Below are 49,498 nucleotides of genomic sequence, written 5' to 3'. Positions count from 1 at the left end.
GCAGTTAGAGTTGTTTTACCGTGGTCAACGTGGCCGATAGTACCAACGTTAACGTGCGGTTTCGTACGTTCAAATTTTTCTTTAGACACAATCGTGTTCCTTCCTAGTTATGATTCGCCGTGATCATTATTGATCTCGACGCGCCAGAAATTGTTATTTTATGCGCCAACGTCTGTTAGCGCAATATTTCGACGGCTTGATCTAGCAAAAAGTCGTAAACTTTTTTAGCTCAATCGTCTATTAGTAACCACGGTCTGCAATGATTTTATCTGCGAAGTTTTTCGGTACTTCAGCGTACTCGTTAAACTCCATAGAGTAAGACGCACGGCCTTGAGTTGCAGAACGTAGGTCCGTTGCGTAACCAAACATCTCAGATAGTGGTACTTGAGCGCGGATGATCTTAATACCAGCCACACCATCGTCCATACCTTCGATCATACCGCGACGGCGGTTAAGGTCACCAACAACATCACCCATCCAATCTTCAGGAGTAGTTACTTCAACATTCATCATTGGCTCAAGAAGAACAGGCTGTGCTTCTAATGAACCCTTCTTGAATGCCATCGAGCCAGCGATTTTAAACGCCATCTCGTTAGAGTCAACATCGTGGTAAGAACCATCAAACAGAGTGGCTTTAATATCTAATACAGGATAACCCGCTAGAACACCGCTGTTCATTTGCTCTTCGATACCTTTCGCTACCGAGTTGATGTATTCCTTAGGAACAACACCACCCACAATTTCGTCAACAAAGACAAAACCTTCGCCAGGTTCAGATGGCTCCAGTTTGATCCATACGTGACCATACTGACCACGACCACCAGATTGACGTACAAATTTACCTTCAACTTCCGCGTTGCCACGGATTGTTTCACGGTACGCAACCTGAGGTTTACCAACATTACAGTCAACGCTGAATTCACGTTTCATACGATCAACGATAATATCTAGGTGAAGCTCACCCATACCAGAGATCAGTGTCTGACCTGTTTCGTCGTCCGTTTCTACGCGGAATGATGGATCTTCTGCCGCTAGTTTACCTAGTGCAATACCCATCTTCTCTTGATCGGCAACAGAGCGAGGCTCTACCGCGATCTGAATTACCGGATCAGGGAACTCCATGCGCTCTAGAATCACTTTGTGGTTCTGGTCACATAGCGTGTCACCTGTTGTAACGTCTTTCAGACCGATAGCAGCTGCGATATCACCAGCGCGAACTTCTTTAACTTCTTCACGCTTGTTCGCATGCATCTGTACGATACGACCGAAACGCTCTTTCTTGTCTTTTACTGAGTTGTAAACTGCATCACCTGAGTTCACAACACCTGAGTAAACGCGCATGAAAGTTAGCGTGCCCACGAATGGGTCAGTCGCGATCTTGAATGCTAGTGCTGAGAACGGTTCGTTGTCGTCTGCGTGACGCTCAACTTCGTTCTCTCTTTCGTCGATGCCTTTAATTGCAGGAACATCAACTGGCGACGGCAAGAATTCGATCACTGCGTCTAGTACTGCTTGAACACCTTTGTTTTTGAACGCACTACCACAAGTAGCCAGTACGATTTCGTTGTTTAGTGTACGAGTACGTAGAGCTTGTTTGATCTCAGCTTCAGACAGTTCACCCTCTTCAAGGTACTTGTCCATTAGCTCTTCAGTTGCTTCCGCTGCCGCTTCAACTAGGTTGTTGCGCCATTCTTCAGCAAGCTCTTGCATGTCTGCTGGAATTTCGTCGTATGTGAACGACATGCCTTGGTCGGCTTCATTCCAGTTGATCATTTTCATCTTGATAAGGTCGATAACACCACGGAAATCATCTTCTGCACCAACGTTCAGTTGGATTGGAACAGGATTCGCACCAAGACGGTTTTTAATTTGGTCCACAACGCGTAGGAAGTCTGCACCTGCACGGTCCATCTTGTTTACAAATACCATACGTGGAACGTGGTACTTGTCAGCTTGACGCCATACAGTTTCAGACTGAGGTTCAACACCAGATGAACCACAGAACACAACAACTGCACCATCAAGTACGCGCAGAGAACGCTCTACTTCGATAGTAAAGTCAACGTGTCCAGGGGTATCAATGATATTTACGCGGTGCTCTTGGAATTGTGCTTCCATACCACGCCAGAAAGTAGTAGTTGCAGCTGAAGTGATAGTGATACCACGTTCCTGCTCCTGCTCCATCCAGTCCATGGTTGCTGCGCCATCGTGAACTTCACCGATTTTATGAGACAGACCAGTGTAGAACAAAATACGTTCAGTAGTGGTTGTTTTACCAGCATCTACGTGAGCACAGATACCGATATTACGGTAGCGCTCAATAGGAGTTTTGCGAGCCACGATTGAATCCTCTTAACTTAGAGATAGGGACTATTGCTATAGCTAAAAATGCTATCCCCTAGATATAGCAATAGTTCCTAGCATAGGCATAGGAACTAAAGAAGTGCTGCAAGGAACCTTGCAGCACTGAAAAGGTATTACCAACGGTAATGTGCGAACGCTTTGTTTGCGTCAGCCATGCGGTGAACGTCTTCACGTTTCTTAACCGCAGTACCTTTGTTCTCAGACGCGTCTAGCATTTCAGCAGCTAGGCGTTGAGCCATAGATTTTTCACCACGCTTACGCGCAGCTTCAACCAACCAACGCATAGCAAGTGCGTTACGGCGAACCGGACGAACTTCTACAGGTACTTGGTAAGTTGAACCACCTACACGGCGAGATTTAACTTCTACCGCTGGGCGAACATTTTCAAGAGCTTCTTCAAAAATAGCTAAGTGGTCTTTACCAGACTTTTCAGCCATAGAATCTAGTGCAGTGTAAACAATTTTCTCTGCAGTAGATTTTTTACCGTCAACCATTAGGATGTTAACGAATTTTGCCAGCAGTTCAGATTTGAACTTTGGATCTGGAAGGATCTTACGCTGACCAATGACGCGACGACGTGGCATGGATTTTCTCCGTTGTCTTCTTCAGGTTTTATCCAAAACTTTTCAGTTTTTTCAAAAAATTAAAAATAATTTAGTGTTTGGCCTTACTTAACGGAATCCATTAAGACTTAGGACGCTTCACACCGTACTTAGAACGACCTTGTTTACGGTCGTTAACGCCAGCACAGTCAAGTGCACCGCGAACAGTGTGGTAACGTACACCCGGAAGGTCTTTTACACGACCGCCACGGATTAGTACAACACTGTGCTCTTGAAGGTTGTGACCTTCACCGCCGATGTACGATGTAACTTCGAAGCCGTTTGTCAGACGTACACGACAAACTTTACGAAGTGCTGAGTTAGGTTTTTTAGGTGTAGTTGTGTAAACACGAGTACATACACCACGTTTTTGTGGGCACGCTTCTAGTGCAGGCACGTTGCTTTTAACAACTTGCTTTGCACGTGGCTTACGTACCAACTGGTTAATAGTTGCCATTAACTAGCTCCTGATTTACTTGAAAGTAAGCTTTGTGAAAAATCTATCCCTAACGACTCTTGGCAGTTAGGGACGCAAAATTCTATGCAGCAGTGAGAGGTGTGTCAAGAAATATACGGATCTTTTTTGTTCAATTAGGGTAATTCGTCCGTAAAGCTCAATCGACAGGAATAAAGGGCTAATCCCAAGTCAGAGATTTCGCCTGTTTTGTCGTGAGTTCGACAAAACCTGAATAGTTTATAACGGTAATAGACGGGCTTATACGATTGGTGATTCCGCGAGCTTCGATATCACTCTGTAAAGCAAACACAGCGGGGCCTTTTACCTTTGCAAATGCTTTATGTTGAGGGTTAGCGGCATAAACCGCCTCTTCAATCAGCAAGACATCATCTTGCTCACTGTACAGTGCCATTGCATCGTCTAATGCTGCTACGGATTTGATGATATGTAACATGGCTTCCTCAGAATGACAGCAGTTTGCTAGCTTGTTGCAGTTTAGCTTTGAGTTGCTCGGTATTTAGAGACTCGGCATCAATGACTAAATCGGCTTGAGCCAAGCCACGCTCGGCAAGCGAACCAGCACAAACAAACACTTGCTCAATATCGTACAAGTCGAACAGCTTTAGCATTGGTGCGTAGTCTTTGCTTAAGATGCCATTTGGCTCCTGTCCAAGCAGTAACTGGTAGACACCATCACCAACAAATAAGACGGTGATGTCTTCACAGTACGCCGACGCCGCTAGCAGCGCATCCACACCTTCACGCCCCGCATTACTACCATGAGGTGCGCTACGAAATAGGTAAGTTAACTGACTCAAAACTGCACCACTCTATCTTGCGTTAACATAGCTTCGGCTAAGCTGCCCAAACCAGCTTGTTCGAACCCTGTCGCTAGGTTGTTCTGCTCAAGACCATGTTGATTGGCTTCATCTTCGCTGATGATACCGCGACGTAAAGCCGCTGCCACACACGTTTCCAAACGAACATCGTGTTGCTGTGCGAGTGATTGCCATGCTTTAGCTAGGTCAAACTCATCATTGGCGGGCACGCTCAGAGCTGTACCATTGGTGACGCCGTCTTGATAAAAGAACACACTCACTAGAGTGTGTTCTTGTTCAATGACTGCTTTAGCAAATTGGTATGCACTGCGTGCCGATTGGCTGCCGTAAACCGGACCGTTCACCACTAGCGTGTAAGTTAATCCACTCACGCTTATTCGTCCTCAGTTTTACGCTGACGAATATAAAGGTAAACCGTATGCTTAGAAATGTTTAGACGATCGGCAACGCGGTTGATGGCGTCTTTAATATCGAAGATACCTTTATCGTACAATTCCATGACGATCTGACGGTTTTTCGTATTGTTCGATACCGATTTGTCTGCATTGATTTCTTCAATCGTGCGCTCAACGGTTTGATCGACAAGTTCTTCAACATCGCTGGCGAAGTTTACTGAAGACGCCGCCTCTTTTGCTTCTTGTGTCGGCATAAAAGATTGCAGCACTTGGGAGAACGGCGCATCAAGGTTGACGTTAATACAAAGCAGGCCAATCACTCGGTTTTCACCATTGCGGATAGCAACGGTGATCGACTTCATGAGTACACCACCTTTTGCACGGGTGAAGTACGAACGTGAGAAGTTACGTTCAGAGCCTTCAATGTCTTTCAACATCTTTAGCGCTAAGTCGGTAATCGGAGAACCGACCTGACGGCCAGTGTTTTCACCATTGGCGATTTTGATTGCAGAGGTATTGAGATCTTCAAGAGAGTGAAGAACGATCTCACAAAAGGGACCAATCAAACTGGCGATGCCGTCCACGACCGCTTCGTAAGATCTCAAGATGATTTTATCGTGCTCAGAAAATGGCATCACGTTGACAGATTCCATTTCGAGCAACATCTCCGCATTTATTGTTTCTGTAGTTGTCATAAGCCTTCGAGCGAAAAATCAACAAATTGGTGTAAGTTTATCAGAAAATTTGAAAGGCAACCTAGCAAACTCATCAACTAGTGACCTAGAACAAAAAAGGCCCGTAAAACGGGCCTTTTTTCATCGAGTTATCGCTGTCTGTTATTACTTAGCAGCTTGATCGTTCTCAACTTTTAGTAGTTCAACTTCGAATACAAGCGTTGAGTTAGCTGGGATGCTTGGTGTGTCTTGATCACCGTATGCTAGCTCTGGCGGGATAACAAATTTGAACTTAGAGCCTACAGGCATTAGCTGAACACCTTCAGTCCAACCAGGGATAACGCGGTTTAGTGGGAACGTTGCTGGCTCACCACGATCGTAAGAACTGTCGAACTGAGTACCGTCGATCAGAGTACCTTTGTAGTGTACTTGAACCGTATCAGTGTCTTTTGGCTTCTCACCTTCAGCAGGCGTGATTACTTGGTAAAGTAGGCCAGAATCTGTCTTAACTACGCCTTCTTGCTTTTCGAACTCAGCACGGAAGTCATCACCTGCTTTCTTCGCTTCAGCCGCTTTTTCAGCGGCTTGCTTTTGCATCTTCTCAGCAACACGCTTATCTAGAGACTCTAGAGCAGCACGAGTTTCTTCCTCGTTTAGCGCAGCTTTGTCTTTGAATACGTCTTCGATACCTTTAAGAACTAGGTCTTTGTTTAGGTCGATACCGATTTCGCTTGGCTTATCGATACTCGTGCTCAGGTAGTTAGCAAATGAAACACCGATCGCGTACGCCGCTTTGTCATCGTCGGTTTTAAAGTGAACTGCTTTACCAGTTTCTGCTTGAACTTGTTCTGCTTGAGGTGCTGCTTCTGGTTTTGTTTCTTCTTTTTGACAACCTACCGCTAGCATTACTGTTGCAGCAAGTAGCGACACTTTTAAAACTGATTTCATTAAATTCTCCCAATAATGGCTTAGCCACTGGTTGTTGTGCACAAATCTTCGATGAGACTAGTGAAGACAATCGTTATACCAATATACTAGCTATATGTCTTAAGACACAAACCGGATTATTAGATGTGATGCAAAGAATTTCTCATTTATTCCTATATTTAATTGTCATCACCACGTTAAATGGATGCTTTTTTACCGATCATGACGTTCAACGTTGGTCACTCGAACCACAAGGTTCCACCAGCTTTGCGCTCAGTCGAGATGGCCGATTTGCACTGCTGTACTCCAAAGAGCACCAGTTGGTTCTTTGGGATTTGGAGCAAAACAAACAACTCGCAAAGCTGGGTGAACTCGATCAAGCTGCGAATGTGGTCTCCCATATTCGCATTTCGGACAATGGCCGCTATGCCGTCACTGCAAGCCAAATGAACTTCGCTGTGTGGGATCTCGGATGGACTCAAGCCGAAGGACTTTGGTCTATCGATGACGCGCTGATTCGAGACGTTGATATCACCAGTAACGGAGAACAAGTGTTGCTTGGCTTGTCCAACGGTAAAGCGATTCACGTCAACTTAGTCACTGGTCGCAGGCTAGAGTTCCTTGCACACCAAGAAAAAGTCAATTCCGTGGCGATATCTCCCAATGGCCGCTTCGCCTTAACGGGCGGTAATGACTACAAAGCGTATCTGTGGGATACCGAAACCGGGCTAGTATTGCGCAGCTTTGAACACGAACAACGCGTGGTCAGAGTCGCGCTTCAACGGGATGGGAAACTGGCCATGACGTCCGATGGCGGTAATCAAGCCATCATCTGGGACTTAGAAACTGGAGAAGAAGTGACACAGCTAAGCAGTTGGTCTCGTCAGTTGATCTTCTCGACGGCTCGATTCTCAGACGATGGCAGCTTGTTAGTTACAGGAACGCCTTCAGGGCGCGTGATGGTATGGGATACTCACACGGGAAAACGAGTCGATAGATTTGAAGTCGAGCCGAAAAAAGATACTCGCCCTCCTCGTGCGGTCGTGTATGATGCAGCCTTTGATTCCAAGCAACGTATAATTACTGCCACTTCTGCGGGCATTGCCCAAGCTTGGCAGCTAGAGAACGGATCATGACAGAAAAACTTATTCAGCAATTGGAAGCTCGCATTAATGACTTAGAGTGTCAGCTTGCGTTCCAAGAACAGACGATTGAAGATCTGAACGGTGCCTTGTCACAGCAGCAACTGCAAATCACCAAGATGCTCGATCAGATGAAATACGTGGTAGGTAAAGTGAAGAATATGGATTCGTCGAATTTGGCCGATCCATCAGAAGAAACACCACCACCGCACTACTGATTCATCCGAATCCTAGTGCAGTAAATAACACAAAGCCCAGACTCTTATCTGGGCTTTGTTGTCTTTGAGAAAGCGAATCGCTACTCGTCAGAGTAAATGTTTACGCTCAACTCACCTTGAGTGTTGATCCCAGCTCGATACATACCAGAACTGTTCATCGCAAAGTGCAACTCACCTTGTGCATCGATGGCAATTAGACCGCCCTCTCCGCCCATCTCTTTAAGTTCACCTTGGATGATATGTTCACAAGCCGTGTGGACGTTTTCTTGCAAATAACGCATGCGCGCTGCGACATCTTCCGCCACTCGTTTACGGATAAAGAACTCGCCGACACCTGTAGTGGAAACCGCTACAACACCATTCTCTGCCACCGTGCCGCACCCAATCAGAGCGGAATCGCCCACGCGACCGTATTTCTTGTTGGTCACACCGCCAGTGCTGGTTGCTGCCGCTAAGTTGCCTTGTTGGTCCAATGCAACCGCACCAACCGTACCGTGTTTACGGTCATCTGGGTAACGGGACTCGGAAAGAGCAAACAAGCCTTTCTCGCGCATAGAAATCAGTTGTTCATAGCGACGATCAGTGAAGAAGTAATCTTGCTCGGTGTACTCGTGGCCTTGTTCGAAAGCAAATTTCTCAGCGCCCTCGCCAACTAACAGCACATGGTTGCTGTTTTTCATTACATCACGAGCGAGCTCAATGGGATTCTTAATATGACGAACACCGGCAACAGCACCTGCCGCTTGGTTTCTACCATCCATTACAGAGGCGTCCATTTCTACCATTTCAGTATGAGTAAGAACCGAGCCTTTGCCTGCATTGAAATTAGGGGAGTCTTCTAGCACTTTTACCGCAGCAACGACCGCATCTAAGGCTTCACCACCTTTTGTTAAGATTTGATGACCCGCTTTCACCGCAGCTTCTAAATCCGTCAAAATGGATTGTTGCAGTTCATCGCTCATCTGTGCCCGCAAAATGGTACCTGCACCACCGTGAATGGCAATCGAGAAAGGTTTCGTCATCGCTTTGTCCAACTGTTATTCCTTGTATGATTTGCACTACACCCCAGATAAACAAAAAGCGCAAGTTGAAACCTCAACTTGCGCTTTTAAAAGCTTGTTCTAGATAATGCTATCTAGAGGAAGAGCGTGCGATTAGTGAGAACCGCAACCGCCGCCGCCACAGCATTCGTGGTCGTCAGCTTTTTCTTCGCCACCGCAGCAGCCGCCTTCGTGGTCATGGTCGTGACCGCCACAACAACCGCCACCTTGGTGGATGTGACCGTGTTCGATCTCTTCAGCTGTTGCTTCACGAGTAGCCATAACTTCAACTTCGAAAGTTAGTGTTTGGCCAGCTAGCATGTGGTTGCCGTCTACAACAACTTCGTCGCCATCAACTTCAGTCACTTCTACAGGGATTGGACCTTGGTCAGTGTCTGCTAGGAAACGCATGCCAACTTCGATTTGCTCAACGCCTTGGAATACGTCAGCAGGAACGCGCTGTACTAGAGCGTCGTTGTGATCGCCGTAAGCATCTTCAGGAGCTACTGTTACTGAAAACTTGTCGCCAGCCACTTTACCTTCTAGCTCTTTCTCAAGGCCAGTGATTAGGTTGTTGTGACCGTGTAGGTAATCAAGAGGCGCGTCAGCTGTTGATTGATCAACAACAACACCGTCTTCCATCATTACTTTGTATGCAAGGCTTGCAACAACGTTCTTTTCAATTTTCATACTAACTCCAGGGAGATTAACTGACTTAACCAAAATGGGGTTAAGTACCGAGATGGTAGTATTATGGGGATCAATTAACGAAGTTCAATTACTCAGGCTTAAAAATCCCGATCATTTCTTGTTCTGAGTGTTTATTTTTTTCTACAGATTGCGGTTTACGCTGCTCGGTGTAATCACAATCTACACATTCAACTAACTCGATATTGTTCTCAATCCACCAGCGCAACGTATCTTGCTGGCTACACTGCGGGCAGCTTGCACCCGCGATAAAACGTTTCTTGGCTTTCACTTTTGTTCCTTTTCCCGCTTAATGCCGTGCGGGTACTACTTCCAATGATTTGGCGACTGTTGATCGCTTTCCATTTCGCGACCGAAGATTTCTTCTAGTTCTTTGCGTGCCTCTTTCGAGCGTTGAGCAAGTTCTTTATCCTCATTATGCTGAGGCAATAAGTCTTTGAGCATAGCATTATCTAGTTTACGAAAATGTGCTTCTGCCCGCTTTGCTTGATACGGATGCATGCCTAGTTCTACGAGCGCTTGGCGACCTAGATCTAATGCGCCCAAAAAGGTTTCACGCGAGTAGTTTTGCACACCGTGATTCATTAACTGATAAGCTTCCACACGGCTGCGTGCACGCGCAAGGATCTTCAAATTCGGGAAGTACTCACGACAAATGTCGACAATCGCCATCACTTCGTCAGGTGAATCCGTACAGATCACTAAGGCTTCAGCTTTATCCGCACCTGCGGCACGTAACAAATCAATCTGAGTCGCATCACCGTAAAACACCTTATAGCCGTATTTACGCAGCAAGTGGATTTGGCTCGCATCACTTTCTAGCACCGTGACTTTGATCTTGTTGGCATACATCAAGCGCCCGACAATCTGACCAAAACGACCAAAACCTGCGATGATCACTCGTGGTCGACGATCAACAACATTGGTCGTCACGCTCTCTTCTTCTTGATTGAGCGTGTGAGCAAACCACTTCTTTTGCCCCATGAGCAACAGCGGCGTCGTCACCATCGACAAACTCACCACAACCAATAAGAAGGAAACTTGCTCTTTGGTTAAGATCCCTTCTTGGCTTGCCGCGGTGAAAATCACAAACGCAAACTCACCACCTTGGCTCAAAATCGCCGCCATACGACTACGCGACTTTGCTCGAACTCGGGCAGTACGCGCCAGAACATAGAGCACCAAGCCTTTCACGGTGACCAAAGCAACCACAGAACCTAATATCGCCCACGGTTGCAATGCTAATAACCCTAGGTTCACCGCCATACCAACAGCGATAAAGAACAAGCCAAGTAGCAGACCTTTAAAAGGTTCTATCGCGATTTCCAGCTCATGACGATATTCACTTTCCGCCAGCAGTACGCCCGCTAAGAAAGTACCGAGTGCCATCGACAGCCCCAGCTTTTGCATAGCGACAGAAATGCCAAGTACCACTAGAAGAGCAGCAACGGTGAAAAGTTCACGTACACCACTCATCACGACAAAACGAAATAAAGGGCGCAGTAAAAAGTGACCACCTATCAATAAACCGATCACCGAGGCTAACACCCACAAGGCATCCAGCCAATCACCGCCACTGGTGCCACCAGCGAGTAATGGCAACATTGCAAGCATTGGGATTACAGCAATATCTTGGAATAACAGTACCGCAAAGCCCGATTGTCCGGTTTCCGTTCCGGCTTGTCCTTGCTCTTCTATCACTTTTAGTGCAATCGCGGTGGATGAGAGTGCTAATCCCATGCCGATCACTAAGCTCACTTGCATGCTCAAACCAAACAGGCTGACGATGCTGCCAATCACGGCAGTCGTCACAATGACTTGAGCCCCCCCAAGTCCAAGTATTGGTCCACGCATTTGCCATAGTTTTTTGGGGTTTAACTCCAAGCCAATTAAGAACAGCAGCAACACCACCCCAAGTTCAGCAAAGTGGAGAATCGCATCCACATCACTGATCAAACCCAGTCCCCAAGGACCAATTAAAACACCAGCAATCAGGTAGCCAAGCACGGAGCCCAAACCAAGTCGCTGAGCAATCGGCACTGCTACGACGGCAGCAGAAAGGAATACCACGCTGCTTTGAAGAAACTCACTGGTTATCGCCATGATGACCTCCTTGTACTCCCCACTCATTCAAAGGGTTGTTCAGCCATTGACGATATTGTTCCGCATGCTGATAACGCTCAATATCCGAGACATTACGTGACCAGTACAACACCAGAGGTTCCATCCAGTGCATTTGACAAAGAGCAGCGGTTAACTCGAAAGGTTGTAAGATCTGTTCTAATGGATATTTGTTATACCCAAGTGGGCTAAAGGCATCTTCTTTGCCTCCCGTGGTGATAACACTACGCCAATATTTACCTTCAAGTGCACAGCCATCACCAAACGCAAACCCTTTACCTAGCACGCGATCTAACCACTCTTTTAGTAGCGCAGGGCAAGAATACATATAGAGGGGATGATGAAAAACGATCACATCGTGCGTCATCAACAGGTCGTGTTCGTAATTCACATCAATAAAGAAGTCAGGATACGCACCATAAAGATCATGCACAGTGACGTGATCAAGTGATTGAATTTTTTTTATCATCACTTGATTGGCAATGGAGTTTTGCGGCTCAGGGTGAGCATAAATCACCAGAACTCTTGGGGGATAAGACGCTGCAACAGCCAAATGGTCGTCCTTGTTTTAATTTCTCAGGGAAAATTATCGTTATCAGTTTGTTATACTTTTTTGTATAGCATAATGCAATTAAAGGTCAGAGATCGACTTTTCCCGCCAATAGCCCTACTATTCACCGCGAGATAAATGACGAAGAAACGCGCGCTGCGCAAAGTGAACTAAAGCCCTATGATTACCTTTTCAGATATTCAGTTACTGCGTGGCGGTAAACCTCTTTTAGACCAAGCTTCTGCAACCATTCACCCTGGCGACAAAGTGGGTCTGGTTGGTAAAAACGGTTGCGGTAAATCGACTCTATTCGCACTCCTGAAAGACGAATTGTCGATTGACGCTGGCTCATTCAGTCAACCGCAACATTGGGAATTGGCATGGGTAGCGCAGGAAACTCCCGCACTAGACCGCAGCGCAATTGAATACGTCATTGATGGTGATCGAGAGTTTCGCGGTCTTGAGCAACAACTGATGATTGCCGAAGAAAAAGACAACGGTACGTTGGTTGCAGAGATCCACGGAAAAATTGAAACCATTGGTGGTTACAGTATTCGCGCGCGTGCAGCCGAACTGCTTGACGGTCTGGGCTTTAGCCAAGAACAAATGAGCTGGAATCTGACTCAGTTCTCAGGTGGCTGGCGTATGCGCCTCAACTTGGCTCAAGCGCTATTGTGTCGTTCAGACCTACTGTTACTTGACGAACCAACCAACCACTTGGACTTAGATGCAGTAATGTGGCTGGAACGTTGGTTACAAAACTATCCAGGCACATTGGTTCTTATCTCGCACGACCGTGACTTTTTGGATCCAATTGTTGGTCGTATTATTCACATCGAAAACCAGCAGCTAAACGAATACACAGGCAACTACTCGTCGTTTGAAAATCAGCGTGCGCAAAAAATGGTGTTGCAACAAGCCATGTTCGAGAAGCAACAGAAACAGATGTCGCACATGCAAAGCTACATCGACCGCTTCCGTTACAAAGCATCTAAAGCCCGCCAAGCCCAAAGCCGCATCAAGGCTCTAGAACGTATGGAAAAAGTGCTGCCAGCACAGTTCGATAACCCGTTTAACTTTCAATTCCGCGAGCCAGCGGCTTTGCCCAACCCAATCATGATGATGGATGAGGTATCGGCAGGTTACGGTGACAACCTGATCTTAGAAAAGATCCGCTTGAATCTGGTCCCAGGCAGTCGTATTGGTCTACTTGGTCGTAACGGCGCAGGTAAATCAACCTTGATCAAACTGTTGTCTGGTGAGCTAAAAGCGCAAGGCGGCGATCTCACATACTCACAAGGCGTGAAGATCGGTTACTTCGCGCAGCACCAACTAGAAACACTGCACCCAGAAGAAACGCCACTACAACACATGATGCAGATTGCACCAGACCAAACTGAACAACAACTGCGTGATTACTTAGGTAGCTTTGGCTTCCAAGGTGATAAAGCACTGGAAAAAGTCGCACCATTCTCTGGAGGTGAAAAAGCGCGTTTAGTATTGGCATTAGTTGTGTGGCAAAAACCCAACCTATTGCTACTCGATGAACCAACAAACCACCTAGATTTGGACATGCGCCAAGCATTGACCATGGCACTGCAAACCTTTGAAGGTGCGATGGTCATTGTTTCGCACGACCGTTACTTGCTGCGCGCAACAACGGACGACTTGTATCTGGTACATGACCGCCAAGTCGCACCATTTGATGGTGACCTCAATGACTACTACAAGTGGCTAACAGAGCAACAAAGAGCCGAGCGTAAAGAAGCACAAGCGGCACAACCAGAGAAAGACAACAACAACAGCGCTGCGGCAAAAAAAGAGCAGAAGCGACGTGACGCAGAATTTCGCAAACAGACAGCGCCAATTCGCAAAACCCTGACACAGTTAGAAAATAAAATGGATAAGTTAGGCGAAGCATTGGCATCAGCAGAAGAGCAATTATCGGATAACTCTCTGTATGAAGCAGAAAACAAGGCTAAACTTAATGAAGTGTTGGCACTTCAAGCGTCGAGTAAATCTGAGCTTGAAGACGTAGAGATGGAATGGATGTCTGCTCAAGAAACGTTAGAGCAGATGGAGCTAGAGTTTAATCAATGACAAAAGAGCACGCAGAATACACTCTCACCCTAGAACACCTTTGGCAGTTCAGTCTGCAATTTTATGGTGTGCGAGAAGTGAAGGAAGCGTGCTTATCGTTGCAAAATAACTATCACGGCAATGTGAATCTACTACTGCTGCTCAGATGGCTCGATGAGCAGCAAGTCATTTTCCAAGAACAGGACTGGCATTTAGTCCAAGGTTGCCTTGGTCGAAGCGAAACCCTTCTGCACTCCTACCGTGAGTTACGTCGCCATCTAAAATCGCAAGTCAACGATGCCCTTTATCGCGAAGCACTACAGTTCGAACTGCAGTTAGAAAAACAGCAACAATCCGACCTCGTTGACTGCGTCAACTCATTAAAATTAGTCAGTAACGATGGCGATCCATTAACGCTAAGATATTGTCGGCAGCTCGGTGGTGAACACCTTCAACAAGCGTTTTCCCTTCCAGTTCCAAAAATTCAGCATCCATAAATCAGTCATAAACCAGTAAAATATCTATACTAAAGCTATAAAGGATTATATTAATAAGTTCTTCAGCGAACATTGAAGGACCATATAAGAGCAGTTAGGTATGACACAATTTTTCGCAGCCGCCGGGATTAAGAACCCGCACCTTCAGACGCTATTACCGCGCTTTATTCGCAAGAAAGCGCTGTTTACGCCTATTTGGCAAACACTCGATACACCGGATGGTGACTTCCTCGATTTGGCGTGGTCCCAGCAGCCAGATTCCGAAGCTGCACGCAACAAACCAATCTTCGTCCTCTTTCATGGCTTGGAAGGCTGCTTCTACAGCCCGTATGCGAACGGTTTGATGAACGCCTTCTCTAAATCGGGTTGGCTTTCAGTGATGATGCACTTTCGTGGTTGCAGTGGTAAGCCAAACAAGAAAGCCCGCGCCTATCATTCTGGCGAAGTAACGGATGCTCGTTTCTTTCTTGAGCAGCTCAATCAGCAGTTCCCCAACAATCCAAAAATCGCAGTAGGGATCTCCCTCGGCGGTAACATGCTGGCGAACTATTTAGCTAAGTACAAAGGTGACCCGATCTTGAGTGCCGCGACGATTGTCTCTGCACCGCTTGATTTAGCGGCATGTGCCAATCGTATTGAGCAAGGCTTCTCGAAGGTCTATCGACGTTACTTACTCTCTTCACTAAAGCGTAATGCACTGCAAAAGCATGACTTAATCCAAGGCGAACTCGCACTGTCGTATAACTCGATCAAACGTGTGACTCGCTTGTATGAGTTCGACGACTTGATCACAGCCCCTCTGCATGGCTTTAAAGACGCACAAGATTATTACGATCAATGTTCTGGCTTAAGCAAGCTGCAACAGATCACTCTACCGACGCTGATAATCCACGCAAAAGACGATCCGTTTATGACGGAAGAAGTGATCCCGAAATTTGTGTTGCCAGATAACATCGATTACCGACTTTATGAGCATGGGGGGCATGTGGGTTTTCTTACGGGAACCGCTCTCAAACCAAAGTTTTGGTTAGAAGAAGCCCTACCTGCTTATTACGAAAGTATCGCTGCGGAGTACCTTTCTGCTGTATCCGTGCCACGAACACAGTAAACTACTTAGGCGCGCCAGACTCCAACCCAAGGCGCGCTTAAACATCATAAAAGTTTGAGGTATTTATGGTCATCCCTTGGCAAGACATCGCGCCAGAAACGCTGGAAAATTTGATTCGTGAATTCGTACTACGTGAAGGCACCGACTATGGCTCGGTCGAAGTTTCACTGCAAAGTAAAATCGATCAGGTCAAATACCAATTAGAAAAAGGTGAAGCACTCATCGTCTTTTCTGAACTACATGAAACAGTAGATATTCAATTAAAAGCAAAGTTTTAGACCCTTCACATTTTACCGTATCCCACTCGATGACAAGGGTTTGTTACGTGCTATAGTGGGTTATCGACCGTGCAGCATACGCATGCTGCACTTTACAGGTAAGTAATTTTCGACAAGGTTTGTCATGTCAGCTAAACATCCAATCATTGCGGTTACTGGTTCATCCGGTGCCGGTACCACCACCACATCTGAAGCCTTCCGCAAGATGTTCAATATGATGAACGTCAAACCTGCATGGGTCGAAGGCGATAGCTTTCACCGTTTTACTCGTCCAGAAATGGACGTCGAAATCCGTAAAGCCCGCGAGCAAGGCAAACACATCAGTTACTTTGGTCCACAAGCCAATGACTTTCCGGGGTTAGAAGAGTTCTTTCGTCAGTTTGGTGAAGATGGCACTGGCAGCGTGCGCCGTTATCTGCACACCTTTGATGAAGCGGTCCCATATAACCAAATGCCGGGCACCTTTACACCTTGGCAAGATCTGCCAGAAAACAGTGATGTCTTGTTCTACGAAGGCTTGCATGGTGGCGTGGTGGATGGCGATGTCAATGTGGCACGTCACGTCGACTTTCTAATTGGCATGGTGCCAATCGTCAACTTAGAATGGATTCAAAAGTTCGTTCGTGACACGCGCGATCGTGGTCACTCAAGAGAAGCGGTCATGGATTCGATCGTGCGCTCAATGGATGACTACCTAAACTACATCACCCCGCAGTTCTCTCGAACGCACATCAACTTTCAGCGTGTCCCAACGGTCGATACATCCAACCCACTCAATGCCAAAGGCATACCAAGTTTAGATGAGAGTTTTGTTGTCATACGCCTTCGCGGCATAAAGAATGTCGACTTTCCTTATTTACTGGCAATGATTGATGGCTCATTCATGTCTCGCCACAATACTATTGTGGTACCGGGCGGTAAGATGAGCTTTGCAATGGAGCTCATAGTAAGGCCGATTCTGCAGCAACTTATCGAAACAGGGAAAATTGGCTAAAAACCTTGCCATCGTAGTGTTTACTTTTCATACCGTGATCATGTGCACAGTTTTGCTTACAAAATCTCAATGATGGCACGATTAAAATCAAGAAATCGTTTTCGAAAAAGGATACTATTTCTAACCGAAACACAAGAGAGCTTGCAGCATATAAAAAGTGCTCTTATTCTAGTAGGCCAATTCAGGCTTAGCTAAAATATGGATAGCGCAAGCGTACCCTGCAGAGGAAGTGAGATATTATGGTTCTAGGTAAACCTCAAACCGACCCAACATTAGAGTGGTTTCTTTCACACTGTCATATTCATAAGTACCCATCAAAAAGCACGCTAATTCACGCGGGCGAAAAAGCAGAGACTTTGTACTACATCGTTAAAGGTTCTGTTGCGGTTCTTATCAAAGACGAAGAAGGTAAGGAAATGATCCTTTCTTACCTAAACCAGGGCGACTTCATTGGTGAACTTGGTCTATTCGAAGAAGACCAAGAGCGTACAGCTTGGGTTCGCGCTAAATCTCCTTGTGAAGTGGCTGAGATTTCTTTCAAGAAATTCCGTCAACTTATCCAAGTTAACCCAGACATCCTAATGCGTCTTTCTGCGCAAATGGCTCGTCGTCTACAAGTTACTAGCCAAAAAGTGGGTGACCTAGCGTTCCTAGACGTAACTGGTCGTATCGCTCAGACTCTTCTGAACCTTGCTAAACAGCCAGATGCGATGACGCACCCAGACGGCATGCAAATCAAGATCACTCGTCAAGAAATCGGCCAAATCGTTGGCTGTTCTCGTGAGACAGTAGGTCGTATCTTGAAGATGCTAGAAGAGCAGAACCTAATTTCTGCGCACGGTAAAACTATCGTTGTTTACGGGACTCGTTAATCTCGATTAACGTTTAAAAAATTTAAAAGCCACCAAATGCAAGTTTGGTGGCTTTTTTGTTTTTTGGGAATCGGGAACGGAAAACAAAGAGCCGAGAATTGGGAACACTGCATTCCGAGATCGGACTTCATCCTCCGAGATATAGCCCTCTCAGATTCCGAGAGTTAAAACCTCCCGCAGCGAAGCATTCCGGCATCTAGAGGGCGTAGCCCGTTCTCGCCTCTTCTTTAACCGTTGGTGCTTTCGAAAATCTTATCTGCCGATGCAGCCACAAATCCTGGGTACAACTCACCGTTATCCATTGGATAGCGCTTAGCAAACTCGTAGAAGCCTCCAGGAATCACCTCAACGCCTTCAGTAAAGGTCACTGGCACTTTGTCTGCCATGGTCGATGACTGCTCTAGTAGCACCTCTGGCGTGCCTTTTACTTCACCGCCATTCTCGTTGATGGTGAAGCCAGCAGTGCGTAGGTAGTCGTTCACTTGCTTCACTTCTTGATGCTGGTTGAGTTGATTAACGCTCACTGTGAAGTGGTTAGCTCCGTAACCGTGCGCAGCAAGCCAAGAAGCGTATTCACTCTCTTTCGCCAAGGTTTGGAAGTCAGCATAGCTGAGGTTCCACAAACGTCCGCCGTATAAGAAGTCACTGCCTGTCAGTTTAGAAGCATCAACCTGCTCTACCAATTTATGAACAATGGCTTGTAGCTCTGGTGAGCACTCATCCACTTTCAACTCACTGATGAAGACTTTTGGTTGTTTTGGATCTGGGTGCTCAAAATGTTTTGCTACCAGCTTTTTGCTTTCAAATACGTAGTCACCACAGGCTTTGTAGCCCACCGCCAAGAATGGCTTCGCTAACGTTTCAATGCCTAGGGGATCGACATTAAACGTACGTAGAGCAATATGGTCATTAATCAGAGGCTCATCTTCTTGAAGAAGTTGATGGACTTTAGCAGCGGAAGGACAAAGACGTTTAATGTAATCTTGCCATAGCGATTCAAATAACACATCGGGCGTCATAACGACTCCTTGTTATGCAATGTAGAGTTAGGGGTAAGAGAAGTTGACCGCTCGTTCACAGCCCGGAGGCTGTCCAGAATCACGAACGAGCGGTCATCAACCTGTGACGGTATGTGTGGCATAAGTGCCAGTCAGTCAACACGCACTGGAGAGTCTTAAGCTCGCCTTTGGCGTTTGCCAGCGCGCTTACCAGAATCCTAACTTGGTAAATAGCTCCGGCAGAGAGAAGCGGCGATACTTTGTCACCGCTTCGTTTTTCTCTATTACAGGTTTACACCCGGACTCAATGTGGCAGGCAAGACCGTCTCTTGTCCTTCCATTGATGCCATTGGATACGCACAGTAGTCTGCTGCGTAGTAAGCACTTGGACGTAGGTTGCCCGACGCACCCGGACCACCAAATGGTGCGTCACCACTTGCGCCCGTTAGCTGGCGGTTGCGGTTCACGATGCCGGCACGAATGTGGTCCACGAAGTATTCCCACTCTTGGTCGTCGGTTGAAACCAGACCCGCAGAAAGGCCAAAGCGTGTATCGTTAGCCAGTTCTACCGCTTTCTCTAGCCCTTCGTAGCGCACAACTTGCAGAAGTGGACCGAAGTACTCTTCATCTGGCAGTTCAGCAATGTTCGTCACATCAATAATTCCTGGAGAAACAAATGCCGCTTCGCCTGCTTTCGCTTCAATCAAGCTTTCTCCACCAAGTGCTTGTAGGTTTGCTTGTGCATCCAGAATGAATTTAGCTGCCGCGACCGAAATCTGTGGTCCCATAAATGGCGCAGGTTCTGCAAATGGTTGGCCGACTCTAATATTGAGTGTCGCTTCCACCAGCTTAGTAATGACGGCATCACCCTTGTCGCCAAATGGAATGTAAAGACGACGTGCACAAGTACAGCGCTGACCTGCACTGATAAAAGCCGATTGGATGATGGTATAAACCGTCGCATCTAGGTCGCCGTAGTTATCCGAGATAACCATCGGGTTATTGCCACCCATTTCAAGCGCCAGCATTTTGCCCGGCTGACCAGCAAACTGACGATGCAAAACATGACCTGTGTTTGCACTACCGGTGAACAGCACTCCATCAATGCCTTTCGCATCCGCAAGCGCAATGCCAGTTTCTTTCGCACCTTGGACTAGGTTAATCACACCTTTTGGTAGACCGACCTCTTCCCACAGCTTCATAGCGAGTTCACCCGTCCATGGCGTTTGCTCAGACGGTTTAAAGACAACGGTGTTACCAGCCAGTAGTGCTGGCACGATGTGACCATTTGGCAAGTGACCTGGGAAGTTATAAGGACCGAATACCGCCATCACACCCAGTGGGCGGTGGCGCAATACAATTTGGTTGCCTGCGGCTTCACGTGCAGCTTCACCCGTACGGTCATGGTAAGCACGGATGGAAATCGCAATTTTACCTGCCATTGCTGCCGCTTCGGTGCGTGTTTCCCAAATCGGCTTACCGGTTTCTTTGGCAATCACTTCGGCGATTTTTTCGCTGTGCTCTTTTACTTTTTCAGCAAAAGCCAACACGATCGCTTCTCGCTCTGCAAATGGGCGCTTCTTCCAATCAACAAACGCTTCACGTGCCGCCGAAACCGCTTGGTTCACTTGTTCTGCCGTTGCACCGTTGCCTTGCCATATCACTTCTTGGTTGTACGGCGACAGAGACGTAAATCCTTCACCCTGACCTTGTACCCATTCACCTGCAATCCAATGTGTCATTGTTTCTATCCTTAAATTCTGTCGTCAGTTACTGCGGAAGAAGGCGAACAAAATCCCCTTCCTCAACCAAAAGCGCATCAGCAAGTTCAGGAGCCAATACAACGCTTTGCGTTTCAGCGTCGTAAGCCGCTTTTGCAGCTGCAGCACGGAAGTTCTCGAATGATGAGTTACACATCAAGAAGTCTTGAGTACTGGTATGCTCAGAGATTTTGACTTGGGCACGGAACGAGTGACGTACCGATTCGATATTGCGTAGATCACACTCCACCGTTGGGCCACCATCGAAGATGTCGACGTAACCACGGTTAGTAAAACCTTCGCGCTCAAGCAGCTTCAGAGCAGGACGCGTGTTATCGTGCACCTTACCTATTACGGCTTGTGCTTCTGGGCTTAGCAAGTTGATGTAGATTGGCAATTTCGGCATCAAATCAGCGATAAAACCTTTCTTACCGATACCGGTTAGATAATCCGCAAGCGTGAAATCGATAGAGAAGAAATGCTCTTGAAGCCATTGCCAGAATGGTGAGTTGCCCTGATCATCAGAAACACCACGCATTTCAGCAAAGATAGTTTCCGAGAAGCGTTCTGGGTGCTCTGCCATCATTAAGAAACGACACTTAGACATCAGACGCCCGTTCAAGCCACCACGGAATTTCTCGCGTAGGAACAAGGTACAGATTTCGCTGTTACCCGTGTAGTTGTTACCAAACGTCAGCAGCTTAACCACGTTGTTTACGCCAAGCTTTGGTGACGAGTGCACCACTTTACTGATGTGGTAAGAATAAAAAGGCACATCCCAGCCGATTGAAGCTTCAATACCTGTGGTACCTGCGACTTCACCAGTTTCAGATTCAAAGCCCACCATTAGGTAGCCTTCATCACCGGCTTCGTTCACGTCAGGTTTGCCAAAACTGTACTCTGAATGTTTAATTCGATTGGTTAACAGTTCTTCGTTAACCGGTAGAGATGTAAACCCATGACCAGACTCAACCGCACAGGTGTGCAGCGCGTCATAATCCGACATTGCGATAGGGCGAACTACTAGCATCAATACTCCCTCCAGATGCAAGAAGATCCTAACTATATTGTAGGAACAATACCCCATCAGAGATCCTTGATGGGGGTTTCTAGGTTGACGATAAATGGGGACCGCGCTTAGACCAGTGTTGCGATCGCTTTATCTAGCTTCGCTAAACCTTCTTCGATTTCTTGTTGTGTGATAACGAGTGATGGTGTGAAACGTACGACATTGGCACCCGCAACCAATACCATGAGACCTTGTTTACCCGCAGCAACCAGTACGTCACGCGCACGACCTTGCCACTCTTCGTTCAGTGCAGCACCAAGCAGTAGACCTTTACCGCGCACTTCAGAGAAGATGTTGTATTTCGCGTTGATCTTATCTAGACCCTCACGGAACATCGCTTCACGCTCTAGTACACCAGCCAGTACTTCTGGTTTAGTCACTTCATTAACGACCGCTTCGGCAACCGCACATGCTAGCGGGTTACCGCCGTAAGTCGAACCGTGCGTACCGACTTTCATGTGTTCAGACAGTTTCTCTGTCGTCAGCATGGCACCGATAGGGAAACCACCGCCTAATGATTTCGCAGTGCTTAGGATGTCTGGCGTAATGCCTAGACCTTGGTATGCGTAGAAGTGACCAGTACGACCGTTACCTGTTTGAACTTCATCGAAGATCAGTAGTGCGTTGTGCTTGTCACACAGCTCGCGAACCGCTTGAGCGAATTCAGGTGTTGGTGGAATGATGCCGCCCTCACCTTGTAGAGGCTCCATCATCACCGCACAAGTGCGATCAGACATATGTGCTTGCAGCGCTTCGATATCATTGTAAGGGAGGTGCGTTACGTCGCCTGGTTTAGGACCGAAACCGTCAGAGTAAGCCGCTTGGCCGCCTACCGTTACGGTGAAGAAAGTACGACCGTGGAAACCTTGTTTGAATGCGATGATTTCAGATTTCTCAGTGCCATGAACGTCTGCTGCATAACGGCGCGCCAGCTTCAGTGCTGCTTCGTTCGCTTCTGCGCCAGAGTTAGCAAAGAACACGCGCTCGGCAAAGCTCACTTCTGTTAGCTTCTTCGCCAGTCGAAGTGCAGGCTCGTTAGTCATAACATTACTTAGATGCCAAAGCTTGTTACCTTGCTCAGTCAATGCGTTCACCATAACTGGGTGACAATGACCAAGACAGCTCACCGCAATACCACCAGCAAAGTCGATGTATTCATTTCCGTTCTGATCCCAAATACGTGAACCTTCACCTTTTACAGGAATCATTTCCATCGGGTTATAGCAAGGTACCATTACCTCATCGAATAAACCGCGCTCTACTTTGTTTTCCGTTGTCATTGCACATTCCTTCTTGATACCGCATGCCTAGCAGATAAGCGAATTTAACCAGCACTCTTTGCCAGCAAATAATGTTTTGCATTTAAGCTAATACGGCATTGTATTTACATTTGATTAACCATTTCAATAGTGATTTATTCTTTTCGTATGCGAGCGTAACATCTCATACTCACTATCTATGATTATTTATGCACCAAGAAACGCAAATAGAGAAGCGATTTTTTATAAAAACCATGCATGACAAGGTTCAGAAAGAAATGAGAAAAATGAATAGTCCCTACCTAATTGGCAGAACGCATAGTTTTGCATTCCCCTTCTCAGGCACAAAATATGAAGAATTTGTTAAGAAAAGTGATCGCGATCAGATCGTTTTACGCGCAAGAAAGTTTGCGAGTAGTTCGTGGCCTTGTTCTGTCTTAATTGACTCTGGATGAAACTGTACTGCATCAATTGGCAGGGTTTTATGCTGATAACCCATGATTTCATCCATGGTTCCGTCAGGCAACTCAGTCCATGCAGTCAATTCAAACACCTTTGGTAACGTACCGTTTTTCACCACAAGAGAGTGGTAGCGGGTTACCGTGAGCGGGTTATTGAGGTTTTTAAACACACTGCGACCATTGTGACGAATTGGGGATGTCTTACCGTGCATCACTTGTCGAGCACGTACCACTTCCCCTCCAAACACCTGTGCAATAGCCTGATGACCAAGGCAAACGCCCAAGATAGGTAACTTACCAGCAAAGTGCTCAATGGCTTGTAGAGAGATACCTGCTTCGTTAGGGGTACATGGCCCAGGAGAGATCACCAAATGAGTTGGGTTGAGCGCCTCAATGCCTTGGATGTCGATTTCATCGTTACGCACCACCTTTACGTCTGCACCAAGTTCGCAGAAGTATTGGTAAAGGTTGTAGGTAAAAGAGTCGTAGTTATCGATGATCAACAACATAAAAGGTCGGTTGCTCCAATCCGTTTTGGCAATGCTTACGTGGTGATCGCCACGTTCGTGACAATCAAGGGCGGTATTTTGCTATACCAAGCAAGAAAGGCAAGTTTTTGCTGAATAAAAAGGCCAGCATAGGCTGGCCTTTGGTCTTTACAGCTATTTAGGAACTGTTTGTCAGGAAATGAATTCGCTTAGCGGCGACGGCGGAATAAGCCTAGACCTAACAGCGCAATTAGCGCGCCAAAGCCAAATGAGCCACCATCATCATCGTCTGATGGGTTCGTGCTCGACGGCTCTAACGTAACATCGCGAGAATCAGTGAACTTAACGGTGTTGCCCGTCGAATCTGTCACTTTCTCTTCTAGTACGTACTGGCCCTCTGTTGGAGCTTTGTCGAATTCCACACTGACACTGCGAGCATCAATGTCCGCTTGTGTCAAAGTTGCACTCGCTTCGTAGCCATCAGCATCAGAGGTTGACGACGCCGCTTGAGTTGCTTCCATTAGGCTTACCGTCACGATATCACCAACAACTGCGTTTGGTGGCAGACGAACTTCCACCGCTAGGTTTTCACCTGAGCTTGGTAGATCGATGTCTGTATCCGGGAAATCAATCGCGATGATCACTGGATCGTGGTCAGATGCCGAGAACGCATCTTTGTACTTAGGCATATCACCGGTGTACTTGCTGCTGTATTCGAACAAGTTACTTTCTAGTGAGTTAATGTGCCAATCTTCAATCGCCACCACTTTTTGTGCCAAGCTGTTGCTCGCCAACGCGTGGTCTAGGTTACCTAGCTCACCAGAGTAGGTGTATGAGAAGGTGTCTGCGCCGTGAAGTACCGTGTTCAGGTTATGGTAACCGTAACCTTTTTCAATTTTGGTCTTCTCTACTTGAAGCTCACCACCACCAATGGTTGTGTAAGCAGCAGTGTAAATGTCACGGCCGTATTTCTCTTTCGAGTAATCAGTCAATGTAAGCAGAGGATCTTCCATGCCATAGGCGTTTAGGTCACCCATTACTAGCACGTCACCTTCAATGCCTTTCAGAGCGTCACCCACAACGTTGGCTGCAGAAACACGGAAGTTGTTACAGTTGCCTTGCAGATCCGCCGGCTCAGAGTCTTCTACACCCGCAATCCATTCTTCAATACATTCAGAGCCTTTCGATTTGAAGTGGTTAACCACAACAGATAGATCTTTACCGGTCTCTTTCACTGTAAAGGTTTGTAGCAGGCTATGACGCTGGTATTTGTCGTAAGCCGGGTTGCCTTCTGCACCGTCATTACGCGTAATGGTGTTTTCTTCGATGTGCTGCTCTGGTGTCACAATCACTTTCGCAACTTCTTTTGGCGTCACTTCGTTTGCACGGTATAGGATCGCCACCATGATCGCATCACTACCAAAGTATTCGTCTTGGTATTTGTCTTGATCCGCGATTTCAACGTAAGTGTAATGATCTTCTGTGTCTTCGATTTCAGCATTCAATGCATCCACCAAGTTCTTCACCGCACTGCTGTCACCAAAGCCGTTGTTTTCGACTTCCATTAAGCCAATGATGTCAGCGTCCATCTTATTCATCGCCGCAACGATTTTCGCTTGTTGGATCAGGAACTCATCGAGGTTTTCTGCCCCACGGTTTTGTCCGGTTGGGTTTTCATGACCGCTGTCAGCCACAGAGTTGAAGTAGTTCAGTACGTTAAAGCTCGCGATACGCAAATCTGAATCCGCAATCGCTGGCGCATCTTTACGAGCCACGTCGAAGCCTTCACCTGAAGTCACGAAGTTGGTGTTATCGACTTCATTGGTCGCAATCAGGCGGTATTCGTTGTAGCTGTAAGCCACCACGCCTTGTAGACCTTCTACTCGCGAACCAAGACGAATGTGCTGTTCAGAAGAGCCATCTTGGTCTGCATCTTTCGCAAAGTCAGGGTAGTAAGGAATTTGGCCGTTTGGTGCTTTGCCATCAGATTCTAGGTATACGCGGTTCGCTGCGTTGTCTTTTGCTAGCTCAACAGCTGCATCACTCTCTGCTGCGTGCAATTGAGTCGGCTTAAACAATGGCGCTTCATGAGACAGCATCATATTGTTACGACGAGAGTCGTAGTCGTAAGAGAAGTTACGAGTCACAAACAACTCGCTTGCTGATTTCAGTTCAACTTGCATACCTTCATGACGCTCTAGCGCATCACGTAGTGTCTCACCTTCTTTGATAACAAGATCGGTAACTCGAGGAATATCCGATGTGCCCGTTTTCACATAACTGTTAGCATCAGAAGCTAGCTGAGTATTGCTGTAATACTCTTGAACTTTACCTTTCACACAAACAACATCGCCTGATTTTAGATTGGTATCCGCGGCATCGGTATGAATGAACAAGCCTTCTGAAGTCTTGTCGTTGTTGTCGCTTTCTAACGCTTGCAGGTAGAAACCTTTGGTTAGGCCAGTGGTAACAGCAGTCACGACACCAGTTACGAAATGATCTTCGTCAGTAATGTATGGATAACCATCAATAAATGGTGACGAATCGCCTTCACCTTGAATATCTTGAATGGTGGTGAAGTTAGGTTGCTGACCGTCTACTTCACAAGCGAATGGTGCTGGTGGCTCCGTCGCATTTAGCTCACCAAGACCGTCAATGTTGTCTTTCTCAAATGCCGTCCAATGAGATGCATCATAAGTAGCAGAAGGGGTTAGTGCATCACTGTTACGAACCAATGTGGTATCTTTACCAAAATCTACGTCACCCATCACACCGATGATGTCATGCACTTCGCCATCTTTAAGCAGTGCGATCGGGTCGTCACCGTTAAAGTTCGCAACGCTTTTATCTGTGATATCCGCGACAGCTTTGATGGCATCGCTCGCGTCACCATGAGCCAGTACATACACTTGGTTAGCTTGTAACGTCACTTGGCTAAGGTCGAGTGTGCTCCCCCAAGTACCGCCACCGTTTGATGATTTCGCTAGCTCGTAACCGGTTAGCGTTACCGCTGCATCGCCCGTGTTCGCGATTTCTACGGCTTTGTTGTATGAGCCACCTTCAACATATTGGGAAAGGATAATTTCTGCGTTAGCATTGGCACTAAGCGCGCTGGCAATCGTCAGTGCAAGTAAAGAGGGTTTGATTAACGTATCCATTGTCGTACCTGATATTTATTTAAATGCAAACTAAGCCCTGAGCAGAGCCCACCATTTGTGCCTACTATCAGGTTTATTTATGAAATAAATAAGAAACACCAGTAAAAGCCGTGAAATATATCACACGTGAATACGCAAAATTATGCCAGGGCTGCCCATTTAAACAGTTTTTGTAACAAATACAGCAACTAAGAATATAAATATCAATAATTAGACTTATTACTCGGTTTTATATCACTCAGCATGCTATGTGAATGGATGAGTATTTAATCTGAATTAATTCAATTCTAGCAATATAATTTAAATATTAAGCAATGCTAATTTAGAATGACGAACTTATTATTTCTTTCCTTTACTGCGCCATTAAAAATAACCTTTGAGATTATTTATGCGCGTTAAGTTCAAAGTTTTATAAACCAAGCATTACTCTCACCATGCAAATCTAGCAAAATCCATAAGTACTCGTTATAACGCTAATGAGAGACAGATAACAAGATCTCCAATAACGACGATTAGGATAAGAAAATGAAACAATTTCAGCAGATTGCGCTAGCCCTTTCGGCTTCAATGTTAATGGCGGGGTGTCAATTGACCTCGAGTGAGCCCATCGAACCAAGTACCTCTGAGCATCTGGTCGAAGTGGCTAAGCAAGAACTCAGTGAGTTCAAAATGTTTGAAGTAAGTGATAATGGCTTAATCACCTATACCGCCCGCTTACCTGGCCCTGGCTACTATTGGCTACCCGCAAGTATTAAGGAATCCAGCTACGAGATATCTTGTATCGAATTAAGTTACTTTGTTGATCGTGGCTTTGTCGTCAAGTCTGCTTTCCTAGGCCCAAGAGGACGCGTGGAGTATTACGATATGGAACGTTGCATGGAAGACACGCCATTTCAGTAACATAGGCATAAAAAAGCTCCACCGATGGTGGAGCTCTTAAATTCTGAATGTTCTTTAGCAACTATGGGCGAGCAACAAAACCTACTGCTTCGTACGCTTTCTTCAACGTTTCAGCCGCACGTGCCGATGCTTTCTCAGCGCCTTGCTTCATCACTTCGTTCATGTAAGCGCGGTCAGCACGAATTCGGTGGTATTCAGCTTGAATTGGCTCAAGCATAGTCACCAACGCTTCACCAACGTCTTTCTTGAATGGACCGTACATTTCAACGCCTTGGTATTTCGCTTCAATCTCTTCAAAGCTCATGCCTGTTGCCGCAGAGTACAGACCCATTAGGTTAGAGATACCTGCCTTGTTGTCCCAATCGTGAGCGATACGCGGTGGTGTTTCTGTGTCGGTTTGCGCTTTGTTGATCTTCTTAATGATCGACTTAGGCTCTTCCAACAGCGTGATAACGTTCTTACGGTTATCATCAGATTTTGACATCTTCTTCGTTGCGTCTTGAAGACTCATTACACGCGCGTTTACCGTCGGAATGTAAGGCTCTGGAACTTGGAAGATTGGCTGCTCTGGTGAGTAGATGTTGTTAAAGCGGTTAGCAATATCACGCGCTAGCTCTAGGTGTTGCTTCTGGTCGCTACCTACAGGCACTTGATGCGCACCGTACAGCAGGATGTCTGCCGCCATCAGTACTGGGTAGTCAAACAGACCCACGTTTACATCACCAAACTGGCTTGAGCTGTCGTTTGAGTAACGTGCAGATTTGTCTTTAAACTGCGTCATACGACCCAGTTCACCCATTTGAGTGTAACAGTTAAGAAGCCAACCAAGTTGAGCATGCTCTGGTACGTGTGACTGAACAAATAGCGTGCTCTTCTTCGGGTCAACACCAACTGCCAGACAGATCGCCAGTGCATCTAGAGTCGCTTCATGCAGCGCTTTAGGGTCCTGACGAACCGTAATCGCATGAAGGTCTACCACACAGTATTGGCAATCATAATCGTCTTGCATCTGCTGCCATTGACGTAGAGCACCCAAGTAGTTACCGATACTTAGTTCACCTGAAGGTTGAACACCACTCAATACAATGGGTTTGCTCATTAGAATGATTCCTTTGACTTCTTAATCTAAATAAATGAAAAAAACCGTGCAACGATAGGTGCACGGTTTACTCAGTGTACTCATTAACGAGTATTTTGGAAGCTCTTTTGTAGCCGTTATGCAGAAACCGCTACTACATCCAATAATTCAGCCAAACTGTCAGCGACGAAATCTGGATTTGATGCAGAGATAGGCTCACCGTGGTTGTAGCCATAAGTCAGACCAAATGAGGCACAGCCTGCATTCTTTGCTGCGAGAATGTCGTTCTTCGAGTCGCCGACCATCAGCATTTCACTCGGTTGGATTTGGTGCTTTTCCATCAACCAGTTCAGTGCAATTGGGTTTGGTTTTTTCTCTGGAAACGCGTCGCCACCTAGCACATCAACAAAGTATTTTGCGATGTCGTGTTTTTCTAAAACATCAGGCACAAACTTCGAAGGCTTGTTGGTCACCAACGCCATAACAAAACCGGCTTTGTGCAACTCTTCCAGCGTCTCTTTTACCGTTGGGTAAAGGTGGCTTAACTTGTGACCACTTTGCTCGTAGTAGTCATCAAACAGCACACGCGCTTTTGCACGAAGCTCTTCGCTCAACTCTGGATTGATGGTCAGGCTTTGACTTAATGAGCGTCCAATCAGCACGTCTGCGCCGTTACCAACATAGTCACGAACTTGTTCTTCTGAAACAGAAGGAAAACCGAGTTCTTGAACAGCTTGATCGGCGGCAACCGCAAGATCGGGCACGCTATCAAGCAAAGTACCGTCTAGGTCAAAGGCAATGAATTTAATGTCTTGTTGAGTCATAACTTCCCTGAAAATTCTATTTATAAATCGGTGAAAACGACAAAGGATGGCACCCCATCCTTTGTTTTTATCATTATGTCTGACTTTGCAGTAACTATTTGTTTATTAAAACTTGTTTAGCAATTACTTTGCAGCAATACGCTGACGAACAGCTTCAAACAAACAAATGCCAGATGCCACAGATACGTTCAAACTTGAAACGCTACCTGCCATTGGGATCTTAATCAAATCGTCACAGGTTTCGCGAGTTAGACGACGCATACCGTCACCTTCTGCACCCATTACGATAGCAAGAGGGCCCGTCAGTTTTGCTTGGTAGATGTCGTGCGTTGCTTCGCCCGCCGTACCAACAAACCAGATACCTTGCTCTTGCAGTGTACGCATAGTACGAGCCAAGTTGGTCACTCGGATCAATGGCACGACTTCAGCTGCACCACAAGCCACTTTGCTTACGGTTGCGTTCATCGGAGCAGAACGATCTTTCGGTACGATGATCGCCGCTACGCCAGCTGCGTCTGCATTACGTAGGCAAGCACCTAGGTTATGCGGATCCGTCACGCCATCCAATACCAATAGTAGCGGTGATTCATGCTGCGTTAGGATGCCATCAATGTCATTTTCGTTAAGCTGTTTCGCAGCTTTAACGCGAGCAATGATGCCTTGGTGGTTAGCACCGTGCGCTTTGTCATCTAGCGTTTTACGAGTCATTTGTTGAATCGAAACACCACAAACCTGAAGGTCATTCAGGATTGGCATTAGACGATCGTCTTGGCGGCCTTTTAGGACGTATGCTTCGATAAAACGCTCTGGTTCGCGTTCTAATACCGCTTTCACTGCGTGAATGCCGTAAATAAATTCGTTACTCATTGTTTAACCTGTTGTTCTGGTCGTCTTGCCTTCGCCAATCTACCCCTTTAAATCCGGACTAGATTGGCGCTTCAGCCTACTCAGCGTCGCTCTTAGTACGCTTAGTCTTTCTCGGCTTACTGTGTGGCTTTTTCTTGCGTGCTTTCTTCGGCTTTTTCGTACCTTCAGCGTCACCGCGTTTCGCGCTACCTTTGCGAGCACTGCCTGCTTCCGCAGGTTCAGGGTGCTTGGTCGGTTCAATCATCGGCTTCGCGCGAGTACCGCCTTTGGTTGCCGCACGCTTTTTCTCTTTTGCTTTGCGTTTGGCATCTGCTGCGCGTTTCTTCGCAGTCTTACCTTTGCCGCGTAGCTTACGGCTTGTTTCGATTAATTCAAAGTCAATTTGCTTGTCATTTAAGTTAACCGCAAGCACTTTCACTTTCACCGCATCGCCTAGACGATAGATGTTACCGAAGCTTTCACCGATAAGTCTTTGACCAATCGGATCAAATTGGTAGTAGTCGTTCGCTAGCGTTGAAATGTGCACCAAACCATCGATGTGCAGCTCAGTCAGACGAACAAAGAAACCAAAGCTGGTCACGTTGGCAATAACACCATCCAGCTCGTCGCCAACATGGTCTTGCATGTATTCACACTTCAACCAATCAGCCACTTCACGAGTTGCATCGTCTGCACGGCGCTCTGTCATCGAACATTGCTCACCGTAGAAGTCCATGTCGTCAAACGAGTAGTGGTAACCACCCGTTGGGGTCCAACGATCTTGATTGCGACCTTCTTCTTTGGCAATCAGATATTTGATTGCGCGGTGCAGCAGCAGGTCTGGGTAACGACGAATTGGCGACGTGAAGTGCGCGTAACGCTTCAGCGCTAAACCAAAGTGGCCGGCATTGTCCGCGTTGTATACTGCTTGCTTCATTGAGCGCAACAGCATGGTTTGAATCAGCTCTTTGTCCTGACGCTCCGCAATCTGTTTTACCAAGTCTGCGTAGTCGGTTGGTGATGGTTCAAGACCGCCCTTCAAATCCAAGCCAAGCTCACTTAGGAAATCACGGAAACCCTGCAAGCGCAGTTCACCCGGAGATTCGTGAACACGGTACAATGCTGGCTCTTTTGCCTTCTCGACATAAGACGCTGAGGCGATGTTCGCTAGGATCATACATTCTTCGATGATCTTATGTGCATCGTTACGAATCACAGGCTCGATGGTTTCAATCTTGCGTTCGGCATTGAAAATGAACTTAGCTTCAACGGTCTCAAATTCAATCGCACCACGGTTGTCACGAGCGTCTTTTAGCACTTTGTACATACTGTGCAGTTCTTCTAGATGAGGCACTAGGTTGTGGTAGCGCATACGCAGCTCTTCATCACCTTCTAGAATCGCACCCACTTTACTGTACGTCAGACGTGCATGTGAGTTCATCACCGCTTCGTAGTGCTTGTACCCTGACAGCTTACCGGTGTCAGAGATGGTCATTTCACACACCATACACAGACGATCAACTTGTGGGTTAAGTGAACACAAACCGTTTGATAGCACCTCAGGTAGCATTGGCACAACTTGCGATGGGAAGTACACCGAGTTACCACGGTTGATGGCTTCTTTGTCCAGCGCAGAGTCTGTACGTACGTAGTAACTTACGTCAGCAATCGCTACCCATAAACGCCAACCACCGCTCTTTTTCTTCTCACAGTACACCGCATCATCAAAGTCACGAGCGTCTTCACCATCGATGGTCACCAACGGTAACTCACGTAAGTCAACTCGACCTACTTTTGCTTCTTCTGGGACTTCTTCGCCTAGATTTTCAATTTGTTTATCGACAGCCGCTGGCCAATCGTGAGGAATTTGGTGAGTACGAATCGCGATTTGCGTTTCCATACCCGGAGCCATGTTTTCACCCAGCACTTCAACCACTTTACCCATCATGCCACGCGAACGAGAACCACGGTCAGTGATCTCAATCACCACCACGTTACCCATGCGGGCACCTGCTTTGTGCTCATTTGGGATTAGAATATCTTGGCTGATACGCGAGTCATCAGGCACAACGTAAGAGTAACCGTACTCTAGGAAGAAACGACCAACGATCTGCGTGTTACGCTCTTCTAAAACACGGACTAAACGCCCTTCACGGCGGCCGCGCTTGCTGTTATCTGTCGGTTGAACCAAAACGAAATCACCATGAATGATGTGTTTCATTTGGTGATGAGGCAGCACAATGTCATTATCCTTGCCGACACTGCCTTCAGGACGCACCCAACCATGACCATCTTTATGGCCAATTACGTAACCTTTCACCATCTCGAGTTTTTCTGGTAGCGCGTAGCACTGACGACGCGTAAACACGAGCTGGCCATCACGCTCCATCGCGCGCAGTCGACGGCGTAAACCTTCGTATTGATCTTCACCTTTTAGCTTAAGCGCTTCAAACAAATCGTTGCGATTCATTGGGACGCCAGCTTGCTGCAGAAATTCAGTGATGAACTCTCGACTTGGAATTGGGTTTTCGTAATTTTTGGATTCACGATCTGCGAATGGATCGTTTGGAATATTGTCTGACATAGGCGTGCCTATCTAGCAAGGAAGGTATAGAGCTAGTATATCCGAGTCTCTTGATAAGCTACAGAATTGCTTTGAAAAAAGAATGATCTTGAAAGGATGAGAGAGACACACGTAAAACTAAGGACGTGTAAGCAGGATCAGCAGCTCTGAGTTGTCGCGAAGCAGTTCATCAATAGTGCAACCGTCTAATTCAGCTAAGAAAGCCAATTTCGCTTTTGCTAGCTTCTCTTTTAGACGACATGCTGGCGTAATGTGACAAAACTCGACATCACAATTTACCAAATCTAATGGCTCTAGATCGCGCACCACACCACCGACAGTAATTTCTTTTGCCGGCTTCATCAAACGAATGCCGCCGTTTTTACCACGCACCGTATGTACATAACCTAACTGACCCAGACGGTTGATCACCTTCACCATATGGTTACGTGATACACCAAATAAATCAGTTACTTCGGTAATATTTGTAAGCTCATCTTTGGGCAAAGAAGCCAAGTAAATCAGGGTTCTTAACGCGTAATCGGTAAAGCTAGTTAACTGCATGTTGCTATCCTCTCTAGAAGCAAAAGTGTAATTCTTTTCTTGATCGAAAGATACATTTGAGATACAACTTTAAACATGCATTACAAATACAACTTTAAATAGGAAGCCATTATGCTCAGCAACCAAACCATTGATATCGTGAAAGCAACCGCACCACTTCTTGCAGAAACTGGCCCGAAGTTGACTGCGCACTTTTATGACCGCATGTTCACCCATAATCCTGAGTTGAAAGACATTTTCAACATGAGTAACCAGCGTAATGGTGACCAACGTGAAGCTCTATTTAATGCTATCTGTGCTTATGCAAGCAATATCGACAACCTACCAGCCCTACTTGGTGCAGTAGAGAAAATCGCCCACAAACACACCAGTTTTATGATCACCAAAGATCAGTACCAAATCGTTGGTACGCACTTACTGGCTACCATTGATGAGCTGTTTTCTCCTGGTCAAGAAGTGATTGACGCATGGGCAGAAGCCTACGGCGTGCTAGCAAACGTGTTCATTCAACGTGAAGAACAAATCTACCAAGAAAATGCAGCACTTCAAGGTGGCTGGCGTGGTCTGCGTGAGTTTGAACTGGTTGGTAAACAACTTGAAAGCGAGAACATTTGTAGCTTCGTCTTCAAACCGGTCGATGGTGAAAAGGTTTCTGAGTACAAACCGGGCCAATATCTTGGTATCTACATCAACAGTGATAAGTTCGAAAACCAAGAGATTCGCCAGTATAGCCTATCTTCTGCGGTACAAGAAAACACTTACCGTATCTCGGTAAAACGTGAAGACGGCGGCAAGGTATCGAACTTCCTGCATGACGATCTCAACATCGGCGATAAAGTGCAGCTAGCCGCACCTGCGGGTGACTTCTTTATGGACGTAGAAGCAAGTACACCCGTTGTTTTGGTTTCCGCTGGTGTCGGTCTAACGCCAACACTTTCAATGCTTGAGAGCCTTGCTGAACACAAAGCACCTGTAACTTGGGTACACGCAGCAGAAAACGGCCAACAACACGCATTCAAACATCATGTGAATCAAATTGTTGGCGCAAAAGAGAATATGAACTCGCTGGTTTGGTACAACCAACCAACGGCAGAAGATAAGTTGGGTGAAGACTTCCATTTCACCGGCTTTGTAAACCTACACGAAATTGAAGCAGCAGTGAAACAAGACAACGTTCAAGTTTACTTCTGCGGCCCTGTTGGTTTTATGCAGCACGTAGCGAAACAACTGCTTGAACTTGGTGTTCCGCAAGAGCAATTCCACTATGAATGCTTCGGTCCACACAAAGTCGTTTAATCGCTCACGATTACGTTTCGGGAAAAACAACAAAGCCCACATGATGTGGGCTTTGTTGTTTTTATTGGCAGAGTGTTATGAAGCTACTGGTGTTTTAAGAGTACATCTACCAGAAAGTGTCGCGACGCTTGGCTCGCGCAATGATGTTTTGCGGCATACGTTGCTCTAAACCATTTCTTAGCACCGCAATACGCTTATGCTTTCTCTGATCTGCCGTGACTGAGTTGTATAACCAACGGTAAGCATCTTCGTAATCCAATGGGCTACCGTAATCACGTAACAATAACTCAGCAAGATGAATACGCGCATTAAGGTTCCCCATTGCCGCCGCTTCTCGCAGGTATGGGATTGCACGCTCTTTATCTTGTTGAACTAAGGTACCACGAGAGTAGTAGCGCCCAAGCTGCTCTAATGCAGCAGGTAAGCCTTGGTGTGCAGCGTTTTCCATATAGTAGAGACCAAGTTCAACATCTTGCTCTACACAAACGCCCCACGCCAGCATGTCGCCGTAGAGAAACTCATACGACGGTAAATTAATTCGTGTGGCACGTGCAACAATATCTTCCACCAACTGGCAGTTATCCGCACGCACGCGTTCTAAATGCTTATTTTGTTCAATAAGCTTAATTAACTCTGCTTCGGTATAGATGGGAACTGGTGCCCCCACATCGGCAACATCTGCCTTGACCGACGTTGCACTCAGCATCAATAACAGTGAAGCAGCCACTGTTCGTAACTTCATAAATGTACTCTTTAAGGATTCTGAGAAATCAAAGATCGGCGAAGGATCTCCTCTGCTTGATAACCTTATCGGCAAACGTCAGTTAAGCTTTAGACAATTTTTGCCTCTTGTTTAAGCTTAACGGCAACAATTTGCCATATCGAGTTTATTTTTCCGTCAGTGCAGCCAAGTTACAGATACAAAAAAGCCGACTCGAAAGTCGGCTTTTATAATCTCTAACGAGTATCGATTAAGATTCGAATGGGTGAACCTTGATGATAGTTTCGTTACGATCTGGACCTGTTGAAACGATGTCTACAGGCACGCCAGTTAGCTCTTCAATACGCTTGATGTAGTCTAGAGCTGCTTGTGGTAGCGCGTCGATTGACTTAGCACCAAATGTGTTCTCAGACCAACCAGGCATTGTTTCGTAGATTGGTGTCGCTTGCTCAAATGACTCAGCTGCCATTGGAGAAACTTCTAGGATAGAACCATCTTTCATCTTGTAACCAGTACAGATTTTTAGCTCTTCTAGGCCATCTAGAACGTCTAGTTTAGTTAGACAGAAGCCAGAGATAGAGTTGATTTGGATTGCGCGACGCATCGCAACAGCATCGAACCAACCAGTACGGCGTAGACGACCAGTTGTTGCACCGAACTCATGACCAACTTCACCTAGATGCTTACCAACAGGATCTTGCTTGTCTAGACCGTCGTATAGCTCAGTCGGGAATGGACCAGAGCCAACACGAGTACAGTAAGCTTTAGTGATACCAAGGATGTAACCGATATGACGAGGACCGAAACCAGAACCTGCAGCAACACCACCAGCCGTCGTGTTAGAAGAAGTTACGTAAGGGTAAGTACCGTGGTCGATATCTAGCAGTGTACCTTGCGCACCTTCGAACATGATCTTGTCGCCGCGCTTACGTGCTGCGTCTAGTTCGTCAGTTACGTCGATAACCATTGAAGTTAGTAGCTCAGCGTAGCCTTTAGCTTGCTCAAGTACTTCTTCATAGCTTACTGGTTCAGCTTTGTAGAAATGCTCTAGTTGGAAGTTATGGAATTCCATTACTTCTTTTAGTTTCTCAGCGAACGCTTCCATATCGAATAGGTCGCCAACGCGTAGACCGCGACGAGCAACTTTATCTTCGTATGCTGGACCGATACCACGACCTGTTGTACCAATAGCTTTTTTACCGCGAGCGATTTCGCGAGCTTGGTCCATTGCAACGTGGTAAGGAAGAATTAGAGGACATGCTTCAGAAATGAAAAGACGCTCGCGTACTGGAATGCCGCGCTCTTCAAGAGGTTTCATTTCTTTAATTAGAGCTTCAGGCGATAGCACTACACCGTTACCGATAACGCATTTTACGTTATCGCGAAGGATACCTGATGGAATTAAGTGAAGAACGGTTTTTTCACCGTCAATTACAAGTGTATGACCTGCATTGTGACCGCCTTGGTAGCGTACCACGTATTTTGCATCTTCAGTTAAAAGGTCTACAATTTTACCTTTACCTTCGTCACCCCATTGGGTGCCTAGAACGACTACGTTATTTCCCATCTTTCCAAGTCTGATTGCTAGTTAAAAATGGATTCTAGCACCGAATCCCCCTTCTTGCAGTCATTTTTGTTCACAGAGTTGATACTAGAATGCAAACATCACCGATGTTGTTCATTTCGAAATCACTACATCACTGATAATATTTACCTTTCTTAAATCCACAAGGAATCGCAATGTCTGAGTCTATTTGGCTGGCTATCGGGCTGGTTTTGATTGTAGAAGGAATTGGACCACTGATTGCCCCAAACGGTTGGCGTAACATGGTGGCTCAGTTGAGTGACCAACCAGATAACCAGTTGCGTCGGATTGGTGGCTGTCTGGTCGTCGCCGGAGCGGTCATCGCGATAATGATGAGTTAAGCCGCCAGCGCTTATTTTCCAGCAGATATAAAAAAGGCTCCATATAGGAGCCTTTTGTCGTTTAGCAATTCGCTTATTCAGCTTTTGCGCCTTTCGCGTTATTCATGTACTGGAAGAACTCACTCTTCGGATCAAGTACAAGAATGTCATTCTTAGAGCTGAACGATTTCTCGTAAGCTTTTAAAGAACGAAGGAAGCTGAAGAACTCAGGATCTTTGTTGTAAGCATTCGCATAGATCTTCGCAGCTTCTGCATCCGCCTCACCTCGTGTTACACGAGCTGTTTTGTCTGCTTCTGCAAGAATTGTTGCCACTTCAAGCTCAGCTTGTGCACGGATAACTTCGGCTTTCTCACGACCTTGAGAACGGTGCTTACGAGCTACCGACTCACGTTCTGCACGCATACGACGGTAGATTGATTCACTGATCTCATCTGGTAGGTTGATCTTCTTCATACGGAAGTCAACGATGCGAACACCCAAATCTTTCATTGCGCTGTCGCGTGTGTCTTTCAACACTTCAGACATGATTAGGTCACGTTCACCATCGATTTCCAATGCTTCACGAGCTGCTTCAGTACTTACTTCCTCGCTGGTTGCGTCTTCTGGAAGTACGTCGTTGTTACGTGGACCAGATACGATTTGCTTGATTTCACGAGCACCGATTTCTGCACGTAGTACGTCCGTTACCTTACGCTCAAGAAGCGCCTCGGCAGTCAGCGTATTGCCGCCACCTGTTGCTAGGTAGTAACGACCGAAATCTTCGATACGCCACTTCACGTAGGTATCAATGATTACGTCTTTTTTCTCAGACGTTACGAAACGGTCAGCACGGCCATCCATTGTTTGGATACGCGCATCTAGTGTTTTCACGCGGTCAAACAAAGGCATTTTGAAGTGCAGGCCCGGCTCGTAAATACGAGTGATGTCGTTGTTGTCTTTCAAGACACGGCCAAATCGAACCACAATACCGCGGTCACCTTCAGGAATCACGAACAGTGACATCAGCATTAATGCCAGAGCGATTACCAGTACAGGGATCATTAACTTACGCATTCTTAGTATCTCCCTTGACGTGTACCCGTTGAACGAGACTGCGTGTTCGAAGTGTCTTCTTGAGTACGCTCAGATTCAAGTTGAATGTGGTCGTATGTTGAAGTCGATTTCGATTTACGTTTAGAGTCTGATTGACCATCTTGGCCTGCCAATTTATCAATTGGAAGGTAAAGAAGGTTGCCGCTGGATTCAGAGTCGATCAGCACTTTCGATGTGCTTGAGTAAACTTCTTCCATTGCGTCAATGTACAGACGATCTCGAGTTACGCCAGGAGCTGCTAGGTATTCAGGCAGTAGTTTTTCAAACTGAGCCACTTGACCAAGCGCTTCGTTCGTCACACGCTCGTTGTAACCTTGTGCTTCTTTCTTCAAACGCTCTGCTCGACCTGTTGCCTTCGGCAAGATTTCGTTTTTGTAAGCTTCTGCTTCACGGATGAAACGCTCTTCATCCTCACGTGCCGCAATTGCATCATCGAACGCATCTTTCACTTGCTCTGGTGGACGTGCAGACTGGAAGTTCACATCTACAATCACGATGCCCATATCGTAGCTATCGATGATTTGATTCAGTGTTTCTTGCGTTGTTTGACGGATTTGCTGACGACCACTGGTTAGGATGCTATCCATCAGTGAGTCACCAATTACTGCACGCAGAGCTGAGTCGGTTGCTTGACGCAAACTGTCATCAGCATTCGTTACGCGGTATAGATATTTGTATGGGTCAGCAACACGGTATTGAACGTCCATCGCTACTGTTACTACGTTTTCATCTTTAGTCAGCATTAGACCTGATGCACGTAGTGAACGAATCGCTTGTACGTTAACCGCTTCGTATTCATCAATGAAACGAGGACGCCAGTTCAGACCTGGGTCTACGATACGGTCGTATTTACCTAAACGCAGTACGACACCGCGCTCTGCTTCACCGATGGTGTAAAAGCCAGCGAAGAACCATACTGCAATCGCGATAACTGCAATGACACCAAAGCCAATCGCACTACCACCACCGCCGATAGGTGAACCACCGCCGCCGCCTTTTTTACCAAATTTGCCACCCAGCTTTTGACTCAGTTTGCTGAACACTTCATCTAAATCTGGCGGACCTTGATCTCGGCCACCAGGACGCTGGCCACCACGATTATTATTACCCCAAGGGTCATTATCGCGGCCATTGTTGCCGTTGTTATTTCCAGGCTCATTCCACGCCATTAGAAAGCTCCATCATTTGATATGACGTTATACTGTAGCAGTCCTTTAAGTGACTATAAAGTCGACTAAAACTGCCCCTTCTCTTTTTTCAAGTCTAGACCAATCTACCTGTTGCATTCGAATATCGATCAACAAGTTACCTTCCTGGTCATATTCCTCACGTTGAATACACTTCATTTGGAAGAATGTACTACGGAATCGTCCTTGATACTGTGGAGGAATTCGCAACTGATGCTCAACCATTTGCGACGCCAAACGTTCTGTCAGCGCATCAAATAGGAGATCAATGCCCAATCCATCCATCGCAGAAACCCAGACCGCTCGAGGCACGCCTTCCTCATCACGTTCAATACGAGGATTTTGCTCTTCTAGATTGTCAATCTTGTTCATTACTACGAGCGTCGGCACTTCATGTGCGTCGATCTCTTCTAATACTTCATGAACAGCTTGAATATTCTCACGAAAACGCTCGTCACTGGCATCAACAACATGTAACAAAATGTCAGCTTCTTGCGTTTCCTGCAAGGTTGCTTTGAAGGCAGCAACCAAATCATGTGGTAAATGTCGGATAAATCCAACGGTATCTGCAAGAATTGCAGGCCCCACATCGTCTAACTCTATCTTACGTAAAGTTGGGTCAAGAGTAGCAAATAATTGATCTGCCGCGTAAACGCCAGCTTCTGTAATGCGGTTGAAGAGTGTCGACTTACCCGCGTTGGTGTAACCCACAAGAGAAATCGTTGGGATTTCTGCTCGATTTCGGGCGCGGCGCCCTTGTTCACGCTGCTTCGCAACTTTTTCGAGACGGCGAAGGATAGCTTTAATTCTGTCACGCAATAATCGACGGTCAGTCTCTAACTGAGTTTCCCCCGGCCCACGTAGACCGATGCCGCCTTTCTGCCTTTCAAGGTGCGTCCAACCACGAATCAAACGAGTAGAAATATGACGAAGTTGGGCTAGCTCTACTTGCAGCTTACCTTCGTGTGTTCGTGCTCGTTGAGCAAAGATATCGAGGATGAGACCAGTGCGGTCGAGGACTCGACATTTGCACAGTGCTTCGAGGTTACGTTCTTGGGCAGGAGAGAGGGAGTGATTAAAAATCACAATTTCAGCACCAGTTAATTGTACCGCAGTAGCAATTTCTTGTGCCTTACCCTCTCCGACATAGTATTTCGGGTGTGGGGATTGACGACTGCCAGTTACAACTTGCAGTGCCTCTACCCCAGCGGAAGAAACCAGCATTTCAAACTCAGCCAGATCTTCCCATTCACCTTCTTGCGTGAAGTTGATATGAACAAGTACGGCTCGCTCACCGGATTCATAACGGTCAAACAAGCAATCAACTCCTTATTTTAGCAATACTAAATGAAGAATTAATCTTCAGATTTCTCTTGTGGACGATCACCTTGAGGACGATCACCACTGTGGTGGCTCACTGGACGAGCCGGAACAACGGTAGAGATTGCGTGCTTGTACACCATTTGATTTACAGTGTTTTTCAGCAGGATCACGAATTGATCGAAAGATTCGATCTGACCTTGTAGTTTAATACCGTTCACAAGGTAGATAGATACCGGGATACGCTCACGACGTAGCGCATTTAGGAATGGGTCTTGTAGAGATTGCCCCTTAGCCATTTTATTTTCCTTATTTAATTTGTAGTTGTAATTATTTAGCTAGTGGTGCAATGCAAAAGGTACTGCTTTTTGCATCTGAGCTAAACGAATCAAAATGCACCCTAAGTAATTAGCAGCATAGTATAAAAACCGCCAATAACAGATCCTTTGAGAGTGCGATCACGCAAAAACGATCACATTATACACAGCTATCTCAATCAGATGCTATTGCTTCTGACATGGTTTCGAGTGCTTGTTCAATGTTGTCGCTATCCAACCAAGTTAAATCATTCCAGCTGCGTAACCAGGTGATTTGACGCTTGGCCAATTGACGAGTTGCACATACGCCACGAAAAACAGCTTCATCACGAGTGCACTCCCCGTCTAAATACTCCCACATCTGTCTGTAACCAACACAACGTATTGATGGAAGATCAGGGTGAAGATCGTCACGCGCATACAACGCTTTCATTTCTTCTTCAAAACCTGCTTCCATCATCTTCTCGAAGCGCAGCTCAATTCGACGGTGAAGTTCTGCCCTGTCCATGGGAGCTATTGCAAACTGTTTGACTCGATAAGGTAAGCTATCACCTTTAGTTTGAGTCAACTCAGTAAGAGTTTTACCTGAAATACGGAAAACTTCCAACGCCCTCGATAAACGCTGAGGATCGTTTGGATGGATTCTCGCAGCTGATACAGGATCAATCTCTTTCAGCTCATCGTGCAACACTGACCAACCTTTAGTCAATGCTTCTTGCTCAATTTGCTGACGAATTTCAGGATTTGCAGCAGGAAGAGGTGATAGGCCTTCAAGTAATGCTTTGTAATACAGCATGGTACCGCCGACTAAGAGCGGAATTTTCCCTTCTGCAACAATGTCATCCATTGCTTGTAGGGCATCACGACGAAAGTCTGCCGCTGAGTAAGATTCACTAGGATCTAAGATATCAATAAGACGATGCGGTGCTAGGCTCAGTTCGCGTTCATCAGGTTTAGCCGTACCAATATTCATGTCCTTGTAGATCAATGCGGAATCGACGCTAATGATCTCAACCGGATATTTTTGGCGTAGGCGAATGGCGAGCTCTGTTTTACCTGATGCAGTTGGTCCCATCAAAAAGAGGGCCAAAGGTAGTTTGTCTGTCATGGCTTTAATTTGGCAATCGAGGCAGAGAAATCAACAGCAGACACAAAATGGGTGTCTTCCAATGGCAATTGACCATGTCTTAGCTGTTCAAGTTCCGCAATAATTTGAATGGCTTCAGAGAAAGTATAGTGGCTCTTAACCGTTGTGACTTGCAACGCAAGCCAATCAATCAGCTCAGATAACAGCGACGCCGTTGCCATCTCTCCCGTCAAGCGAGTTTGCGCGTAAGATAACAGATCTGGTATCAGATTTTGTAAGTTTTGTTGGCGCAACGGGGCCGGTACTCCCATGACCATCAACGCTTTATCATTTCGTGATTTTAGCTGGATACCAAGCTGAGCAAAATCTTGCTGATAATCTTGTGCTAATTGAACCAAGCTCGATTCCAACTTGATCGATAATGGTACCAGTAACGGTTGAGCTTTTAACGCTCCGTCACTTGGTGTGAGCTGACCTTTGGTCCGATAAAACTCCGCTCTTGGCAACGCGACCAAAGCTGCGCCACTGTCGCTGCTCATCAACACATACTGTTCGTCCACCACGGCTAAAGCTTTGCTAAGTGCCGTAACGGGAGAGAGTTCTGTCTCTGTTGATACGCTTACCGCCTCTCCGATCGTTTCAGTTTGAGGCTCAAAGTCTGGCGTTTGAAGCAATTCATGATAAGCACGCACTTCTTGTTTACTTGGCGCAGGCTCTGCATGACGTTGCTCTCTGTTAGAACTTGGTTTAGGTGCAGGTTTTGATTCAACCCAATCTGTTCGTCTGAAAGAATCCGCCGGACGTGCTTCTCGCACAGAAGAATCACTTGGTGCCCTATCGCGAGGTTTCGCTTCATAGTCTGAACGCCCCGGATAAGCTGGAGTGTTATCAATCGCTTGATAGACATGCTCTGGCACAGGAGAATTCACAGGCTCTGGTGCACTGACTGGTTCTTGATTTTCCGTGCTTGCCTCAAAAAATTCAACAGGGTCGGCATGGTGGAACGCGGATTCGTTGACGTGAGGTTTATCAATCACCGAGCTTTGCGCAAGCGCGTCTGCCAAAGCTTGATAGATAAAGTCATGCACTAAGCGGGCTTGATGGAAACGCACTTCATGCTTGGCTGGATGCACGTTAACATCCACTTGGTGCGGGTCCAGTTCAATAAACAACACATACGCAGCAAACTGATCTGGCTTAAGGCTGGTTTCATAGCTTTGGCGAATCGCATGATTGATCAACTTGTCACGCATCATTCGCCCATTCACATAACAGTACTGCAAATCGCTTTGCTGTCTTGCTCCCTCCGGTGTCGTGATCCAGCCGTGAAGCTTCAACCCTTGATGCTCCAGTTCAATACGCAGCATATTACGCACAAAGGCGTTACCACATACCGCCGCGATACGCTTTTCAGTTTGCTGTTGGTTCTTTGCCGCGCGGTATTGACGGATCATTTTGCCGTTGTGGCGTACGTTGATGGTAACGTCAAAGCGGCTCAGTGCGATACGCTTCAAAAGCTCATCAATGTGTGCGAATTCCGTCTTTTCAGTTCTAAGGAACTTGCGACGTGCCGGCGTATTGAAAAATAGGTCTAATACTTCAACCGAGGTGCCTATCGGATGTGCAGTCGGTTGGAGCTTAACTTGCATATCTCGACCTTCAGAGTAAGCACTCCACGCTTGTTCTTGTGCTGCTGGGCGAGAAGTCATGGTAAGGCGCGAGACCGAGCTGATACTCGCTAACGCCTCACCACGGAAACCCAGACTCATGATGGCTTCAAGATCGTCCAATGTGTGGATCTTAGAGGTGGCATGACGACTGAGCGCCAGACCTAACTCATCTTTAACAATCCCTTTGCCGTTATCGCGCACGCGAATTAGCTTGGCGCCACCTTTTTCGATATCGATATCGATTCGAGTCGCGCCAGAGTCGAGACTGTTTTCTACCAGTTCTTTCACGACAGAAGCGGGTCTTTCAACCACTTCTCCTGCCGCGATTTGGTTTGCCAACCGAGCTGGCAAAATCTTAATGGTCATGATGAGTTATAAGCTCACTTATTTGTTTGGAATGATCAGTACCTGTCCTACGGCAAGCTCGTCAGAACGCAGGTTGTTTGCTTTACGAATGCTTGAGACGCTAACGCCATACTTCGATGCAATCTTACCTAGGTATTCACCACGAGCAACTTTGTGCTTGCGGATTGGCTTGTCTTTCACTGCGACAGTGATCTTCAGCTTCTGACCGACCCAAACCGTGTCTGATTTCAGATTATTTTCACGACGAATATCGGCAATCTTCACTTTGTAATGACTGGCGATCTTACCGAGGAACTCACCTGATTTAACCGTGTGTGTGATTGTCTCAGTTTCCACCGTATTAGGTTTATTTGGAATCGAGATAGAAACCGCACCAGAGCCCGGAATCTTCAACTTCTGACCGACCGCCAAACCACTAGATTTAAGTTTATTCGCACTCATGATGGCTTTGGTCGACGTTCCGTATTTTTGCGCAATCACAGATAAAGACTCACCTCGTTTTACCGTGTGAACAGCAGACTTCGATGAAGAAGAGAACACCGTACCTTCTGGTGGATTATCTTTTAAGTACTGAACAACGGCTTTAGTGATCGCACGCGCTAACTTGTCTTGGTGAGCACGTTGGAACAATAACTTCTCTTCCGTTGGGTTCGAGATAAAGCCGGTTTCAACCAGTACTGAAGGGATCTGTGGAGAGCGTAAAACCGCAAGACTGGTATTGATTGGTTTTGAGTTATGCAAACGAGCGACTTTGCCCATTTCCCCCAAAATACTCGTCGCCAACTTGTAACCTTCTTTCTGAGAATGGCTGAACTGAAGGTCTAACAAGGTCTGGTTAACATTGCGGTCATTGGTGTTACTGACAAACGCAGTACCAGAGCCACCTAGGATCTCAGACTGTTTCTCGTGGTTTTCAACCCAACGAGAAATTTCTGTGTTTGCTCGGCGTGTATTCAAAACGAAGACAGAGCCACCGCGTGGTTTTGGTGAAGTAAAGGCATCCGCGTGAATTGATATCAACAGATGAGCATCATTTTCACGTGCAATCGCAACACGACGGTTCAAGTTAACGAAGTAATCTCCGGTACGCGTCATGCGAGTTTTGATACCCGGAACGGCATTGAGTTGCGCCGACAGTTTACGAGAAATACTCAGTACCGCGTCTTTTTCGTATTTACGACGAGATGGGCCAATAGAGCCAGGATCTTCACCGCCATGACCAGGGTCGATCACAATCAAAATTTCTTGAGCGCGCTGTACCGTGCTCATGTCTTTGTTGGTCGTTGTTGGCTTATTTGGCTTAGCCGCTGGTGTCGCTGTCTTTTTGCCATGTGGCAGGTCAATGACGAGACGATGACCATATTGACCACCCGGCGTCGGGCTGAGCGTAAACAACTCGGCTTTAACACCTTTTTTCAACTCAAACACCAAACGGTAAGTGTTTTTATTAGGCGGAGAGCTTTTGCGCACTCGCTTCAACACTGGACTATCCGTCACAGTGACAGGCAACTTCGCTTGCATTGATGTGTTTTTGAGATCCACAACAAGGCGATCCGGCCCAGATAGAGAGAAATAGGAATAGTCAGCTTCCGCGCTTAAATCGATGACGACACGAGTCTCATCAGGTGAAGGCCATACTCGGAAACTTTTAACAACGTTAGCAAACGCTAAATTGGGGATGATAAGGAGAAGAGTGGCAACTAACGCTGCCACCGCTCTAAATTTTGAAAGACTCAACATAGCTCCAATTGACTGAGTAACTGCACACCATATTCATTATTCGCCGTTAATTCGGCTACACGCTGCTCGCCTTGGTAACGAATGTCCACATCAAGATCTGGCTGTGGCAGCAATCCTTGCCCTTTTTCTGGCCATTCAACTAAGCAAATCGCATCATCAGTGAAATAATCGCGAATCCCCATGAACTCAAGTTCTTCAGGATCCGCAAGACGATAAAGGTCAAAGTGATAAACTTGCCACTTATCCAACTGATAAGGTTCAACCAAAGTATAGGTTGGACTTTTTACATTGCCTTGATGACCAAGAGCACGGACAAAACCACGACTAAATGTTGTTTTACCCGCACCCAGATCCCCGTGTAGATAAATAGTGGTTTGTTGAGAACAAAGCTGAGCCAATGCGGTACCAAGTGCTACCGTTTCATGCTCATCTTTAAGATTAAATTGTTTCGTGCTCATTGATGTATCTCTAACTAATGATCGTTGACTATATAAAAATCAAAAGAACAGGAATAGTAAACTGTGTTGGTTTTGAGAGACAAGCTCTCAAATGTCATATATGCGAAAAAAGTAGTCAAAAAGACAAATCCTAATTCCCTGATTCTATTGAATGCATAAACAGATTTGGTCACATCAAAGTCAACAGTCGATGACTTTGTTTCAAAATCTATTTCTCGACTTTATGTCTAGACTTTCTGGTAGCACCAATGAGTAAGATCCGGTAAGATCCGCCCCCCTTTATCTCGGTGATAAAACATGAACTTCGAACAACTCGCTCAACAAATCAAAATTTGGGGTAAAGAGCTCGGCTTTCAGAAAGTCGGTATCTGCGATGTTGATCTTAGTGAACATGAGGCGGCTCTGCAAAAATGGCTTGATGCTGGCTATCACGGTTCAATGGATTGGATGGCTCGTCATGGCATGATGCGCGCAAGACCAGATGAACTTTTGCCGGGAACCGTACGCGTAATAAGCGTACGCATGAACTACCTACCTCCGGAAGCCCACTTCGCCTCCAACTTAGCTAACAAGAATCACGCATACATTAGTCGTTATGCGCTTGGACGCGATTATCACAAGCTAGTAAGAAAGCAACTGAATAAGCTTGGCAAGCTTATCGAACAAGAAGTAGGACAGTATGGCTACCGTCCATTTGTCGATTCTGCTCCTATCTTAGAAAGACCTCTTGCTCAGAAAGCGGGGCTAGGCTGGACAGGCAAACATTCACTTATCTTAGATAAAGACTGTGGATCTTGGTTCTTTCTTGGCGAATTGCTGATTGACCTGCCATTGCCAGTAGATGAACCAAGCGTCGATCAATGTGACAAATGTAAAGCATGCATTACTTCCTGCCCGACTCAAGCAATCGTTGAGGATAAGGTGGTGGATGCGCGTCGCTGTATCTCTTATCTCACGATCGAATTTGATGGTGTGATTCCTGAAGAGTTCCGTAAGCCAATAGGCAACCGCATTTATGGTTGCGATGACTGCCAATTAGTCTGCCCTTGGAATCGATACGCAGAACTAACGGAACAAGAAGACTTTCATCGCCGAGATAGCTTTGAAGAGCCTGATTTACTGACAATGTTTCATTGGGATGAAGCGACCTTCCTTAAACAAATGGAGGGATCGGCGATTCGTCGAATTGGTCATGTTCAATGGCTGCGTAATATTTCTGTCGCACTTGGCAATGCAGAATATAGTCAACAAATCATTGAAGCACTGGAAAACAGACGTGGCGAAAGTGAATTGCTTGATGAACATATCGAATGGGCATTGACGCAACAAATTAATCAGCTTCCGACCAATGAGTCCGACTCGGTAGAAACGAAGAAAAAGCGGTTAATCCGGATTGTCGAAAAAGGCCTACCAAGAGACGCATAAATGCGTAGCTCATATGCAAGAGATTGAAAACATTTTTTGCCCGATCAATTCATGACCTTGTTCTCAATTCTGTAATGTGGAAAAAAATAAGAGTATTGAGAGAAAATAGGTTATAGAAAAAAGTTAAACACAACCTAAAGAAATGATTAGGATCAAAAAAACACAAAGTAATGATCCAAATTTAACGCACCCGATCCGCAATAAAAGCACCTTTCCCCATACATAACAACAACTTAAGCATTTAATAAAAAGTTTAACCGCTGTCAGATTTGGAAAAGATCTTTCTTTACAACCTTTAAACCCCAAGCAGAAAACACTTTATCAACCAACTTATCCACAGAACGATATATGTGGATAACTCTGTTAATTAAAGATGTGAAAACGCCCCGAACACCAGAATATTCATTGGTCAGCCGTCTCGTCTCATGTTTAAAACACAAACGAAATCGTCCGACATCATTCGATGCGGATTAGAGTTTTATTTTTCAGGGATTGATGCTTCTCAGCATTATGAAAAGAGCGATGTGGCTGGCTGTAACCTCTATTGCAAATAGAGTTACATTCATCGATGGTTTGAGTTAGTGACTAAAACTATCGCTTGAAAATTGGTTGCGGGAGCCGGATTTGAACCGACGACCTTCGGGTTATGAGCCCGACGAGCTACCAAGCTGCTCCATCCCGCGTCCGTATATTATCGATTAATACGATAATAGAAACTGGAGCGACACACGAGGTTCGAACTCGTGACCTCAACCTTGGCAAGGTTGCGCTCTACCAACTGAGCTAGTGTCGCAATGTCACTGTTAAGCACAATGAGGGCTTATTCCACATTTCAAAAAGAAAGTGGAGCGACACACGAGGTTCGAACTCGTGACCTCAACCTTGGCAAGGTTGCGCTCTACCAACTGAGCTAGTGTCGCAATGTCATTGTTAAGCACAATGAGGGCTTATTCCACATTTCAGAAAGAAAGTGGAGCGACACACGAGGTTCGAACTCGTGACCTCAACCTTGGCAAGGTTGCGCTCTACCAACTGAGCTAGTGTCGCATCTCTTAACGG

47 protein-coding genes and 4 tRNA genes are annotated in these 49,498 nt (G+C 46.3%); 12 read left to right on the top strand and 39 right to left on the bottom strand.

Annotated elements, in window-relative coordinates; all coding sequences use genetic code 11:
* From VJL_RS08905 to fkpA, 9 genes are all read right to left on the bottom strand, one after another.
* The coding region (locus VJL_RS08905; RefSeq protein WP_001982298.1) for a GTP-binding protein at nucleotides 1-89 on the bottom strand (89 nt) is incomplete at its 3' end.
* 151 nt (nucleotides 90-240) lie between these two features.
* Nucleotides 241-2,340 carry an elongation factor G gene (gene fusA / locus VJL_RS08900; RefSeq protein WP_038871960.1) on the bottom strand — a complete coding sequence of 700 codons (2,100 nt, stop codon included), beginning with the start codon at nucleotides 2,338-2,340 and terminating at the stop codon, nucleotides 241-243.
* Nucleotides 2,341-2,477: 137 nt separating this feature from the next.
* The gene (rpsG, locus tag VJL_RS08895) at nucleotides 2,478-2,948 is read right to left on the bottom strand and encodes a 30S ribosomal protein S7 (RefSeq protein ID WP_005438390.1); all 471 of its coding nucleotides are present in this window, start codon (nucleotides 2,946-2,948) and stop codon (nucleotides 2,478-2,480) included.
* A gap of 100 nt (nucleotides 2,949-3,048) precedes the next feature.
* Nucleotides 3,049-3,423 carry a 30S ribosomal protein S12 gene (gene rpsL, locus VJL_RS08890; protein WP_004399892.1) on the bottom strand — a complete coding sequence of 125 codons (375 nt, stop codon included), beginning with the start codon at nucleotides 3,421-3,423 and terminating at the stop codon, nucleotides 3,049-3,051.
* A 178-nt stretch (nucleotides 3,424-3,601) separates the two neighbouring features.
* On the bottom strand, nucleotides 3,602-3,877 hold the full coding sequence (gene tusB, locus VJL_RS08885; protein ID WP_038877285.1) for a sulfurtransferase complex subunit TusB: 276 nt from the start codon (nucleotides 3,875-3,877) through the stop codon (nucleotides 3,602-3,604).
* Nucleotides 3,878-3,884: 7 nt separating this feature from the next.
* Nucleotides 3,885-4,241 carry a sulfurtransferase complex subunit TusC gene (tusC, locus tag VJL_RS08880; protein WP_038877282.1) on the bottom strand — a complete coding sequence of 119 codons (357 nt, stop codon included), beginning with the start codon at nucleotides 4,239-4,241 and terminating at the stop codon, nucleotides 3,885-3,887.
* The gene (gene tusD, locus VJL_RS08875) at nucleotides 4,238-4,633 is read right to left on the bottom strand and encodes a sulfurtransferase complex subunit TusD (protein ID WP_038877279.1); all 396 of its coding nucleotides are present in this window, start codon (nucleotides 4,631-4,633) and stop codon (nucleotides 4,238-4,240) included. The genes tusC and tusD overlap by 4 nt, the downstream gene beginning before the upstream one ends.
* A gap of 2 nt (nucleotides 4,634-4,635) precedes the next feature.
* On the bottom strand, nucleotides 4,636-5,352 hold the full coding sequence (locus VJL_RS08870; RefSeq protein ID WP_038871970.1) for a helix-turn-helix transcriptional regulator: 717 nt from the start codon (nucleotides 5,350-5,352) through the stop codon (nucleotides 4,636-4,638).
* A gap of 144 nt (nucleotides 5,353-5,496) precedes the next feature.
* Complete coding sequence (fkpA, locus tag VJL_RS08865) at nucleotides 5,497-6,279, bottom strand: FKBP-type peptidyl-prolyl cis-trans isomerase (RefSeq protein WP_038871973.1); 783 nt, start codon at nucleotides 6,277-6,279, stop codon at nucleotides 5,497-5,499.
* 128 nt (nucleotides 6,280-6,407) lie between these two features.
* Here fkpA and VJL_RS08860 point away from each other — a divergent pair, with 128 nt between their 5' ends.
* Both VJL_RS08860 and VJL_RS08855 read left to right on the top strand, forming a co-directional pair.
* A complete protein-coding gene (locus VJL_RS08860; protein WP_038871975.1) occupies nucleotides 6,408-7,394 on the top strand; it encodes a WD40 repeat domain-containing protein in 987 nt (328 codons plus the stop codon).
* Nucleotides 7,391-7,618: a SlyX family protein gene (locus tag VJL_RS08855; RefSeq protein WP_005438375.1), complete on the top strand. Its 228-nt coding sequence runs from the start codon at nucleotides 7,391-7,393 to the stop codon at nucleotides 7,616-7,618. Before VJL_RS08860 ends, VJL_RS08855 begins: the two co-directional genes overlap by 4 nt.
* 80 nt (nucleotides 7,619-7,698) lie before the next feature.
* Here VJL_RS08855 and VJL_RS08850 read toward each other — a convergent pair whose 3' ends face one another.
* From VJL_RS08850 to kefG, 5 genes are all read right to left on the bottom strand, one after another.
* On the bottom strand, nucleotides 7,699-8,640 hold the full coding sequence (locus VJL_RS08850; protein WP_038872047.1) for an isoaspartyl peptidase/L-asparaginase family protein: 942 nt from the start codon (nucleotides 8,638-8,640) through the stop codon (nucleotides 7,699-7,701).
* Nucleotides 8,641-8,772: 132 nt separating this feature from the next.
* On the bottom strand, nucleotides 8,773-9,348 hold the full coding sequence (gene slyD / locus VJL_RS08845) for a peptidylprolyl isomerase (protein WP_038871977.1): 576 nt from the start codon (nucleotides 9,346-9,348) through the stop codon (nucleotides 8,773-8,775).
* 88 nt (nucleotides 9,349-9,436) lie between these two features.
* A complete protein-coding gene (locus tag VJL_RS08840) occupies nucleotides 9,437-9,637 on the bottom strand; it encodes a YheV family putative zinc ribbon protein (protein ID WP_010443959.1) in 201 nt (66 codons plus the stop codon).
* Nucleotides 9,638-9,672: 35 nt separating this feature from the next.
* Nucleotides 9,673-11,469, bottom strand: coding sequence for a glutathione-regulated potassium-efflux system protein KefB (gene kefB / locus VJL_RS08835; protein ID WP_038871979.1), 1,797 nt, complete (start codon nucleotides 11,467-11,469; stop codon nucleotides 9,673-9,675).
* Complete coding sequence (gene kefG, locus VJL_RS08830; protein WP_038877278.1) at nucleotides 11,453-12,040, bottom strand: glutathione-regulated potassium-efflux system ancillary protein KefG; 588 nt, start codon at nucleotides 12,038-12,040, stop codon at nucleotides 11,453-11,455. Before kefG ends, kefB begins: the two co-directional genes overlap by 17 nt.
* A gap of 177 nt (nucleotides 12,041-12,217) precedes the next feature.
* Between kefG and VJL_RS08825 the strand changes: the two genes are divergently transcribed.
* The 6 genes from VJL_RS08825 to crp all read left to right on the top strand — a co-directional run bounded on the left by VJL_RS08825 (nucleotide 12,218) and on the right by crp (nucleotide 17,865).
* Nucleotides 12,218-14,137 (top strand): ABC transporter ATP-binding protein, encoded by a 1,920-nt coding sequence (locus VJL_RS08825; protein WP_038871983.1) that lies wholly within the window; start codon nucleotides 12,218-12,220, stop codon nucleotides 14,135-14,137.
* Entirely contained in the window at nucleotides 14,134-14,613 is a 480-nt protein-coding gene (locus tag VJL_RS08820) for a TIGR02444 family protein (protein ID WP_038871985.1), read from the top strand. Before VJL_RS08825 ends, VJL_RS08820 begins: the two co-directional genes overlap by 4 nt.
* A 100-nt stretch (nucleotides 14,614-14,713) precedes the next feature.
* On the top strand, nucleotides 14,714-15,721 hold the full coding sequence (locus tag VJL_RS08815; protein ID WP_038871988.1) for a hydrolase: 1,008 nt from the start codon (nucleotides 14,714-14,716) through the stop codon (nucleotides 15,719-15,721).
* A gap of 65 nt (nucleotides 15,722-15,786) precedes the next feature.
* Complete coding sequence (locus VJL_RS08810) at nucleotides 15,787-15,999, top strand: YheU family protein (RefSeq protein ID WP_038877274.1); 213 nt, start codon at nucleotides 15,787-15,789, stop codon at nucleotides 15,997-15,999.
* A gap of 124 nt (nucleotides 16,000-16,123) precedes the next feature.
* A complete protein-coding gene (locus VJL_RS08805) occupies nucleotides 16,124-16,993 on the top strand; it encodes a phosphoribulokinase (RefSeq protein ID WP_005432770.1) in 870 nt (289 codons plus the stop codon).
* 239 nt (nucleotides 16,994-17,232) lie between these two features.
* The gene (gene crp / locus VJL_RS08800) at nucleotides 17,233-17,865 is read left to right on the top strand and encodes a cAMP-activated global transcriptional regulator CRP (RefSeq protein WP_005381432.1); all 633 of its coding nucleotides are present in this window, start codon (nucleotides 17,233-17,235) and stop codon (nucleotides 17,863-17,865) included.
* 227 nt (nucleotides 17,866-18,092) lie between these two features.
* Here crp and VJL_RS08795 read toward each other — a convergent pair whose 3' ends face one another.
* The 6 genes from VJL_RS08795 to VJL_RS08770 all read right to left on the bottom strand — a co-directional run bounded on the left by VJL_RS08795 (nucleotide 18,093) and on the right by VJL_RS08770 (nucleotide 27,058).
* On the bottom strand, nucleotides 18,093-18,884 hold the full coding sequence (locus VJL_RS08795; RefSeq protein ID WP_038877272.1) for a DUF1338 domain-containing protein: 792 nt from the start codon (nucleotides 18,882-18,884) through the stop codon (nucleotides 18,093-18,095).
* Nucleotides 18,885-19,147: 263 nt separating this feature from the next.
* Nucleotides 19,148-20,605, bottom strand: a complete 1,458-nt coding sequence (gene astD, locus VJL_RS08790) for a succinylglutamate-semialdehyde dehydrogenase (protein ID WP_038871996.1) — start codon at nucleotides 20,603-20,605, stop codon at nucleotides 19,148-19,150.
* A 28-nt stretch (nucleotides 20,606-20,633) separates the two neighbouring features.
* Nucleotides 20,634-21,653 (bottom strand): arginine N-succinyltransferase, encoded by a 1,020-nt coding sequence (gene astA, locus VJL_RS08785; RefSeq protein ID WP_038871998.1) that lies wholly within the window; start codon nucleotides 21,651-21,653, stop codon nucleotides 20,634-20,636.
* A gap of 107 nt (nucleotides 21,654-21,760) precedes the next feature.
* A complete protein-coding gene (locus VJL_RS08780; protein WP_038872001.1) occupies nucleotides 21,761-22,972 on the bottom strand; it encodes an aspartate aminotransferase family protein in 1,212 nt (403 codons plus the stop codon).
* Nucleotides 22,973-23,333: 361 nt separating this feature from the next.
* Entirely contained in the window at nucleotides 23,334-23,921 is a 588-nt protein-coding gene (locus tag VJL_RS08775; protein WP_038872003.1) for an aminodeoxychorismate/anthranilate synthase component II, read from the bottom strand.
* Between the two features lie 188 nt (nucleotides 23,922-24,109).
* Complete coding sequence (locus VJL_RS08770) at nucleotides 24,110-27,058, bottom strand: ExeM/NucH family extracellular endonuclease (protein WP_038877270.1); 2,949 nt, start codon at nucleotides 27,056-27,058, stop codon at nucleotides 24,110-24,112.
* Between the two features lie 525 nt (nucleotides 27,059-27,583).
* Here VJL_RS08770 and VJL_RS08765 point away from each other — a divergent pair.
* A complete protein-coding gene (locus VJL_RS08765) occupies nucleotides 27,584-27,958 on the top strand; it encodes a hypothetical protein (RefSeq protein ID WP_038877268.1) in 375 nt (124 codons plus the stop codon).
* A gap of 61 nt (nucleotides 27,959-28,019) precedes the next feature.
* Here VJL_RS08765 and trpS read toward each other — a convergent pair whose 3' ends face one another.
* The 5 genes from trpS to nsrR all read right to left on the bottom strand — a co-directional run bounded on the left by trpS (nucleotide 28,020) and on the right by nsrR (nucleotide 33,833).
* Nucleotides 28,020-29,057: a tryptophan--tRNA ligase gene (trpS, locus tag VJL_RS08760; RefSeq protein ID WP_005432761.1), complete on the bottom strand. Its 1,038-nt coding sequence runs from the start codon at nucleotides 29,055-29,057 to the stop codon at nucleotides 28,020-28,022.
* 116 nt (nucleotides 29,058-29,173) lie between these two features.
* Nucleotides 29,174-29,860, bottom strand: coding sequence for a phosphoglycolate phosphatase (locus VJL_RS08755; protein ID WP_038872010.1), 687 nt, complete (start codon nucleotides 29,858-29,860; stop codon nucleotides 29,174-29,176).
* 123 nt (nucleotides 29,861-29,983) lie between these two features.
* On the bottom strand, nucleotides 29,984-30,727 hold the full coding sequence (gene rlmB / locus VJL_RS08750) for a 23S rRNA (guanosine(2251)-2'-O)-methyltransferase RlmB (RefSeq protein ID WP_038877265.1): 744 nt from the start codon (nucleotides 30,725-30,727) through the stop codon (nucleotides 29,984-29,986).
* 76 nt (nucleotides 30,728-30,803) lie between these two features.
* Entirely contained in the window at nucleotides 30,804-33,290 is a 2,487-nt protein-coding gene (gene rnr, locus VJL_RS08745) for a ribonuclease R (RefSeq protein ID WP_038872013.1), read from the bottom strand.
* Nucleotides 33,291-33,407: 117 nt separating this feature from the next.
* The gene (nsrR, locus tag VJL_RS08740) at nucleotides 33,408-33,833 is read right to left on the bottom strand and encodes a nitric oxide-sensing transcriptional repressor NsrR (RefSeq protein WP_038872016.1); all 426 of its coding nucleotides are present in this window, start codon (nucleotides 33,831-33,833) and stop codon (nucleotides 33,408-33,410) included.
* Between the two features lie 111 nt (nucleotides 33,834-33,944).
* On the opposite strand from nsrR, the gene hmpA reads away from it, so the two are divergent.
* Nucleotides 33,945-35,129 (top strand): NO-inducible flavohemoprotein, encoded by a 1,185-nt coding sequence (gene hmpA, locus VJL_RS08735; protein ID WP_038877263.1) that lies wholly within the window; start codon nucleotides 33,945-33,947, stop codon nucleotides 35,127-35,129.
* 106 nt (nucleotides 35,130-35,235) lie between these two features.
* Here hmpA and motX read toward each other — a convergent pair whose 3' ends face one another.
* The gene (gene motX / locus VJL_RS08730; protein WP_038872022.1) at nucleotides 35,236-35,871 is read right to left on the bottom strand and encodes a flagellar protein MotX; all 636 of its coding nucleotides are present in this window, start codon (nucleotides 35,869-35,871) and stop codon (nucleotides 35,236-35,238) included.
* A gap of 229 nt (nucleotides 35,872-36,100) precedes the next feature.
* The gene (locus VJL_RS08725; protein WP_038877261.1) at nucleotides 36,101-37,417 is read right to left on the bottom strand and encodes an adenylosuccinate synthase; all 1,317 of its coding nucleotides are present in this window, start codon (nucleotides 37,415-37,417) and stop codon (nucleotides 36,101-36,103) included.
* A gap of 173 nt (nucleotides 37,418-37,590) precedes the next feature.
* On the opposite strand from VJL_RS08725, the gene VJL_RS08720 reads away from it, so the two are divergent.
* Nucleotides 37,591-37,776 (top strand): DUF2065 domain-containing protein, encoded by a 186-nt coding sequence (locus tag VJL_RS08720; RefSeq protein ID WP_038872028.1) that lies wholly within the window; start codon nucleotides 37,591-37,593, stop codon nucleotides 37,774-37,776.
* A 73-nt stretch (nucleotides 37,777-37,849) separates the two neighbouring features.
* On the opposite strand, the gene hflC is transcribed toward VJL_RS08720, so the two are convergent.
* The 8 genes from hflC to tsaE all read right to left on the bottom strand — a co-directional run bounded on the left by hflC (nucleotide 37,850) and on the right by tsaE (nucleotide 47,014).
* Nucleotides 37,850-38,830 carry a protease modulator HflC gene (gene hflC, locus VJL_RS08715; RefSeq protein WP_038872031.1) on the bottom strand — a complete coding sequence of 327 codons (981 nt, stop codon included), beginning with the start codon at nucleotides 38,828-38,830 and terminating at the stop codon, nucleotides 37,850-37,852.
* A 2-nt stretch (nucleotides 38,831-38,832) separates the two neighbouring features.
* Nucleotides 38,833-40,038 carry an FtsH protease activity modulator HflK gene (hflK, locus tag VJL_RS08710; protein ID WP_038872033.1) on the bottom strand — a complete coding sequence of 402 codons (1,206 nt, stop codon included), beginning with the start codon at nucleotides 40,036-40,038 and terminating at the stop codon, nucleotides 38,833-38,835.
* Nucleotides 40,039-40,083: 45 nt separating this feature from the next.
* A complete protein-coding gene (gene hflX / locus VJL_RS08705) occupies nucleotides 40,084-41,373 on the bottom strand; it encodes a ribosome rescue GTPase HflX (protein WP_038872035.1) in 1,290 nt (429 codons plus the stop codon).
* A 38-nt stretch (nucleotides 41,374-41,411) separates the two neighbouring features.
* The gene (gene hfq / locus VJL_RS08700) at nucleotides 41,412-41,675 is read right to left on the bottom strand and encodes an RNA chaperone Hfq (RefSeq protein WP_005438329.1); all 264 of its coding nucleotides are present in this window, start codon (nucleotides 41,673-41,675) and stop codon (nucleotides 41,412-41,414) included.
* Nucleotides 41,676-41,868: 193 nt separating this feature from the next.
* Nucleotides 41,869-42,801 (bottom strand): tRNA (adenosine(37)-N6)-dimethylallyltransferase MiaA, encoded by a 933-nt coding sequence (gene miaA, locus VJL_RS08695; RefSeq protein WP_038872037.1) that lies wholly within the window; start codon nucleotides 42,799-42,801, stop codon nucleotides 41,869-41,871.
* Complete coding sequence (gene mutL / locus VJL_RS08690; protein ID WP_038877259.1) at nucleotides 42,798-44,816, bottom strand: DNA mismatch repair endonuclease MutL; 2,019 nt, start codon at nucleotides 44,814-44,816, stop codon at nucleotides 42,798-42,800. The genes miaA and mutL overlap by 4 nt, the downstream gene beginning before the upstream one ends.
* Nucleotides 44,817-44,834: 18 nt before the next feature.
* Nucleotides 44,835-46,556, bottom strand: coding sequence for a LysM peptidoglycan-binding domain-containing protein (locus VJL_RS08685; RefSeq protein WP_038877258.1), 1,722 nt, complete (start codon nucleotides 46,554-46,556; stop codon nucleotides 44,835-44,837).
* A complete protein-coding gene (tsaE, locus tag VJL_RS08680; RefSeq protein WP_038872042.1) occupies nucleotides 46,550-47,014 on the bottom strand; it encodes a tRNA (adenosine(37)-N6)-threonylcarbamoyltransferase complex ATPase subunit type 1 TsaE in 465 nt (154 codons plus the stop codon). The genes VJL_RS08685 and tsaE overlap by 7 nt, the downstream gene beginning before the upstream one ends.
* Nucleotides 47,015-47,311: 297 nt before the next feature.
* Between tsaE and queG the strand changes: the two genes are divergently transcribed.
* Nucleotides 47,312-48,439: a tRNA epoxyqueuosine(34) reductase QueG gene (gene queG / locus VJL_RS08675; protein WP_038872045.1), complete on the top strand. Its 1,128-nt coding sequence runs from the start codon at nucleotides 47,312-47,314 to the stop codon at nucleotides 48,437-48,439.
* A gap of 606 nt (nucleotides 48,440-49,045) precedes the next feature.
* Here the strand turns inward: queG and VJL_RS08670 are convergent.
* The 4 genes from VJL_RS08670 to VJL_RS08655 all read right to left on the bottom strand — a co-directional run bounded on the left by VJL_RS08670 (nucleotide 49,046) and on the right by VJL_RS08655 (nucleotide 49,486).
* Nucleotides 49,046-49,122 (bottom strand) — tRNA-Met (locus VJL_RS08670).
* Between the two features lie 34 nt (nucleotides 49,123-49,156).
* A tRNA-Gly gene (locus tag VJL_RS08665) sits at nucleotides 49,157-49,232 on the bottom strand.
* Nucleotides 49,233-49,283: 51 nt separating this feature from the next.
* Nucleotides 49,284-49,359, bottom strand: a tRNA-Gly gene (locus tag VJL_RS08660).
* 51 nt (nucleotides 49,360-49,410) lie between these two features.
* Nucleotides 49,411-49,486: transfer RNA gene (locus VJL_RS08655), tRNA-Gly, on the bottom strand.
* Nucleotides 49,487-49,498: the final 12 nt, after the last annotated feature.

The sequence above is a fragment of the Vibrio jasicida CAIM 1864 = LMG 25398 genome, from assembly GCF_000400365.1.
In the GTDB taxonomy this organism is placed as follows: domain Bacteria; phylum Pseudomonadota; class Gammaproteobacteria; order Enterobacterales; family Vibrionaceae; genus Vibrio; species Vibrio jasicida.
Note: the sequence above shows the minus strand (reverse complement) of the source record. Positions and strands in the feature narration are given on the sequence as shown.

Coding starts and splice junctions, on each gene's coding strand:
- VJL_RS08850 (WP_038872047.1), bottom strand. CDS start 8,640: ATGACGAAACCTTTCTCGATTGCCATTCACGGTGGTGCAGGTACCATT.
- VJL_RS08755 (WP_038872010.1), bottom strand. CDS start 29,860: ATGACTCAACAAGACATTAAATTCATTGCCTTTGACCTAGACGGTACT.
- motX (WP_038872022.1), bottom strand. CDS start 35,871: ATGAAGTTACGAACAGTGGCTGCTTCACTGTTATTGATGCTGAGTGCA.
- VJL_RS08795 (WP_038877272.1), bottom strand. CDS start 18,884: ATGACGCCCGATGTGTTATTTGAATCGCTATGGCAAGATTACATTAAA.
- VJL_RS08775 (WP_038872003.1), bottom strand. CDS start 23,921: ATGTTGTTGATCATCGATAACTACGACTCTTTTACCTACAACCTTTAC.
- VJL_RS08805 (WP_005432770.1), top strand. CDS start 16,124: ATGTCAGCTAAACATCCAATCATTGCGGTTACTGGTTCATCCGGTGCC.
- VJL_RS08770 (WP_038877270.1), bottom strand. CDS start 27,058: ATGGATACGTTAATCAAACCCTCTTTACTTGCACTGACGATTGCCAGC.
- VJL_RS08685 (WP_038877258.1), bottom strand. CDS start 46,556: ATGTTGAGTCTTTCAAAATTTAGAGCGGTGGCAGCGTTAGTTGCCACT.
- rpsG (WP_005438390.1), bottom strand. CDS start 2,948: ATGCCACGTCGTCGCGTCATTGGTCAGCGTAAGATCCTTCCAGATCCA.
- VJL_RS08820 (WP_038871985.1), top strand. CDS start 14,134: ATGACAAAAGAGCACGCAGAATACACTCTCACCCTAGAACACCTTTGG.
- VJL_RS08870 (WP_038871970.1), bottom strand. CDS start 5,352: ATGACAACTACAGAAACAATAAATGCGGAGATGTTGCTCGAAATGGAA.
- tsaE (WP_038872042.1), bottom strand. CDS start 47,014: ATGAGCACGAAACAATTTAATCTTAAAGATGAGCATGAAACGGTAGCA.
- rlmB (WP_038877265.1), bottom strand. CDS start 30,727: ATGAGTAACGAATTTATTTACGGCATTCACGCAGTGAAAGCGGTATTA.
- VJL_RS08765 (WP_038877268.1), top strand. CDS start 27,584: ATGAAACAATTTCAGCAGATTGCGCTAGCCCTTTCGGCTTCAATGTTA.
- slyD (WP_038871977.1), bottom strand. CDS start 9,348: ATGAAAATTGAAAAGAACGTTGTTGCAAGCCTTGCATACAAAGTAATG.
- VJL_RS08860 (WP_038871975.1), top strand. CDS start 6,408: ATGCAAAGAATTTCTCATTTATTCCTATATTTAATTGTCATCACCACG.
- VJL_RS08855 (WP_005438375.1), top strand. CDS start 7,391: ATGACAGAAAAACTTATTCAGCAATTGGAAGCTCGCATTAATGACTTA.
- VJL_RS08780 (WP_038872001.1), bottom strand. CDS start 22,972: ATGACAACGGAAAACAAAGTAGAGCGCGGTTTATTCGATGAGGTAATG.
- crp (WP_005381432.1), top strand. CDS start 17,233: ATGGTTCTAGGTAAACCTCAAACCGACCCAACATTAGAGTGGTTTCTT.
- astD (WP_038871996.1), bottom strand. CDS start 20,605: ATGACACATTGGATTGCAGGTGAATGGGTACAAGGTCAGGGTGAAGGA.
- rnr (WP_038872013.1), bottom strand. CDS start 33,290: ATGTCAGACAATATTCCAAACGATCCATTCGCAGATCGTGAATCCAAA.
- hmpA (WP_038877263.1), top strand. CDS start 33,945: ATGCTCAGCAACCAAACCATTGATATCGTGAAAGCAACCGCACCACTT.
- VJL_RS08815 (WP_038871988.1), top strand. CDS start 14,714: ATGACACAATTTTTCGCAGCCGCCGGGATTAAGAACCCGCACCTTCAG.
- trpS (WP_005432761.1), bottom strand. CDS start 29,057: ATGAGCAAACCCATTGTATTGAGTGGTGTTCAACCTTCAGGTGAACTA.
- hflK (WP_038872033.1), bottom strand. CDS start 40,038: ATGGCGTGGAATGAGCCTGGAAATAACAACGGCAACAATGGCCGCGAT.
- hfq (WP_005438329.1), bottom strand. CDS start 41,675: ATGGCTAAGGGGCAATCTCTACAAGACCCATTCCTAAATGCGCTACGT.
- VJL_RS08810 (WP_038877274.1), top strand. CDS start 15,787: ATGGTCATCCCTTGGCAAGACATCGCGCCAGAAACGCTGGAAAATTTG.
- nsrR (WP_038872016.1), bottom strand. CDS start 33,833: ATGCAGTTAACTAGCTTTACCGATTACGCGTTAAGAACCCTGATTTAC.
- rpsL (WP_004399892.1), bottom strand. CDS start 3,423: ATGGCAACTATTAACCAGTTGGTACGTAAGCCACGTGCAAAGCAAGTT.
- VJL_RS08725 (WP_038877261.1), bottom strand. CDS start 37,417: ATGGGAAATAACGTAGTCGTTCTAGGCACCCAATGGGGTGACGAAGGT.
- queG (WP_038872045.1), top strand. CDS start 47,312: ATGAACTTCGAACAACTCGCTCAACAAATCAAAATTTGGGGTAAAGAG.
- VJL_RS08825 (WP_038871983.1), top strand. CDS start 12,218: ATGATTACCTTTTCAGATATTCAGTTACTGCGTGGCGGTAAACCTCTT.
- miaA (WP_038872037.1), bottom strand. CDS start 42,801: ATGACAGACAAACTACCTTTGGCCCTCTTTTTGATGGGACCAACTGCA.
- kefB (WP_038871979.1), bottom strand. CDS start 11,469: ATGGCGATAACCAGTGAGTTTCTTCAAAGCAGCGTGGTATTCCTTTCT.
- astA (WP_038871998.1), bottom strand. CDS start 21,653: ATGCTAGTAGTTCGCCCTATCGCAATGTCGGATTATGACGCGCTGCAC.
- hflC (WP_038872031.1), bottom strand. CDS start 38,830: ATGCGTAAGTTAATGATCCCTGTACTGGTAATCGCTCTGGCATTAATG.
- mutL (WP_038877259.1), bottom strand. CDS start 44,816: ATGACCATTAAGATTTTGCCAGCTCGGTTGGCAAACCAAATCGCGGCA.
- VJL_RS08720 (WP_038872028.1), top strand. CDS start 37,591: ATGTCTGAGTCTATTTGGCTGGCTATCGGGCTGGTTTTGATTGTAGAA.
- fkpA (WP_038871973.1), bottom strand. CDS start 6,279: ATGAAATCAGTTTTAAAAGTGTCGCTACTTGCTGCAACAGTAATGCTA.
- tusB (WP_038877285.1), bottom strand. CDS start 3,877: ATGTTACATATCATCAAATCCGTAGCAGCATTAGACGATGCAATGGCA.